Origin of the sequence: Candidatus Aquiluna sp. UB-MaderosW2red (assembly GCF_900100865.1) — a bacterium.
Classification (GTDB): domain Bacteria; phylum Actinomycetota; class Actinomycetes; order Actinomycetales; family Microbacteriaceae; genus Aquiluna.
Genome location: NZ_LT627734.1, coordinates 624918 through 681625, shown reverse-complemented (window position 1 = coordinate 681625; position 56708 = coordinate 624918). Strand labels below are relative to the sequence as shown.

57 protein-coding genes, 1 tRNA gene and 1 pseudogene (2 of these 59 cut by a window edge) are annotated in these 56708 nt (G+C 51.5%); 22 read left to right on the top strand and 37 right to left on the bottom strand.

The annotated features are described in order from the left end of the window. Positions 1-745: the 5' portion of an alpha/beta hydrolase gene (locus BLP47_RS03525; protein WP_091852882.1), read on the bottom strand. The gene continues 200 nt to the left of window position 1, outside the view; 745 of the gene's 945 nt are visible here — the first part of the coding sequence; the start codon lies at positions 743-745; its stop codon lies beyond the left edge, outside the window. A gap of 132 nt (positions 746-877) precedes the next feature. On the opposite strand from BLP47_RS03525, the gene BLP47_RS03520 reads away from it, so the two are divergent. After that, positions 878-1312 carry a hypothetical protein gene (locus tag BLP47_RS03520; protein WP_091850431.1) on the top strand — a complete coding sequence of 145 codons (435 nt, stop codon included), beginning with the start codon at positions 878-880 and terminating at the stop codon, positions 1310-1312. Here BLP47_RS03520 and BLP47_RS03515 read toward each other — a convergent pair. Then, positions 1289-1924: a DUF998 domain-containing protein gene (locus BLP47_RS03515; protein ID WP_157671453.1), complete on the bottom strand. Its 636-nt coding sequence runs from the start codon at positions 1922-1924 to the stop codon at positions 1289-1291. The genes BLP47_RS03520 and BLP47_RS03515 overlap by 24 nt on opposite strands. A 95-nt stretch (positions 1925-2019) precedes the next feature. Continuing rightward, positions 2020-3831, bottom strand: a complete 1812-nt coding sequence (locus BLP47_RS03510; protein ID WP_091850427.1) for an ATP-binding cassette domain-containing protein — start codon at positions 3829-3831, stop codon at positions 2020-2022. A gap of 159 nt (positions 3832-3990) precedes the next feature. Between BLP47_RS03510 and BLP47_RS03505 the strand changes: the two genes are divergently transcribed. After that, positions 3991-4680, top strand: coding sequence for an SDR family oxidoreductase (locus BLP47_RS03505; protein ID WP_091850425.1), 690 nt, complete (start codon positions 3991-3993; stop codon positions 4678-4680). Here the strand turns inward: BLP47_RS03505 and BLP47_RS03500 are convergent. Next, positions 4667-5536 (bottom strand): hypothetical protein, encoded by an 870-nt coding sequence (locus BLP47_RS03500; protein WP_091850423.1) that lies wholly within the window; start codon positions 5534-5536, stop codon positions 4667-4669. The genes BLP47_RS03505 and BLP47_RS03500 overlap by 14 nt on opposite strands. A gap of 41 nt (positions 5537-5577) precedes the next feature. Between BLP47_RS03500 and galT the strand changes: the two genes are divergently transcribed. Continuing rightward, positions 5578-6654, top strand: a complete 1077-nt coding sequence (gene galT, locus BLP47_RS03495; RefSeq protein WP_091850421.1) for a galactose-1-phosphate uridylyltransferase — start codon at positions 5578-5580, stop codon at positions 6652-6654. Then, a complete protein-coding gene (gene galK / locus BLP47_RS03490; RefSeq protein WP_091850419.1) occupies positions 6651-7790 on the top strand; it encodes a galactokinase in 1140 nt (379 codons plus the stop codon). The genes galT and galK overlap by 4 nt, the downstream gene beginning before the upstream one ends. Here the strand turns inward: galK and BLP47_RS03485 are convergent. Next, the gene (locus BLP47_RS03485) at positions 7787-8371 is read right to left on the bottom strand and encodes an isochorismatase family protein (RefSeq protein ID WP_091850417.1); all 585 of its coding nucleotides are present in this window, start codon (positions 8369-8371) and stop codon (positions 7787-7789) included. The genes galK and BLP47_RS03485 overlap by 4 nt on opposite strands. Continuing rightward, positions 8371-9741, bottom strand: a complete 1371-nt coding sequence (locus BLP47_RS03480; RefSeq protein ID WP_172807173.1) for a D-alanyl-D-alanine carboxypeptidase/D-alanyl-D-alanine-endopeptidase — start codon at positions 9739-9741, stop codon at positions 8371-8373. The genes BLP47_RS03485 and BLP47_RS03480 overlap by 1 nt, the downstream gene beginning before the upstream one ends. Positions 9742-9765: 24 nt before the next feature. Between BLP47_RS03480 and BLP47_RS03475 the strand changes: the two genes are divergently transcribed. Next, the gene (locus BLP47_RS03475) at positions 9766-10305 is read left to right on the top strand and encodes a copper resistance CopC family protein (protein WP_091850413.1); all 540 of its coding nucleotides are present in this window, start codon (positions 9766-9768) and stop codon (positions 10303-10305) included. Here the strand turns inward: BLP47_RS03475 and BLP47_RS03470 are convergent. From BLP47_RS03470 to BLP47_RS03460, 3 genes are read right to left on the bottom strand one after another with little or no spacing between them, the layout of a single operon-like run. Further along, complete coding sequence (locus BLP47_RS03470; protein WP_091850411.1) at positions 10273-10641, bottom strand: hypothetical protein; 369 nt, start codon at positions 10639-10641, stop codon at positions 10273-10275. The two genes, BLP47_RS03475 and BLP47_RS03470, sit on opposite strands and share 33 nt — an antisense overlap. A gap of 10 nt (positions 10642-10651) precedes the next feature. Beyond that, positions 10652-11341, bottom strand: coding sequence for a TrkA family potassium uptake protein (locus BLP47_RS03465; protein WP_091850408.1), 690 nt, complete (start codon positions 11339-11341; stop codon positions 10652-10654). 28 nt (positions 11342-11369) lie between these two features. Further along, entirely contained in the window at positions 11370-12743 is a 1374-nt protein-coding gene (locus BLP47_RS03460; RefSeq protein ID WP_249883392.1) for a TrkH family potassium uptake protein, read from the bottom strand. Positions 12744-12940: 197 nt separating this feature from the next. Between BLP47_RS03460 and BLP47_RS03455 the strand changes: the two genes are divergently transcribed. The 5 genes from BLP47_RS03455 (at position 12941) to BLP47_RS03435 (ending at position 17319) form a co-directional block, all read left to right on the top strand. Then, positions 12941-13309, top strand: coding sequence for a DUF393 domain-containing protein (locus tag BLP47_RS03455; RefSeq protein WP_091850406.1), 369 nt, complete (start codon positions 12941-12943; stop codon positions 13307-13309). Positions 13310-13365: 56 nt separating this feature from the next. After that, positions 13366-13644 (top strand): hypothetical protein, encoded by a 279-nt coding sequence (locus tag BLP47_RS03450; RefSeq protein WP_091850404.1) that lies wholly within the window; start codon positions 13366-13368, stop codon positions 13642-13644. 108 nt (positions 13645-13752) lie between these two features. Next, on the top strand, positions 13753-14769 hold the full coding sequence (locus tag BLP47_RS03445; protein ID WP_091850402.1) for an iron ABC transporter substrate-binding protein: 1017 nt from the start codon (positions 13753-13755) through the stop codon (positions 14767-14769). A 10-nt stretch (positions 14770-14779) separates the two neighbouring features. Beyond that, a complete protein-coding gene (locus BLP47_RS03440) occupies positions 14780-16297 on the top strand; it encodes an iron ABC transporter permease (RefSeq protein WP_091850398.1) in 1518 nt (505 codons plus the stop codon). Further along, positions 16294-17319, top strand: a complete 1026-nt coding sequence (locus BLP47_RS03435; protein ID WP_091850396.1) for an ABC transporter ATP-binding protein — start codon at positions 16294-16296, stop codon at positions 17317-17319. Before BLP47_RS03440 ends, BLP47_RS03435 begins: the two co-directional genes overlap by 4 nt. Before the next feature lie 37 nt (positions 17320-17356). Here the strand turns inward: BLP47_RS03435 and efeU are convergent, their stop codons facing one another. Then, complete coding sequence (gene efeU, locus BLP47_RS03430) at positions 17357-18211, bottom strand: iron uptake transporter permease EfeU (protein ID WP_091850394.1); 855 nt, start codon at positions 18209-18211, stop codon at positions 17357-17359. A 244-nt stretch (positions 18212-18455) separates the two neighbouring features. Between efeU and BLP47_RS03425 the strand changes: the two genes are divergently transcribed. Next, entirely contained in the window at positions 18456-18698 is a 243-nt protein-coding gene (locus BLP47_RS03425; protein WP_091850391.1) for a hypothetical protein, read from the top strand. 32 nt (positions 18699-18730) lie between these two features. On the opposite strand, the pseudogene BLP47_RS08640 reads toward BLP47_RS03425, so the two are convergent. Next, positions 18731-19408 (bottom strand): annotated as a pseudogene (locus BLP47_RS08640) (nitroreductase family protein). A 447-nt stretch (positions 19409-19855) separates the two neighbouring features. On the opposite strand from BLP47_RS08640, the gene BLP47_RS03405 reads away from it, so the two are divergent. Both BLP47_RS03405 and heR read left to right on the top strand, forming a co-directional pair. Further along, on the top strand, positions 19856-20149 hold the full coding sequence (locus BLP47_RS03405; protein WP_091850383.1) for a zinc ribbon domain-containing protein: 294 nt from the start codon (positions 19856-19858) through the stop codon (positions 20147-20149). Between the two features lie 567 nt (positions 20150-20716). Continuing rightward, complete coding sequence (heR, locus tag BLP47_RS03400; RefSeq protein ID WP_091850381.1) at positions 20717-21490, top strand: heliorhodopsin HeR; 774 nt, start codon at positions 20717-20719, stop codon at positions 21488-21490. Positions 21491-21530: 40 nt separating this feature from the next. On the opposite strand, the gene BLP47_RS03395 is transcribed toward heR, so the two are convergent. Next, positions 21531-21606, bottom strand: a tRNA-Lys gene (locus BLP47_RS03395). A 129-nt stretch (positions 21607-21735) separates the two neighbouring features. Between BLP47_RS03395 and BLP47_RS03390 the strand changes: the two genes are divergently transcribed. Next, the gene (locus tag BLP47_RS03390) at positions 21736-22218 is read left to right on the top strand and encodes a peroxiredoxin (protein WP_091850379.1); all 483 of its coding nucleotides are present in this window, start codon (positions 21736-21738) and stop codon (positions 22216-22218) included. Here the strand turns inward: BLP47_RS03390 and BLP47_RS03385 are convergent. Beyond that, complete coding sequence (locus BLP47_RS03385; protein WP_091850378.1) at positions 22189-22584, bottom strand: hypothetical protein; 396 nt, start codon at positions 22582-22584, stop codon at positions 22189-22191. The genes BLP47_RS03390 and BLP47_RS03385 overlap by 30 nt on opposite strands. A gap of 113 nt (positions 22585-22697) precedes the next feature. On the opposite strand from BLP47_RS03385, the gene BLP47_RS03380 reads away from it, so the two are divergent. Continuing rightward, positions 22698-22946 (top strand): WhiB family transcriptional regulator, encoded by a 249-nt coding sequence (locus tag BLP47_RS03380; protein ID WP_091852876.1) that lies wholly within the window; start codon positions 22698-22700, stop codon positions 22944-22946. A gap of 28 nt (positions 22947-22974) precedes the next feature. On the opposite strand, the gene BLP47_RS03375 is transcribed toward BLP47_RS03380, so the two are convergent. From BLP47_RS03375 to BLP47_RS03360, 4 genes are read right to left on the bottom strand one after another with little or no spacing between them, the layout of a single operon-like run. Further along, the gene (locus BLP47_RS03375) at positions 22975-24405 is read right to left on the bottom strand and encodes a sensor histidine kinase (RefSeq protein WP_091850376.1); all 1431 of its coding nucleotides are present in this window, start codon (positions 24403-24405) and stop codon (positions 22975-22977) included. 24 nt (positions 24406-24429) lie between these two features. Beyond that, the gene (locus BLP47_RS03370; protein ID WP_091850374.1) at positions 24430-25272 is read right to left on the bottom strand and encodes a hypothetical protein; all 843 of its coding nucleotides are present in this window, start codon (positions 25270-25272) and stop codon (positions 24430-24432) included. Next, entirely contained in the window at positions 25272-25853 is a 582-nt protein-coding gene (locus tag BLP47_RS03365; protein WP_157671445.1) for a hypothetical protein, read from the bottom strand. The genes BLP47_RS03370 and BLP47_RS03365 overlap by 1 nt, the downstream gene beginning before the upstream one ends. 52 nt (positions 25854-25905) lie before the next feature. After that, positions 25906-26313 carry a hypothetical protein gene (locus tag BLP47_RS03360; RefSeq protein ID WP_091850370.1) on the bottom strand — a complete coding sequence of 136 codons (408 nt, stop codon included), beginning with the start codon at positions 26311-26313 and terminating at the stop codon, positions 25906-25908. A 130-nt stretch (positions 26314-26443) separates the two neighbouring features. Here BLP47_RS03360 and BLP47_RS03355 point away from each other — a divergent pair, with 130 nt between their 5' ends. Then, on the top strand, positions 26444-26809 hold the full coding sequence (locus BLP47_RS03355) for an Rv3235 family protein (RefSeq protein ID WP_091850368.1): 366 nt from the start codon (positions 26444-26446) through the stop codon (positions 26807-26809). Here the strand turns inward: BLP47_RS03355 and secA are convergent. From secA to BLP47_RS03320, 7 genes are all read right to left on the bottom strand, one after another. Further along, a complete protein-coding gene (secA, locus tag BLP47_RS03350; RefSeq protein ID WP_091850366.1) occupies positions 26806-29472 on the bottom strand; it encodes a preprotein translocase subunit SecA in 2667 nt (888 codons plus the stop codon). The two genes, BLP47_RS03355 and secA, sit on opposite strands and share 4 nt — an antisense overlap. 48 nt (positions 29473-29520) lie before the next feature. Further along, the gene (gene hpf, locus BLP47_RS03345) at positions 29521-30147 is read right to left on the bottom strand and encodes a ribosome hibernation-promoting factor, HPF/YfiA family (RefSeq protein ID WP_091850364.1); all 627 of its coding nucleotides are present in this window, start codon (positions 30145-30147) and stop codon (positions 29521-29523) included. Positions 30148-30191: 44 nt separating this feature from the next. Beyond that, positions 30192-30839, bottom strand: a complete 648-nt coding sequence (locus BLP47_RS03340; RefSeq protein ID WP_091850362.1) for a ComF family protein — start codon at positions 30837-30839, stop codon at positions 30192-30194. 80 nt (positions 30840-30919) lie between these two features. Continuing rightward, complete coding sequence (locus BLP47_RS03335; protein WP_091850360.1) at positions 30920-32578, bottom strand: GerMN domain-containing protein; 1659 nt, start codon at positions 32576-32578, stop codon at positions 30920-30922. Continuing rightward, a complete protein-coding gene (gene mtrB, locus BLP47_RS03330) occupies positions 32575-34116 on the bottom strand; it encodes an MtrAB system histidine kinase MtrB (protein ID WP_091850358.1) in 1542 nt (513 codons plus the stop codon). The genes BLP47_RS03335 and mtrB overlap by 4 nt, the downstream gene beginning before the upstream one ends. Next, on the bottom strand, positions 34113-34793 hold the full coding sequence (mtrA, locus tag BLP47_RS03325) for an MtrAB system response regulator MtrA (RefSeq protein WP_091850356.1): 681 nt from the start codon (positions 34791-34793) through the stop codon (positions 34113-34115). Before mtrA ends, mtrB begins: the two co-directional genes overlap by 4 nt. A gap of 152 nt (positions 34794-34945) precedes the next feature. Continuing rightward, positions 34946-36358, bottom strand: a complete 1413-nt coding sequence (locus tag BLP47_RS03320; RefSeq protein WP_091850354.1) for a phosphomannomutase/phosphoglucomutase — start codon at positions 36356-36358, stop codon at positions 34946-34948. Between the two features lie 104 nt (positions 36359-36462). On the opposite strand from BLP47_RS03320, the gene BLP47_RS03315 reads away from it, so the two are divergent. After that, complete coding sequence (locus BLP47_RS03315) at positions 36463-36801, top strand: metallopeptidase family protein (RefSeq protein ID WP_157671443.1); 339 nt, start codon at positions 36463-36465, stop codon at positions 36799-36801. Here the strand turns inward: BLP47_RS03315 and BLP47_RS03310 are convergent. The 3 genes from BLP47_RS03310 to BLP47_RS03300 are packed head-to-tail and all read right to left on the bottom strand — an operon-like array spanning position 36798 to position 41041. Then, on the bottom strand, positions 36798-38135 hold the full coding sequence (locus BLP47_RS03310) for a DUF5719 family protein (protein WP_091850350.1): 1338 nt from the start codon (positions 38133-38135) through the stop codon (positions 36798-36800). The genes BLP47_RS03315 and BLP47_RS03310 overlap by 4 nt on opposite strands. Next, complete coding sequence (locus tag BLP47_RS03305) at positions 38132-40729, bottom strand: glycosyltransferase family 2 protein (protein ID WP_091850348.1); 2598 nt, start codon at positions 40727-40729, stop codon at positions 38132-38134. The genes BLP47_RS03310 and BLP47_RS03305 overlap by 4 nt, the downstream gene beginning before the upstream one ends. 6 nt (positions 40730-40735) lie before the next feature. Then, positions 40736-41041: a WhiB family transcriptional regulator gene (locus BLP47_RS03300; RefSeq protein WP_091850346.1), complete on the bottom strand. Its 306-nt coding sequence runs from the start codon at positions 41039-41041 to the stop codon at positions 40736-40738. 125 nt (positions 41042-41166) lie between these two features. On the opposite strand from BLP47_RS03300, the gene galE reads away from it, so the two are divergent. Beyond that, positions 41167-42117 carry a UDP-glucose 4-epimerase GalE gene (gene galE, locus BLP47_RS03295; RefSeq protein ID WP_091850344.1) on the top strand — a complete coding sequence of 317 codons (951 nt, stop codon included), beginning with the start codon at positions 41167-41169 and terminating at the stop codon, positions 42115-42117. Here the strand turns inward: galE and BLP47_RS03290 are convergent. The 5 genes from BLP47_RS03290 to BLP47_RS03270 all read right to left on the bottom strand — a co-directional run bounded on the left by BLP47_RS03290 (position 42110) and on the right by BLP47_RS03270 (position 48048). Continuing rightward, complete coding sequence (locus BLP47_RS03290; protein WP_091850342.1) at positions 42110-45016, bottom strand: LysM domain-containing protein; 2907 nt, start codon at positions 45014-45016, stop codon at positions 42110-42112. The genes galE and BLP47_RS03290 overlap by 8 nt on opposite strands. Continuing rightward, positions 45017-45544, bottom strand: coding sequence for a hypothetical protein (locus BLP47_RS03285; RefSeq protein WP_091850340.1), 528 nt, complete (start codon positions 45542-45544; stop codon positions 45017-45019). A gap of 81 nt (positions 45545-45625) precedes the next feature. After that, positions 45626-46117: a 5-(carboxyamino)imidazole ribonucleotide mutase gene (gene purE, locus BLP47_RS03280; RefSeq protein ID WP_091850337.1), complete on the bottom strand. Its 492-nt coding sequence runs from the start codon at positions 46115-46117 to the stop codon at positions 45626-45628. Positions 46118-46143: 26 nt separating this feature from the next. Next, positions 46144-47271, bottom strand: a complete 1128-nt coding sequence (locus tag BLP47_RS03275; RefSeq protein ID WP_091850335.1) for a 5-(carboxyamino)imidazole ribonucleotide synthase — start codon at positions 47269-47271, stop codon at positions 46144-46146. A 21-nt stretch (positions 47272-47292) separates the two neighbouring features. After that, positions 47293-48048: a biotin--[acetyl-CoA-carboxylase] ligase gene (locus BLP47_RS03270; protein WP_157671441.1), complete on the bottom strand. Its 756-nt coding sequence runs from the start codon at positions 48046-48048 to the stop codon at positions 47293-47295. Between the two features lie 124 nt (positions 48049-48172). Here BLP47_RS03270 and BLP47_RS03265 point away from each other — a divergent pair, with 124 nt between their 5' ends. Continuing rightward, positions 48173-49762 (top strand): acyl-CoA carboxylase subunit beta, encoded by a 1590-nt coding sequence (locus BLP47_RS03265; protein ID WP_091850331.1) that lies wholly within the window; start codon positions 48173-48175, stop codon positions 49760-49762. Beyond that, positions 49762-49989, top strand: a complete 228-nt coding sequence (locus BLP47_RS03260) for a hypothetical protein (protein WP_091850329.1) — start codon at positions 49762-49764, stop codon at positions 49987-49989. Before BLP47_RS03265 ends, BLP47_RS03260 begins: the two co-directional genes overlap by 1 nt. 159 nt (positions 49990-50148) lie before the next feature. Here the strand turns inward: BLP47_RS03260 and BLP47_RS03255 are convergent, their stop codons facing one another. Genes BLP47_RS03255 through BLP47_RS03240 form a run of 4 tightly spaced genes read right to left on the bottom strand, consistent with a single transcriptional unit; the run spans position 50149 to position 54105 of the window. Then, the gene (locus BLP47_RS03255) at positions 50149-51114 is read right to left on the bottom strand and encodes a hypothetical protein (protein ID WP_091850327.1); all 966 of its coding nucleotides are present in this window, start codon (positions 51112-51114) and stop codon (positions 50149-50151) included. Further along, positions 51111-52283, bottom strand: coding sequence for a sensor histidine kinase (locus BLP47_RS03250; protein ID WP_091850325.1), 1173 nt, complete (start codon positions 52281-52283; stop codon positions 51111-51113). Before BLP47_RS03250 ends, BLP47_RS03255 begins: the two co-directional genes overlap by 4 nt. Then, the gene (locus tag BLP47_RS03245) at positions 52283-52930 is read right to left on the bottom strand and encodes a response regulator transcription factor (RefSeq protein ID WP_091852872.1); all 648 of its coding nucleotides are present in this window, start codon (positions 52928-52930) and stop codon (positions 52283-52285) included. Before BLP47_RS03245 ends, BLP47_RS03250 begins: the two co-directional genes overlap by 1 nt. Positions 52931-52941: 11 nt before the next feature. Continuing rightward, on the bottom strand, positions 52942-54105 hold the full coding sequence (locus BLP47_RS03240; RefSeq protein ID WP_157671439.1) for a class I SAM-dependent RNA methyltransferase: 1164 nt from the start codon (positions 54103-54105) through the stop codon (positions 52942-52944). Between the two features lie 31 nt (positions 54106-54136). On the opposite strand from BLP47_RS03240, the gene BLP47_RS03235 reads away from it, so the two are divergent. Next, positions 54137-54736: a nucleoside triphosphate pyrophosphatase gene (locus tag BLP47_RS03235; protein WP_091850321.1), complete on the top strand. Its 600-nt coding sequence runs from the start codon at positions 54137-54139 to the stop codon at positions 54734-54736. Between the two features lie 75 nt (positions 54737-54811). Next, a complete protein-coding gene (locus BLP47_RS03230) occupies positions 54812-56584 on the top strand; it encodes a biotin carboxylase N-terminal domain-containing protein (RefSeq protein ID WP_091850318.1) in 1773 nt (590 codons plus the stop codon). On the opposite strand, the gene BLP47_RS03225 is transcribed toward BLP47_RS03230, so the two are convergent. Further along, on the bottom strand, positions 56581-56708 hold the 3' portion of the coding sequence (locus tag BLP47_RS03225; RefSeq protein WP_091850316.1) for an NAD(P)H-quinone dehydrogenase. It continues 1297 nt past the right edge of the window; only the last 128 of its 1425 coding nucleotides appear in the window; its start codon lies beyond the right edge, outside the window; the stop codon is at positions 56581-56583. The two genes, BLP47_RS03230 and BLP47_RS03225, sit on opposite strands and share 4 nt — an antisense overlap.

The following is a 56708-nucleotide window of genomic DNA, read 5'->3' as shown; positions in this document are numbered from 1 at the left end:
TATAAGCCGGAGGGAGATTAGCCAGATCTTCCATTCTCGCGGGGGCGGCGTAACCATCCGCAGGTTCTCCACCGAGATAAAGACCCCAAGCCTCAATGTTGCCGGCCCGATCCCAAATTCCGACCTCGGTCACATCATGGGTGGATTGAGTTTGATTTCGGTCGTCAATCATTGGGTAAATCGGCATCATGTATTTGAATTTCATGCCACTTTGATCACGAGCCATCAAACAAACGGCCAGAGCGAGCCCACCACCAGCCGACCCACCATAAATCCCAATATTATTTGCATCAATTCCGAGGTCCTTGGCGTTTTCGAATACCCACTGTGATGCCGAGAAGCAGTCGTTGACGGCCGCGGGATATGGATTCTCAGGTGCCTTACGATAATCGATCGAGAAAACAATGGCGCCGGACTCCGCGGCCAGCATTTGGGCAGTAGCAGCGTCACCTTGAACGCTTCCCAAGACCATCCCTCCACCATGGATATTTATTAGGGCGGGCATTGGCTCTTTATTTACAACCGGTCTATAAATCCGAACCAACTGCTCTCCAGTCGGACCCGGAATCAACCGGTCTTCCATGGTCACTCTTTGGTCAAGCTCTGGCTCAACTAGAAGTTGACCAACCACTGCTCTTCGCTTATCAAGATCTTCGATGGCATTAAACCCTCCAGGAATGGCCTGAAGCAAGCCCTCAAGTGGCTCACGAGATTCAGGATCTAAACGATTCCTCTGAACTGACATAAAAACCCCTTCGTTGCGGTTCTTCAAAATGCTAACTGAGAGACCAACACCCGTCAACGCAAATGGCTATCCAGCCTCCTGGCCAAATCGGGCCAAGCGTGTCAGATCGCGCGCGTCCTTGAAGCTCGGATTATGGGACTTAACTTTATAATTGCAATTATGAATCGAATTCTTGCGCTTGCCGCAGCCTCCCTGTTCGCATTATCCCTAAGCGGATGCGCCGACCAAACACCAACTACCCAGCTGTATACATGTGTGAACTACTCGGTTGAGCCAACCGAATTTACCCCTTATTGCGCCGATGCAGGGCAAGTATTCAGCGACATTGCATGGAGCAACTGGGGTAAAGACACTGCCACTGGAACCGCCACGGCCACCACAAACCTGTGTGACCCGGATTGTGTCTCGGGAAATTTTGTCCTAAACGATGTGACTTTGGTGCTGTCCAAACCGATGCAATACGAGGGCAAGACAGTTTTTAGCGAATTATCGGTTGACTATGCCGAACCAATAACGGAGCGTGAAGACCCCGAAACTCTCTCGCTAGTTCTTGGCCCCATAGGCTAATTCTGGAGCAGTCTCAGGCGCTCCTTTTTTCTGGTGAAGCCACTGAGACCAAATCACAAACGACAGCCACAAAACCTGCATTACCGCTATGACCCTTTCGGAAAGCCCGACAATGGGCTGACCCGGCTCAAGCCAGGTGAGCAAGAACCAAAGGGTTGTGGCTCCCATAACTAATGTTGCGCTAATCGCTGCCAGGGGTCTAAGCGACCAGTGGTAGCGCTTATCAAAACGCATTGACAAAAGCGGCCAAGCGGAAAACAACACGAACGCGATTGTTGCAAATATCACATGCCAATTTGGCGAAGGCGCGACCAATGCAGTTGGGAAGTAGGTGTAACCGAAACCCGAAATACCGGCTAAAAACAGTGCGACCCTGCCGGGCAGAGCGAGGGACTTCGCGCTAAAAGCGGCGATGAGCGTAAGGACTGATCCAGCTAGAAAAAAACTTGATTGAATCCACTTCACCGGGGAATCATCGGCAGCCAAGTCACTGATGGTCTTAGAAATTGGGTCGTATCCTTGAACCAGTGCACCCGAGATGCTCCAGCCGAGAACGTTTTGAAAGGGGCCGAGGGTTGCGGCAATGAGAGCCCATAAACCGATTAGTTGCAAACTGCTCCCCTTTATATTTCTGGCCTCAAGTCTGCACTACTTGTGAAACTTAAATTAGCTAGCTAAAGACAAAGTTCGTGGCAGCCGACGCGAGTTCAACTGCCAGGGGTCCTTTCCACAAGTTCTTGGCCTTGAATTGCCAATTCCCTATCCGCCGCATCGAAGACAAATTGCGAGTCTTGAGAGGTGAAGATAATCGATGTTCCGGCTTGAACCGTCAGGCGCAAAACCCTTGCAACATTCGCCCGCATGACGGGGTCGAATCCCTTCACCGGCTCATCTAGCAATAGGACTTTTGGTTTATGACTCAACTGCATGGCGATCGCCAAGGAGAGCCTTGTTCCAAAAGACAACTTGTTCGGGTCGGTTGCTAGTAGCTCAGGAGTAAGTTCCGTGTTCACACATATTGATTTGAAATTGTGTTCTGTGAAACCTGGCAAGACCTTGGCCACCTGATCTACGCGCTTGAGTTCCTCGCGAAGAGTTCGAGAGATAAAAAACCCCTCCAAGCTTTCGGGAACCAGGGCAATCAAGTCGGGCTTGGCTGCGGCCTCGAGTGTGACACCATAAATCTCTCTTTTAGCCGGGCCAAAGAAAATTGACTCTAAAAGGGCTGTCTTGCCGGAGCCATTGGGCCCCGAAATGGCCAGAATTTCGCCCTGCTGGACAGTGAAAGCCGTCTTTCCCAACAGTCTTTCGCCCCGGCGAAGTTCTTCAAATATAACCCGCAACACCTGGTGCTGATTTAGCTGCAATAGAGCGGGTTCTGGAACGATGATTTTGGGCCTCCAGGCTCCTTCTTCAAGGCCATTCTGCAGCTTTAGAAACCTAGGGCTCAAGACGCCGACTTCCCGAATCCGATGCTCGGCCAGGACCACGGTGACCCCTTGGCTAATCAGATCGGATAGCAAGCTAACTAATTGAGCGCTTGCCCTAGAATCCAGAGCTGCGAATGGTTCGTCAAGTAATAACGCTTTTGGTAGCGGGTTGAGTGCCCTAGTGATTGCCACGAAGACCGCTTCTGCCTGAGATAGGGAACTGATATGCAGCTCCAATAGATCCTGAGTCCCAAGGTAATGTTCCGTTACCCCAAAAAGTTCCTCGCCAACTAGCTCAGCCATAAAATACTCACCCGGCTCCTGGGGCACCAAAGAAACCAAACTTGAAAGCTCTGCGATGTTTTCATTTACCGATAATCCGAAAACCTTGATTTGACCGGTGACTTGTCGTCCATAAAACTTAGCGGCCAAACCGCAGCTTGCCTGCAGCAAGGTGGTTTTGCCAGAGCCGGTTGGTCCTGTTATTACCACCAATTCGCCGGCGGCAATTTGAAAACTCATCTTCCCCATATCCAGTCCAGCTATTTCGACACCATTGAAATCAATGGCGGTTTCGGAACTGGGGGTCGCGCTCTTTGCTATTAGGGCGAAGCGCAATCTAATTGCTTTTGCCCTTTGGGCTGATATCCGAAGTGTTGGCATCAACTTTCCCCCGCTATTTTCACCCCGCAAGCTTTTGGCATTTTTCATTCTGCGACTCGAGAACAAAACACGCTCGGGCCAAGACAAAAAGATCGCCAAGGCACCTAAAAATTCCTTGGCAAACCTAAATCTCTGGCTCAGCCTGAAAAGTAGATGGGGTGTGAGGAAAATCGAAAGAAGCGCGAAAGCAAAGACACCGAGCACAATGGGTATCGTGGCCACAGAGTTTTGAATGAGGCCTTCGAGGCTTACTTCTCCAAAAAGCGTGAGCTGGCCAAATGGCCCCATGAGCACAACCTCTGGAATCAGAACCAAGAGCGTCGCGCCCGCGGCGGAACCAATGATGACCGAATAGGCCAAGCTGAGGGGTAAAAAACTAAGCGCCAAAAGACCAGCAAGCAGGAGTTTTCGGGCTTTTCTAACCATTTATACGCTCGGGTTCACTCCGACAATTGACATAGTTGCTAACAATTGGCTCCTTTATAAGATATTTCAAGTCTATTAAGATTTCCAAATTCAAGGAGCCTGACTACCATTTTCACCGCTTCGGGAAATACTCAGGGGACCAACAGAGTTGGCATCAGCATGGAATTTTCTAATAAACGTATTTTGGTAGTTGGCGCTTCTGGTGCACTTGGGGCCACCATCACCTCCCAACTAATTGCTAAGGGTGCAACAGTTTTGGGCACTGCAAGATCCAATGACTCTGCGGGCAAGATTCCCAATGCCGTTGAGGTGCGACTTCTTCTTGATTATGAGAACAAGGACAGCATCACAACTTTGACTGATTATCTGAATTCCACCACCGAGCTGGATGGAATAGTGAATGCGGCTGGAGTGGTTGCCTTTGGAAAAGCGGTTGACACCCCCCAAAGCATCCTGGCCACCTTGATGCAAACAAACGCAATCGGCCCCATGCAATTGATTTCCGAATTGCAGCCAGTTCTTCTAGCCAGCGCTCAGCGCGGTGGTGAACCATTCGTGCTAAATCTCACAGGAGTTGTCGCCGAGCTGCCGATGGCCAACATGGCCGGCTACAGCGCTTCCAAGACGGCCATTGGTGGTTATCTGCAGGCGCTTGGAAAAGAGTGGCGCAGAGAAGGAATCAGGGTTTTATCAGTCACCCCCGGCCACACCGAGACTGGCCTTGCCACAAGAGCAATCTCAGGAGAAGCTCCGGCTTTCCCCCAGGGAATGACAGCCGATCATGTTGCGTCTATTGTTTTAGACGCTCTCGCAAACGATTTGAAAGAGCTTCCAGCTAGCGCGTTCTAACATTGAAGAAATATGTTTTGGTTTCAAGGCCCGCCAGTAACGTTGTTTCGATTGCGCTTTGAAACACGTTGGTCGGGTGAGACATTGGCTCCACAGCCAAAGACTGACCCGAAGATTCGAGAACGGTCATTGGTGGTCGATAGACCATGAGGTATGGCAGGTTGTCGCTTGCCTCGATCAGCACTGAGTGATTGTCAAATTCAATCCGAGCGTGATTGGCAACCACGCAGCCGTCAAATGCCTGTTCCGTGTGAAAGTCAAGCTCGAAAGCCGAATCTAGTTTTTGAGTGCCATTTGGAATCAGTCGCTCATCGGTCTTGATTAGCTCGGTTCCATTTGTCCGAAGCACAAATGGTCCCTCGGTAGCAAAATAGGGATGAAACCCAATTGCGAATGGAACAATTTGGCCGGTTAGGTTTTTTGCGATTGCCGTGACCGCTAGCCCCTGAGAGTTGAGCTCGTACCTGACCTGAAGGTCCACTGCGAAGGGGTAAACCTCATCTCCACCGAATTCATAGCCAAGTAAAACAAAAGCCTCGCCCCTCTCCCGAAGTTCCATCTTGCGCTTGCGCAAAAGCCCGTGATTGGCGTTACCGGAAGAATCTAAAACATCGGTTTTATACTCCTGACCAAATAACTCATAGGTGCCACCGGGAATCCGATTTGGCCAGGGTGCAAGCACAGTTCCGAAGGCGTATTGGCCCACGGATTCAGCGTTTGAGCGGTCTATAACGATTCTGTCAAATAGCGACAAAAACGCAAGAGAACCGCCAAAAAGCGAAATTACTGCCATACTTATTGAGCTCTCGGAGGTGCGAGAAATGGTTAGTTCGTCTTCGGAGTTTGATTGATTCACCCCCTTACTTTAGCGATGAGAATCGGAAAAGAGACTCGCAAGTGACCGGTAGTAAAATCGAGGCAAAGCTCTCCGATGGTAGGGACTTAATCTACTTTGACGATGAAGGTTCCAGTCTCCCCTCGATAAGAAAATCGGATCAGCGAGCCACAGAAGAGCGTCCAGAAACGGCAAACCTTCGATTTGACCCATTGAGCTCCGAGTGGATAACCATTGCGTCTCACCGCCAGCAACGTGCGTTTTTACCCCCGGCCAACGCTTGCCCGCTTTGCCCAACTACCGATTCCAATCCTTCCGAGTTACCCGATGTCTTTGATGTAGCAGTATTTGAAAATAAAGGCCCAGCATTTGGACCCGCCACGGGTCACATTTCTCACCCAGATGTTGATGTATTTGGTTTTTCAACCCAGGCGCATGGGCGCTGCGAAGTTGTGGTGTTCTCTCCCGAGCACCAGGGCAGCCTGGCTTCGATGTCGGAGAATCGAATCAGAACTGTAATCTCGGCCTGGCAGGATAGGACCGAGAACCTTCAGTCGCAGCCGGGAATCGTGCAGGTTTTCCCATTCGAAAATCGCGGGGAGGAAATAGGCGTGACCCTGCATCATCCGCACGGTCAGATATACGCCTACCCTTTTGTGACTCCCACGACCAAGAAGCTTATTTCGAGCATCGATAGAGTAGGAAGTGGCTTTTTCGATCAGCTTGCGAAGTTTGAATTTGGCTCCGATCGGGTGGTTCTCGAATCCGAAAACTTTGTGGCGTACGTGCCTTTCGCAGCTCGCTGGCCAATTGAATTACACATGATGCCAAAACGCCAGGTTCCAGATCTTGCGACCCTGAGCAACTCAGAGTCGGATGAGCTAGCCAGTTTTTATAAAAAACTGTTGCAGGGCATTGACGCACTTTATGAAACCCCAACCCCCTACATTTCCGCCTGGCACCAAGCGCCCATGATTGAGAACCGAGAGCGAGTCAGGCTCACCCTTCAAATCACCTCGCCCAGAAGAGCAAAAGACAAGCTTAAGTATTTGGCAGGGTCGGAAGCTGCGATGGGAGCGTTTGTCGGGGATGTCGCACCAGAAGCTGCCGCTAAGCGCCTGCGAGAGGTAATTTCTTGAGTCTAAAACTAGAAGCCGAGACCGGCTTTCAGGCAGCATTTGGTTATCCCGCAACGGGAGTCTGGTCAGCTCCTGGAAGAGCCAACTTGATTGGTGAGCACACTGATTACAACCTGGGATTTGTTTTACCGTTTGGTATTGATCGACGCACCTACGCCGCGATCTCTTTACGCGCTGACAAAATCTGCCGCGTGGCATCGACCATCGACACTCAGATCTATCAATTGGATTTAGCCGGGCAAAAGCCAACCGGTCTGGATTGGGCTTTATACCCACTGGGTATTGCCTGGATGATGCGTGAGCACGGCCAGCAGGGGTTTGACTGCTTCATTACCTCGGATGTTCCAGTGGGTGCCGGGTTATCCTCTTCGGCCGCCCTGGAGTGTTCTGTGGCCTTTGGCCTGAATGAGCTTTGGCAGGCCGGTCTCGAAAGAGTTGAGTTGGCTCGTATCGGTCAGCGGGCCGAAAACGAAGTGGTTGGAGCTCCAACTGGAATCATGGATCAGACCGCTTCTTTGATGGCCCAGAGCGATTCCGCGGTCTTGATTGATTGCCGGGACCTCACGACCACCAACGTGAAACTCGGTCTAAGCGAAAAGAACTTGGTGGTCGCGGTTATCGACACCGGAGTTGCCCACCGGCACTCCGATGGTGGTTACCGCTCAAGGCGCGATGCTTGCGAGCTAGGGGCCAAAACACTTGGGGTGTCATCACTCAGAGAGTTGGATATTTCCGACCTACCACGGGCAAAAGTCGAATTAGACGACCTCACTTTTCGCAGAGTAAGGCACGTGATTACCGAGAACCAAAGAGTGCTCGACACCGTGAGCGCACTTGCATTATCAAATTTAGATTCACTTGGCGAGCTAATGGCCCAGTCTCATGCATCCATGCGGGATGACTTTGAGATCTCCATAGACGAGCTGGATTTAGCGGTTGCAACCGCAATCGAATCCGGGGCAATCGGTTCTCGCATGACCGGTGGCGGTTTTGGCGGCGCCGCTATCGCAATTATTAATCAGGATGAGCTTTTTACTCTTGAGAAAAAATGCAAGTTGGCCTTTGCGGCCAAGGGCTATAAAGAGCCTCGGATTTTTGCCGTGAAGCCAAGCCAGGGTGCCCGCAAAGAGTCTTAGTCGGTTGGAACGACTTTGATTCCAGCATCCACCATTTGATCAATGGCGGCTTCGGTGCTGGCTTTTCCAACGCCCGCGGTGAGGCTAGCAATAACTCGAACCTCTAGTCCAAATTCTTTAGCGTCAAGACTCGAGGCCAAAACGCAATGGTCGGTGGCGATGCCGACAACATCTACCGACTCAATCCGAAGCCTTGAGATTAAATCTTGAATTCTCTCGCCCGAGTCCGTTACCCCCTCGAATATCGAGTATCCGTGCTGTCCCTGGCCCTTTTTGATGTGAATATCTATCAGAGACCGCTCTAGGTTTGGGTGATAATCGGCTCCTGGCTCCCCCGCGATGCAGTGCAGCGGCCAGGTATTGGTGAAATCTGGCTCATCACCCGCTTTAGGAAAATGACCGCCATTGGAGTCGTTGGGCGTGTGCCAATCCCGCGAGGCAATAACAAAGTCGTAGCCCTGAGGTTTCGCTTGCAGGTAAGAGGTGATGCCCTTGGCTACTTGAGCACCGCCAGCACAGGCCAGCGCCCCACCCTCGCAAAAATCGTTTTGCACATCAATTATAAAAAGAGCCTTTGTCATTATTCGTTCCCTAATTCGCCGCCGCAGTTATAAATGGCAAGCACCAAGTTATCCATCGCCTCGCGATTTAAAGTTGAAACAAATCCCAGGTTATAAACGGTGAAGATGAGCTTGGTGCCATCCGGGGAATCGGCGAACCCGGCGAGAGAATACCCAGTTCGAATCCAACCAGTTTTTGCAGTAATTTGACCGCTTGCCTCGGTAAGCCTGGAACCCAAAGAGCCACCGGATCCCGCGACCGGCATGCCGCTCAATATGGATTTGAAAGAACCGTAATCGGCATTTATCAAAACCAATAGATCATTCACCAAAGCAGGCGTCACACCGCTATTAGCAGATAAACCAGAGCCATCAATCACCCTAAAGCTTGTGAAGTCGAGACCCGTGTTCACTAGAGCGCGCTTATAACTCTCAGTTAGTGAGCTAGATCCCCCGCCGAGCCCAACATCGAGCGAGACGAGTCTTGCTAGTGCTTCACTCAAAGTGTTGTCACTCACCTTGAGCATATAGTTGATCCACTCACTGATTGGTCTTGATTCAACCTTCGCGATCTCTATCGCATCAGCTGGGGTCGTAGCCTTTTGGATTACCGCCTTAGAAGCACTCTCACCGAGTGCCTGCAGAAACCAGGTTCCGGCTCGGGCAACGGGATCCGCGCTTCTTTTTGAGTCTTTGCTCGCCGGGTTATCTCTATCACCATCAACCTGGAGTGCGGAAACTGGGGACATCCAGCCTTCACTTAGACCCCGAAGCTTGTCCCAATCTGGGTGATATTCACCGGCGGAACCTCCGAATAAAGTGCTATCAAGCACAATCTTTGAAAAAGTCTGGGTTCTCGACCAGCTCTTTATCTGCTTAGCCAGAGTGTCGAGCTTTGGCGCATTTCGATAGACCGACTGGGAGTTACCATCGGTCCGCGAAAGAGTCGGGTCGCCGCCGCCAACCAAATACAAAATACTTGAGTCATTAGCGTCCACATAAACCCGAGTCGCTACCTTATAGTCTGGACCAAGTGTTTCTAGAGCCGCTGCGGCCGTGAAGAGCTTTAACACCGAAGCCGTGCGGGCCGGGATGTTTGAGCCTCGATCAAATAGCACTTCGCCAGTCAACGCATCGCGCACCTGAGCCTGCAGAGTGAGGATGCCGTCAGCGCTCTCAGCTTCTTGCACCGAGCACTTTCCAACCTCGGAAATAATTTCCGAGGCGGTGGGCGAGGCGGTTGAAATAGGAGAGCTTGTGACCGGCTCACTAGCGGCTAAATTCTCCGGGCTGGGATCCTGACCCGAAGTCAGTGGTCCCCAGAAAATCACCGTTAGAGCCAGCAGGCCCACAACTAGGCCGCCTGATATGCCATAAAGTGCTTGCTTCACCAATACCTGCCTAAGCTTCTAGGTATGAAGTTTATGCGCCTTTTCGCAACCACGGCAGCTTTGCTGCTGATCACACCCAGCGCGAGTGCGCACGAGGAGCTGGTCGATTTTTCGCCAGCCGATGGCGAGGTGGTTCAGGCTGGGCTAGTGGAAATCTCTCTCGCATTTAGCGATGAGCTAATTAGCCTGGGCTCGGGTGGAGGCAATGAAATTATTATCACCCAAGTAGACACTGGCATTCTAGTAAATAACGGCTGCGCGGTTGTTGAGGGTAGGGAGGCGAGCACGAGGTTGGATCTTGACCAGCCCGGTGAATACAACATTGCCTGGCGAGTTGTTTCAGGAGATGGTCACCCGATTTCCGGGAGCCAAAGCTTTCTCATCGAGAACCAAAGCGATTATGTGGCAGAGGCCGGCTACCAATTTTTAGATTGCCCCAATGCCGTAACCCAGCTGGAGCTAACAGACAAGGCCCCAGAGGCGTCTAATTACTGGCTCCTTTGGATATCAATTAGTGCAGTGGCAGTTGGGCTATTTCTTTTTTTGCGGCCCAAGCGCAAATAGCCTCATCAGCATCGCAAGGCCCCAAAGACCTGCGGCGTAAATAATAACCTCGGGAGCCATTTCAAAACGTGCGCCCGCGGGAGCTGAGCTGAGCGAATAGGCAACATCTAGCGCCTGGCTAAACATAAAGCTAGCCACCAACGCAACCAGGGCAAGCTTGAAAAGCGCGGAAGCCCCTTTGCCAACCCTGGTGCCACTCCAAACAACCAGACCCCAAAGTCCGCCAAGAATCGCTGCACTGATAAGCATCAGTGCCAGATCGGGTTGATAAAAGTACTGGCTCAAAACGATGCCCGCGATACCAAATAGGCCAATAAGGATTGCTCTTATATTCATTAAGAAAAGCCTAATCCAGCTGGCAGAACTTATTTAGCGGTTCAACCTGGCCGGCAACCACAAAGGTTTGCCCCTTTGATAAAACGGTTTCAGGGAAGGCCGGCGTATACTTTCCGTCTCCTTGGTTGACCGCTACAACTGTGACACCAAATCTCGAGCGAATCTTTAGCTCAGCCAGATTTTTGCCATCGAAACTTTCTGGCACCATGCCTTTGAGCATTACAAAGTCCTCATCAATTGGAACGTAATCTAGCGATTCTCCAGACACTTGGTGCGCAACCCGACGACCCATTTCATATTCCGGGAACACCACGTGGTGAGCACCGATTTGTTCCAGAATTCTGCCGTGAGATTTCGAGTTGGCTTTCGCCCAAACCTGCTTGACACCGAGTTGTAGAAGCAGTGAGGTGGTAAGAATTGAGGCTTCGATGTCTGCTCCAATAGCGACCACCGCGCTATCCATATCCGCTAGACCGAGCTCGCGAACTGCTTCCTCGTCAGTAGTATCAGCCGTCACCACGTGGGTGAGACTTGAAGCCAGTGATTGAACTATCCGATCATCGGTGTCGATACCGAATACTTGGTGTCCATTTTTCACAAGTTCTAAAGCTAGCGAGGTTCCGAATCTACCCAGCCCTATCACCACCACGTTTGATGCGTGAAATGCCCTCTTACGCCCTGGTGCTTCTTTCTTAGCCATGATTTCCTATTCCTGAACTTGGTTAGAACTAACCAATTAGTGGTCTTTCTCTTGGATACTCGAAGTGACGCTTAGTTTTTCTCAGGGCCAAGGCGGTAGCGATGGATATCGGCCCCAGTCTTCCGATAAACATCAGCACCGAGAGCATGACCTTGCCTGGTTCGTGCAGATCTGCAGTGATGCCGGTTGAGAGTCCCACAGTACAAACCGCTGAGATAACCTCAAATAAGATTTTATCCAAACTGAATTCGGTTGTGAGTCGAAGAACAATGGTTGCGCTCAAAATTGCGAGCGAGGTGAGGCTGATAATCGCCAAAGCCTGGCGCTGAATCGAACGAGGCAATCTTCTATTACCAACATTCACAGCGGTTTCACCACGAATTTCGGTGTAGATGATGAAAATCAGGATCACGGCAGTTCCGATTTTGATACCACCAGCGGTAGATGCCGAGCCTCCACCAATGAACATCAACATGTCCATTCCCAGCCAAGTAGCTGGATTCAAAGCCGCAATGTCAACCGAGTTGAACCCAGCGGTTCTCGGCATCACAGCCGCAAAGACAGAGTTTATGAATTTACTAAGCGGATCCATTTGCCCAAGGGTGGCGGCATTATTCCACTCCAAAAGTGCCACGTATAAAGTGCCGAGCACCACCAACACCAGTGTGGACCAAAGAATAATGCGCGAGTTGAGGGACCACTGCGGCGGCATCGTGTAGGGCGCCACCTTCTTGCGCAGGCGATAAATGACCAATTTTAGCCGATCACGAATTTCGGCCAGGACCGGAAAACCAAGGGACCCGAGCATCGTGGCCATGAAAATCGGAACCAGTATCCAGCCATCGTCCGCGAATCCGATCAAGCTATCCGAGTAGAGCGAGAAGCCAGCGTTATTAAAGGCGGAGATTCCGTGAAATAGGCCGTGACCAAATGCCTCCGACACGCTATAGCCGTATTTAGTTAAGAATCTAAAAAACAGAAAAATAAAGCCGAGCGTTTGAAAGAACAACATCATCTTCAAAATGTTTAGAAGAAGAGTCTTCACATTCGGTGCAATTGCCGTTGCAGATTCGGAGGAGCTACTCAGTCGATTCTGCAAAGAGATTCGACCGTCCAGCAGATAACCAATCAGAGTGGCGAAGCCCACAATTCCAAAACCACCAACTTGAATCAGAAGTGCAATCACCACGTGACCAAACATGTTCCAGTGCAGTTGAGTGTCTACAACCGAAAGACCAGTCACGGTTACCGCCGAAACTGCCGTGAACAAAGCGTCAGTTATCGGAGTGGATTCTCCAGATTTGGTAGCCATCGGCGTCGACAACAATATGGTGCCCAAGGCGGCCACGGCCCCGAAGGCGATAGCCACCAGCCTTGACGGATGCATGGGCTTTTTTTGCATCGTAGAAATCAAAACAAAGCCTTGCCCTTTTCCTCTAAATAAGACTCCACAAAGATACTCCGAGTTGCTAGCTTTAGCGACCCCGCCAATCGGAAATTTTGATCGAATTGTTCGGCCTAGCATTGTATTCATTGCAATAAGGAGATCGAGGCCTCGACTTAAGTGTGAGGAATTCAGGAGCTCGAAAACTGCTTGTAATGCATATGGATATGCCAATTCTTATTTTCGACGGGGACTGTGCTTTTTGCAGTTCCAGCGTGAGAGTGCTTAGGCGAATGATTGGCTCGAAAAGAATCCACACTCAGCCCTATCAGCGGCTGGAACCGGCCTTATACGGACTCTCTGAAAAAGAATGCTCGGAGGCTTTAAGATTTGTGAGTGAAAGGGGCAAGTTTCAAGGAAGCGAGGCCGTTGCCCAGGTCTTAATTGAGTCAAAAACCCCATGGCTGATTGCCGGCAGAATCCTTAATTTGCCGATCATCTCGAGCTTGGCGAATCTTACTTACAAAAAGATTGCTGCGAATCGCGACAAGCTCCCGGGTGGCACACCAGAGTGCAAAATCTAGCTGGGTACCAGAGCTCAAATCGAACCGCTATCAAAATCGAGCCCTAGGCTGATGGCATGAAATGCAAAAAATGTGCGGCGACAATCTCTGAGTTTGATATTAGTTGCCAAAGCTGTGGCGCTCTAACCGCTACTACCCGAGACGACTTACAAAAAACCGATCCGCGATCCAGCAGGGCCATCTCTTGGGCCTTGATCGCAATGGGCGGTCTGGGGCTCGTCTTTGTCATAGCCAACAGCTGGACCGACTGGTATTCGGGGCTTGATTATGTTGCTCCCACGGCGGTCCTACTGGTGGGTGCCATCACCTTGATTATTTCAGCGCGCAAAAAGTAGCTAATAGCTAATAGAAACCGGGGCGATGAGCCTCGATATAAGTTTAAATTGACAAGAAGGTTAGGTAACCCTAACCTATTGGGGAATACAGAAAGTAGATGACCCTCCTTGTTTAAAAAACTCAGACTCAAAAAGACCCTAGCCTTTTCCGTTATTGCCCTTTTAGGGATTTCGCTATCCGGCTGTTCACCAGCGGATCAAGACCTTCAAGATGCCACGCTCACCATTTACTCGGGTAGAAACGAAGATTTGGTTCAGCAAGTAATTGATGACTTCACTGCAGAAACTGGAATCGCCGTTGAAGTTCGCTACGCCGGTGGAGCCGAGCTTGCCGCACAAATTCTAGAAGAGGGTGAAAACTCCCCGGCTGATATTTTCTTCTCCCAGGATGCCGGAGCCCTGGGCTCGCTATCCAAGGCCGGGCTTCTAAAGACAATCCCGCAAGAGCTTTTGGACCTAGTGCCAAGCGCTTATTCTGCCCGAGACGGTAAATGGGTGGGCATCTCAGGCCGGATCAGGGTCTTGAATTACAACCCTGAGAAAGTCACTGACCTGCCAAAATCCGTATTTGATCTTGCGGAACCTCAATGGAAGGGAAGAATCGCGATTGCACCAACCAACGCATCGTTCCAGTCCTTTGTGACCGCAATGCGCGTGCTGGAGGGTGAGGATAAAACCCTCGAGTGGCTCAAGGCAATGAAGACCAACGCGGTGCTATTCGAAAAAAACTCCGCCATTCTTGAAGCCGTGGAAGCCGGCACCGTAGATGCTGGGCTAATCAATCACTACTACTGGTATGCCAAGGGTAAAGAAGTTGGCATGGAGAACCTGAAGTCTAGAATCACCCAGTTCAAGGACCAGGATGTCGGCAACCTGATAAATGTCGCCGGCGTGGGCATGGTCCACGACTCAGCCGCCGCCAAGCTTTTTGTTGAATACCTTTTGAGCCAAAGCGCGCAGGAGTACTTTGCCAGCCAAACAAGCGAGTACCCCCTAATCGCCGGTGTCCCACAGACCATCAGCCTTCCTGCACTCGAGGAAGTCCCTGCTCCAAATATCGATCTGAGCGATCTAGATAGCCTCTCCGAGACGCTTGATCTGATTCGTGAGGCGGGACTCATCTAGAGTTCTATAAATGCGAAGGCCGCCATTTCTAGTTGTAGTACTTAGCCTTGGCGCAACCTTATTCGCAAGCCTGCCAATTGGTTATCTTGCAATCCGATTCATCGAGGGCCTGGATCAGGCCCTCGATGAAGTTTTTCGGTTCCGCACATTAGAACTCTTGGCTAACACTGGACTTCTAGTGCTCAGCGTCTCAATCTCGGCTTTTGTGGTCGGTTTTTCACAAGCCTGGCTAACAACTAGATCAAATATCAGGTTTGCATCAATGTTTGCGGTTTTGGCCGCGCTGCCACTAGCAATTCCCTCCTACGTCATGGCGCTTGGATACGTGTCGGTGTTTCCAGCCTTTTCGGGGTTCTTCGCCTCCTGGCTGGTCTTAACTTTGGCCACCAGCCCCTACGTGTTTTTAGCCGTCACCGCATCGCTTATGAGGGTGGACACCGCAGGCGAAGAGGTAGCTCGAAGCCTTGGCTTTGGCAGATTCTCGGTACTTAGAAAGGTCACTTGGCCGCAAGTGGCTCCGGCCGCCACGGCCTCGGTGTTGTTAGTTGCCCTTTACACCCTGAGCGAGTTCGGTGCGATTGCGATTCTTAGATACGACACCTTCACAAGAGCCATCTTCAATGCCTATCGCGGATCCTTTGATAGAACGGCAGCGGCAGCCTTAGCAATAATCCTGCTGCTAATTACACTGCTGGTGATTTGGCTGGAACGGCGCTACCGCGGGGTGAATCTTTCAAGCTCACGCGCCCTGGGAAAAAGAGTGCGGGTTGAGCTTGGAAATTGGTCTTGGATCGCACTTCCGATTCTGGTCTTGGTTGCGGCCCTGGGGGTCGGGTTGCCAATTGTGAGCCTCACAATTTGGAGCATCCAGGGCGGTACAAGCATTGACATAGGTCAATTACTGGAGGCCCTGTGGGGCTCTTTTAGCCTGGCTGGTTTGGCGGGTGTGGTCATCGGAATCTTTGCCACCGCGATTGCACTCTGGGCGGTTAGGTATCGCACCAAGCTCGGTGCTTTTATCGAAACACTGGCCTGGGCAACCCATGCGTTGCCGGCAATCGTGGTGGGTCTGGCTTTGGTATTTTTCGGAGCAAATATCACACCATGGATTTATCAAACGACTTGGTTACTGTTAATCGGGTATTTGATTCTATTTTTACCAAACGCTCTGGCGGCAATCTCCTCCCCTATCGCAAGGGTGCCAAGAAGTCTCGAGGACCTCTCGCAATCACTTGGCACCCCGGCAAATAGAACGCTTTTCAAGATAGTGCTCCCGATTGCTATGCCTGGAATTATTGCGGGCATGGCCTTGGTTAGTCTCACAGTGCTAAAAGAACTCCCAGCGACACTTTTGCTCCGCCCAACCGAGGTTGACACCTTGGCCACCAGGTTGTGGAGTGCGACTGAGAACCTTTCTTATAGCCAAGCGGCTCCCTATGCGATGCTTTTGATTATGCTTGCCGGGTTGCCCGCGCTGGCGCTAAATGCCCAGGCTCGCAAGGCAATTTCGGAGGTTCGAGCAAAATGACGCTGTTGAAGCTAAGCGGCCTAAGTAAATCATTTGGCGACACTCATGTTCTCAAAAGTATTGACCTAGAGCTAAAAAACCAAGAGCTTGTGGCAGTTTTAGGCGCTTCTGGTGCAGGCAAGTCAACTCTTTTGAGACTCATCGCCGGATTTGAAAGACCCACTTCTGGATCAGTAGAGCTAAACGGCGTGGAAATCTCCAATTCAAAGAAGGTCCTTGCTCCAGATAAAAGAAACATTGGGATAGTGCCCCAGGATGCGGCATTATTTCCCCACCTAAACGTTGCGCAAAACATTGGATTTGGTATATCAAAGTGGCCAACCGAAGAAAAAGCGGCCAGGCTGAAGCACCTTCTTGAACTTGTGGAGTTGACGGATTTTGCGGATGCTAGGCCAGAGAGCCTCTCTGGAGGTCAGGCGCAAAGAGTAGCGCTTGCCCGAGCGCTGGCTCCTAGGCCTGCGCTTGTTTTGATGGATGAACCCTTTAGCGCACTCGATGCCGAGCTTCGAGCAAGGCTCAGGCTTGACATTAGGGCAATCCTTTTAGCAGAGGGTGCTACAGCAGTTCTAGTGACACACGACCAAGAAGAGGCCCTTTCTTTGGCAGACAGGGTGGCAGTTCTGCGCAATGGAGAGATTGTTCAAATTGGCACCCCGACCGAAATTTATAACTCCCCGGTTGACATTGGCATTGCAACTTTTTTAGGCGACTCGGTTCTGGTTGAGGGTCAAGTAGTCAAGGGTAAAATCTCGACAGCGCTTGGTCTACTAAACCCAATGGGCAAGGTGTCGGATGGAGATCAAGGCCTAACCGCAATCAGGTATGAAAACTTCTATCTACTCCCGAATCCGGGAGGCGAAGGTGAGGTTATCGCCCAGGTGTTCTTTGGTCACGATGCAGTTCTTGAAGTCAAGATTGGCGATCTAGTTATTCGAGCCCGATCCAATGGTCCATTTGCGCCAGAGGTTGGCATGAGGGTCAAGGTCTGGGTTCGTGGATCTGTCAACTTTTACGCGAACTAAAACCTGGGGAAGCTGAACGGGGCTTCCAATCAAGCATCTATCGGGCAGCGACTCTAGTTTCGCCGGAGCTCAGGGCGTGGGCTTGTGATTTTGGTTTCCGAAATAGAAACAAGCTGAGCGTTATTCCAACGTAAAGCAGCCAACTACAGGCTGCCAACCAGCTCGTCTCAGGCTGGAAATTAAATATTCCTTTTGCCAATGAGGCAATCAAAGAGTCATCCGGAATTAGGGAGGAGAGATTAAACGCCAAGAACCCCTCACCAGGAAGGAGTCCACTCTCCTGCCATTCATGCACTCCGTATAAAAGAACCCCGGCGGCGACAAATATCAGGAAGCTTCCAGTGAGGTTGAAGAATTTCTTGAGATTAATCTTTACCGCACGACGGTAAAGCAAGTAACCCAGCAAAACAGCTGTCAGAATGCCAAAAACAAAACTTCCAACAGGAGTCGCGGTTGAGCCGGCTGCCTGGACCGCGCTGAAGAAGAAGAGTGCTGTTTCTAAGCCTTCACGGGCAACTGCAACAAATGCCATGGCACCTATGGCGACTACTCCGCCAGTAATCGCCTCCTCTAATTTCCCTTGCAATTCCTGGGAAATTCTGGAGCCGATATTTCGCATCCAAATGATCATCCAGGTGACCAGGGCGACAGCCGTGAATGCCATCGCACCAGCAAAAATCTCCTGGTCTCGGCTGGTTGCAAGGAGCCCGAACTGAGTAAAAGTGAGTAACCATCCAAAAGATAGCGAAAGAAGGACCGCCAGTCCTGAACCCAGCCAAACGTAAATAAGCTTGTCGGTGCGTCTCGTTTTCACCAAATAAGCCACCAGGATGCTAATAATGAGCACCGCTTCTAGACCCTCTCTCAGGCCTATCAAAAAGTTTGAAATCAATTAGTCGTCCTTGATTGTTTCTTAGATGGTTAGGCTAACCTAACTATCTGCCGGATTCAATCAATATTTGTATTTATTTTGGAGATTATTCCAAAATTAGAAACCAAAAGTCTTAGCCGGCTTTTTAATGGTCAAGACCCGAACTTTCGGGCAAGTAGGTGCGCACCAATTGCCGAGACCCTATTGGCGTCGATTTCTTAGTTTCCAAGCCTCTGATTCCCGGACCGAAAGCGCAACCAGCTGAATGAACCGTTGGGACTCCCCGGGAGGAAAGATTCGACAGACCCTTTACTTTGGACGGCTCGCTCGCGGCAGTCGATTTGCTCCAAATGCGGATTGCAGCGATGGTGCCAGCAGCTATCTTGGCAAGGGTCACGGCGGCGTTGCTAAGGCTACCTACCCCAGACACCAGGAGCCAACCCAAATAGTTGCCGCAATGCTCATCGCTGCCGATTCAAGCATTTCCATGTCCCCTTTGCGCAATTAGTTGGCATGTGTGGCAAGTTCTAGGTTCGTGGCTCAGCCAAGTTGTTCAATATGCAGCACTTCGGTCACCGGCTTTCTTGCCGAACGAGCCGGTGAGATTGCAGGATCTTGTTCGCCAACCGAGACAAAGCAGATGATTTCCTCGTAATCGGCTATGTGTGCGAGTTTTCGAAGCCTGCTGGCTTGGGCATTTATCTCAGACAAATTCATTGGGCAACTCGCCCAGCCTGATGCATGAATTGACAGCAGTAGTTGCTGCAGGAAAATCCCACCATCAATCCACATCTGATTGCGCTCCCTAGGACCCGCAAAGCTCCTGCAGTCGACGGTAATAAGAAGCAGAAGTGGAATTTTAGAGTTACCAGCGTTCCCGTTTTGCAAAGATAAAAGCTTTTCAATGTCAGTTTCTGCGCGATAGGCTCAAACGCTCCAACTTTGGGTGTTAGAAACACTCGGGCCGTACACCGCGAGCTGCATAATCCCCTCTAGTTCTTGATCTGTGGGGGCCAAATCAGAACCAAACGCCCTCACTGAGTGCCGGGAAACCAAAAGATGCTGAGCTTCGCTTGGCTCTCGAATTTCGGGAAAAGCTGGCCGAATGCCCTGCTCATTCCAATTCATATCCTCGGCCAGAATATGCTCAGCTTGATTCAAGAGATAATTGCCGAGTTCAGGGCAATATTGGGCGATAAGTTCGTTGATACGCGCCACAGGTTTAAGTCCAAAAGGCCTTCTCGGTTCAGGAAGTGCCAAGGCTCTTTCGATTAGATGAAGATCTTTTTGCAGATCTGCCTTGGCCTGGGTGAGGTTCGTGGGAGCTCGAAGCTGCCCAAAATACCTCGTTCTTCTGAGTCCGTCTTTTATTGATTCGATGAGAAATGTGGGCAGCTTGGTCAACAGGTAATTCGCCTCTATTCAATTCTTTCCTTCGATCTCACCCAGCTAGAGTGCCGAATTGGAAAAAAGCGTGAGCCTGAGCGGCCCTGATTCAGGCCGCCTAAATACTTTTGAGTCAGCTCGGCAAAAGAAGTTGCAGTCTGTAGCCGAGCGCCTTTGAGTCCCAGGCCTACCCGGGTATAGGCCATCTCCACCAACTACTTAAGAGGAAATGCTGATGTCAGGTGGTAAGTTAAAATGGGTTCTAGAGCAGGAGCAGTTATGGGTTTAGACGGGTCGGAGTGGGCTGGAATAGCCATCGTATTTATTTTGATTTGGGTGATTCCGGCTTATTTTGTTGCTCGAGTGGCTCAGGAGAGGCGAAGAAGTTTCGCGGGATTTCTAGTCGTATCACTTCTACTTGGCTGGCTAATCCCGCTATTCGTGATTCAAGTGATGCGACCAGTAAGTCCAGAACTAACTCGAAAATGCGTGTATTGCTCGGAATTGATTAAAGATGAGGCCACCTTCTGTGTGCACTGTGGCAAGGAACTTGATTTCGTTAGTTTGACCTGACGCAATATTCCAACTCGTGGGATTCTAGAAAAACAATTCGCCCAGGTGACTGAGCAATAACCTTGCGCACAGCCAAACACTGGCAGAGCAAGCCGATACTAATTTTTTGCTTTTCTGCAAGACCGTTCGCCAATCCTGGGTTTTTCCCGATTCCCGCTTTCAAGACACAACAAAGCGTCATCTAAGTCGTGGGGGCTTTGATGAACTAGAGATCTTCAGGTGGTGATACTGGGGATTCAAACCGGGGCAAGAATAACCGGGAATATTTGAACTTGGGGGCCGCCGAGTTGGAGTGTGCCGACAAGGACGGCATCGCTTGGTCTCTTGCCTCTTTGGGGCAGCACTTTTTTGATGAGTCTTGAATGTGGACTTCAGTCCTTGTTTGCACCAAATGATTAGAGCCAAGGGCCTTGGGCCAGGATCAAGTTTCAATTCTGGTAATTTCCCAATAAACACTCTCACCAAACTGTCAGGCTCTCCTAGATCGGAAACTAGGCTCGAAGTTTTTGACGCGTTTATACTTTTTAGAAGCCCGGGGATGTGGGCTAACTAAATCAGCTGGGAGAAATGATGAAGCCTGAGACAAAACTTGGAAGCAAGTTGCAAATACTTAACAGATTGGCTGGTGTTTTTCACCTAGTCCAGGCTGTTGCGCTATTTTTCATCTTGAACGATGAAACGAGGATCCCGGTTATCTCTCGGTTCTTCACCGATACCCCCGAGGGCATTCGCCCCGTGAGTGAGACACTCTTTGAATTCCCAATAGCGCTAATCGGCCCAATATTTCTATTGCTATCGGCAATCGCCCACCTATTGATTTCATCGCCTTTTTACATCCGCCGCTACGAGCAAAATATTGCTAAGGGCATCAACCCACCGCGCTGGTGGGAGTACTCGATATCATCTTCCTTGATGCTGGTCGTGCTGTTGATGCTTGGTGGCCTAATTGAGATTTCCGCAGTGGTATTTGTATTTACCTTGAACTTCTTGATGAACATGTTTGGTCTCGTCATGGAGCGCCACAACCAGTTGACCGAGAAGACCAGCTGGTTGCCCTTTAACCTAGGCGTTGTTGCGGGAATCGTGCCTTGGATTATGGGTGGAATCTATTTCTGGGTCTCGACCAACAACATATCGGATTCGATACCGACCTACGCTCAATTTGGCTTTTTGCTGACCTTCTTATTCTTCAACACCTTCGCCATCAACATGTGGCTGCAATACAAGAAGGTTGGTAAGTGGAAGCTCTATGAGTTTGGTGAGAAGGGCTACATTATTTTGAGCTTGGTGTCCAAGTCGGTTCTAGCCTGGGTCATCGTCATTGGAACCCTGAACATCTAGAAACCTGATTACTCGGCTGGGTTATCCAATAAAAGTTTCATGGTGCACCCCCCGAGACTTGAACTCGGAACCCACTGATTAAGAGTCAGTTGCTCTGCCGATTGAGCTAGAGGTGCGACAGCCCCAAATTCTAGCACTTTAGTTTCGGCTCGTGGCAAGCTTTTCGAAGCCACGCTGATGGCGAACTCTCCAAAAAAATTCCCGAACTCTCACTATTCTTTTCACAGGCAGACAAAGGGGCTTTAGTGAATCAAGAAGTTGTGCGAGTTGCTACTGGAGATGCGGCCCCTGATTTTTCACTCGCAAATCAAAATGGCGAAATCAGATCGCTCTCTAGTTTCTCCGGCCAGGGGCTGGTTGCGTTCTTTTACCCCGCGGCCGGAAGCCCTGGTTGCTCCAAAGAGGCCGTCGACTTTCAAGATTCGTTGGGAAAATTTGAAGCCTTAGGGTTCACTATCGTTGGAATATCTCCGGATAGCGTGGCGAAGCTAAAGAGCTTTGAGGAATCTCACGATCTAGCCTTTGACCTCTTGAGCGACCCCGACATGGTTGTCCACCATTTATACGGAGCCTTCGGCGAAAAGAGCATATACGGCCGTGTCTATCGCGGTCCGCTTCGATCAACCATCATTTTGGATAAGGCTGGGAAAGTCTTGCAGTCCCTTTATAACGTGAAAGCTACTGGCCACGCCAACATGCTACTCAAGCGTCTCGGTGGGGCGCAGTAGCTCCCTCACCTCTTTGGAAAACACGCAGTAAAACGCAGTTGCCGCCGGGACCAATAATCCAAGACCCAGCCAAACAATTCCAAATTCGCCGCCAAAACTGGCAGTTGCAATCGCCGCTGTGATGAGCTGGAGAATCAATGCTGGCGAATATGCCCAGCGCTTATGCTGCCAGACCCCAATTGCAATGTTGCTCGCCCAAAGCGCCGCCGCCAAAACCATGCCGAGCAAAAACAATGCGCTGACAAAAGAAGCGGTATCTTCTAAAAAAAGTGCAACAAGAGACCAAACACCGAGCCCCCAAAGAATTAATGCCTCCAGGGCAATGATAATCACCGCGATTATGAGTTTTTTTGGCTGCTTTTGCATTTTGGGTCTTGATTTCTTTCCTCGGCTGTGAAAGCATTTTGGGGTTGCACATGCGACTCTACCTGCTAAAAAGTAGGAGCAATGTCGATCTTAGGAACCGAAACACTATGGATATGACGTGGCTAAATCAGGCCCGATGCCTCAATGAGGACCCGGAACTCTTCTTCCCAGTCGGGAACACGGGACCGGCCCTTGAGCAAATCGAGCAGGCAAAAACAATTTGCCGTCAATGTAATGTCTCCGCAAGCTGCCTCGAGTATGCGATCAAGGAGAATCAGGACACCGGAGTTTGGGGTGGCCTCTCTGAGGATGAGCGCCGCTCGCTGAAGCGTCGCTATGCCAGAGCTCGACGCGCTGGCTGATTCGCGTTAATTTCAAGCAGCGCCGCGGCTAAATAGGGAGCTTGATTGCGACCTTAGTCCCGCCGCGAATCGGTGAGGTCCAACTAATACTGCCGCGAAGCTCGGATTCAACGAGCGTACGAATAATCTGCGTCCCAAGCCCAGTACCCACTTTGCCCTCAGCTAGACCGACACCATCATCGGTAATTGCAATTGTGAGAAACTGTTTATCTCGGGCCGCTTCAACCTGAATGAGTCCGGAATTTCCTGCCAGCCCGTGCTCCACAGCATTTGCCACAACCTCGGTTAGAACTAGGGCCAGCGTGGTGGAACGTTGAGCTGAAAGCTCTCCAAAGCTTCCCACCAACTCTGTTTTCACGCTGTTGTGATATGCGGCCGTGATATCGGGAACTAGAGCCAAAATTCTTTTGAAGATTAGGTCGAACGAAACTTCTTGATCTATTCCTTCGGAGAGCACATCGTGCACGACTGCAATAGCACTGACTCGACGCATCGCCTGGGCCAATGATTCTTTGACCTCTTCAGATTTGGACTGCCGTGACTGAATTCTGAGCAAAGATGCCACGGTTTGCAGGTTGTTCTTCACTCGATGGTGAATCTCCCTAATCGTCATATCCTTGGTGATGAGCTCGCGCTCTCGAAATCTCAGTTCGGTGACATCGCGGCATAAAATTGTGGCGCCGACTCGTTTGCCGCGCTCGATTGTCGGGATGGACCGAACCGCCAAAGTCATATTCTTAAATTCAAGGTCGGTTCGCCAAGCGCCCTTGCCGGTTAATACCAGCGGCAGACCTTCATCCATTGGCCCAAAATCCAATTGCGCACCGGTCACTGCCTTAGAAAACTGTTTTCCCTCCAGCTCGACTTTCACTCCGGCTCGATAAAAAAGTGACAGGGCGTTGGGTGAGGCAAAAACAACATTGCCGGACTCATCCAATCGGAGTAGTCCGTCGTTCGGCCTAGGAGCGCCGCGCTTTGAGCCTGAACCAACCTCGGGGGTAGGAAATAGCCCCTGCGCTACCATCTCCAAGATCTCATTGCCAACGGCTTGGAAGTTGAGTTGCACCTTGCTGGGCATCCGGCCCTCGGTGAGGTTAAGGTGGCGGGAAATGACCGCTATCGGCAGATCCCCATCCTTTTTACCTCCCGCATAAACAGGAAAGGCCGAAACTCGGGTTTTCAGGCCGTCAATCTCGCTAATGCTGCTTGGATTAACCGACTCCCCGGTTTGATAAGAGAGTTCGATGATCTCCAGCCAGTCGCTTCTGGGATTTTGGTCTGTGAGATCGCGGTGGAAAACGGTTGGTGCAGCAGCGGGCCTGGCATGGTTTGTGGCAATAAATTTGCCCTGATCAAATTGCCATAAAACTAAATCAGCAAATGCCACATCCGCAATCAACTGCCAATCGGCCAACAGTGATCTGATCCACTGATTAGCTAGCCCCTGAGTGTCGCTCATGAATAGCGAGTTTAGCGCGAGCTTCTAAGCATCTAAGAGGTCGGTGGTAATCAGCCTGATTGCCTCACGCGCCTTGGAGTTCTTGGCACTCAGGCAAAGCGGTTTGCCCTCTAGCATGCAAAGATCAAAGCCGGCTTGGTCCTCTGGGACCAGGGCTCGCAGCGTCACTCTAGACACTCTGAAAATCGTGTCACGCAGCTGTCTTTCGGCATTTCGTCCGATGGTTGAGGCTCTAACTCGATTGGCGATAACCCAGGTCTCAAAATCAGTTTCCTTGGCCAAACTCAGATACCTATTAACCCCAACAGCATCGGCCGCAAAGCTCTGCAGCCTGTAATCGCAAAGCTGCAAAATCTCCCTGGTGGCTTGATTGCGCTCCATCCCAGTGTCGGCAGAAAAACTGCCAGTTTCGATATCATCATTGAGGTCAAAAACCACCCAGTCAAAGAGATTTCTCGCGATTGAGCTGAAATCGGAGATTGCCTTGCTATCAAGCTCTGGCCACCTGGAGAGTGAGTTGAGGCCCGTGAGGACTTGTAATTGTTTACCCTGAAACTTCACCATGCTGCAGAGTCGCTCTAACTCTGCGGCATCCAACCTGCCCTGTCTTGCAAGTCTCAGGACCGCGGTTAGCGCGGCCCCCGGTTCGGTCAAACCCAAACAAGACGCGATGCTGGGCCTGCGACTATCCAAATCCACCAGTAAAACCGATTCTCCCGCTAGTGCGAGCTCAAAGGCGACATTGATAGCGATTGAGGTTTTACCGCTTCCTGCGGTGCCCCAGGAGCTCACCAGCTTGCCACTAAGGGTGCTTGGGGCAAGCTTGATCTCCGGCACCGCCAGCATTCCCTCGGAAAGGATCGTCATCACTGCTCCAAAACAAATAGGTCGGTGTCAGCTGCCACTGCCCCGAGCACCAGGGTTGCCTCCGCAAGGCTCAGAATCAGCTCAACTTCGGGGAAATCCGCCGCAAATAATCCCTCGCCAAAAGCCACCTCTGTCACCTCAGAACGCTCCACGATTCTTTGAGACTCGAACCCAGTTTCAGTTTCCACCACTTGCCAAATTGAGACCCAAGTGCCGGGCCGAACATTTGTTGAAGGTTTCAGGCCTGGGACAAATCTGATTGAAGTCATCCCCGGCGCGACAAACTCCCTGACGCTACGAGTCGGCAGCAGCTCCCCCGCAGGTATCAGCCTTGTCACACTTGCCTCAGCTATTAGCTCGCTCGGGCCTAAGTAGCTATTGGCGGATGAGCCAAGATCCAGGTTTATCAGCGTGAAATCCGAGATTGAAATTGCGGCCCCTGGCTTCAGGTCAACTGCTGCGACCAGATACTGCGGCAGGGGCCGATTCAGCGCTGATAGGGCCAGCGCAACCGCGACGATACACATACCAGCGCTCAGCCAGGCCCAGTTCGGAATCCTTCTTCGCAAAACCTTTGCCATTGCAACTCCTTTGTCAATCACAGACAGTGGCAGAAAGATTGCGAAAATGTATTTAGTTATCCACAGGCGAAAATTTGACCAATTCGATACTTTGCGCTGCCAGCCAAGCAATGCCCTGCTTGGTTGCCACTCGAAGCCAATCATCAGAGACATTCAGTAGCCAGCAGTTTTCCTGATCTGATTCTGGGTACTCAATTAAAACCGGTTGCTTTTGAACTGCGAGTAATTCCAGCAAAGTAATTTCGGTTCTTATCGGCAGATTGGTGCTCAGGATCCTGAGAATCTTCGAGGTGGGCACGGCAATCAAGCCAAGGCTGCTCAAGCCACAAATAAAGTCTTTCCCGAGATAAGCCTTGTCAATGGCAACTTCCATTTTTCCGGTCACCACCCTCGAGCCTTGGGGTGGCTTGGGTTGATTCAGCTCAGAGAATTCGTATTCGAGTTCGGTTAGAAAATCCATGCTGGCAAGTATGGGGCCAAAGCTGTCCCCAGAAAGTTATCCACAACTAGGAAAATAAGACTTCCAATATTCCCAAATCTTGTCCAAACTCAAGGGAAGTTTAACTTCCGACGCAAAGCGAGGGTAGAAAATGCTAAAACAGGGAACAGTTGAAGTAAAGAATCCGGATCCAGCTGCATTTTTTGCGCAAATCGGAGCCGCTTACGTCGAGGTGTTAGCAGGAGTCAGAAGGCCCGAGCAACTGGCTCGCTGGCTATCGGATCGAACCTATTACGATATTTGCCAGCGAGTAAAACGGCAATCTCTGCAACGCCAACTCACCGGAACTAAGTTGCGACCAGACATTTTTGTAAAAAAATCACAGACTTTTCTCACCGATGTAGGTGCCTACCAAGCCGTGGTGGTTCTCAAAATTTCAGGCTCCACCCGGGCAGTTTCAATTCGAGCCGAACTCATCCATGGCAAGTATCGAATCACGGATATTTGCCTGATTTAGCCTCTAAAGAAGGCACTCCCGGGACCGGCCTGTGGAGGCTTTTTCACCACTGGGGGCGTCGGACGAGAAAGCTGAGTCCGCTCAGCATGAGTATCGACCCCGCCCTGCTCGGTTGGTGCCGAATAGGTTAGTGATTGCACTGGTGGCGCCTGGACCTCAGGAAGATTCTGCTTAATCTCAACATTGAACAAGAACTGAACCGCTTCATAGCGAATCCCAGTCATCATGTCGGTGAACATGCCGTAGCCCTCACGCTGATATTCCACCAATGGATCGCGCTGAGCCATTGCCCGAAGACCAATGCCCTCTTTCAAGTAGTCCATTTCGTATAGGTGGTCGCGCCACTTTCTGTCGACCACCGAAAGCATTACCCTGCGCTCCAGCTCGCGCATGACTTCTGGACCGATTTCGTCGGTGCGCTTTTGATAGGCAATTTTTGCGTCGCTAAGAATTTCTTCGGTGAGCCAGACTTTGGTTAGTTTGGCCCTTGAGCCAGCACTCTCCATGACCTCTTCGATCTCGATACCAACCGGATAAACCGCCTGTAATTCTTTCCAGAGACCCTCTAGATCCAAATCCTGACCTGATCCCTCGGGCATGTTGCTTCGGATGATGTCCTTAATTGCTATCTCCAGAAAATCCTGCAGAGTCTGCGAGATGTCTTCGCCCTGCAAAATCTGACGGCGATCAGTGTAGATGGCCTCGCGCTGGCGGTTCATAACATCGTCATACTTCAGAATGTTCTTGCGAATTTCAGCGTTTCTAGCCTCGACCTGGGACTGAGCCGATGCGATGGCGCGCGAGACAACCTTGGACTCGATAGCCGATTCATCCGGCACCGAAGAGCGGTTCATCAAAGCGGATGCGGCTCCCGAATTGAAAAGTCGCATGAGGTCGTCAGTTAGCGATAAGTAGAAACGAGATTCGCCCGGATCACCCTGGCGACCGGAGCGCCCGCGAAGCTGGTTGTCGATTCTGCGGGACTCGTGACGTTCGGTTCCTAAGACATAAAGCCCGCCCACTTCAAGTACTCGATCCGCTTCGACCTGAGCGTCTTGGCGCATCCTTAAAAAGACCTCATCCCAGCGGGCCTCATAAGCCTCGGGTTCGCCAACTGGGTCAAGACCAAGAGCCTGCATTTGAGTAACCGCCAAGAACTCGGCGTTACCACCGAGCATGATGTCAGTTCCGCGACCAGCCATGTTGGTGGCAACCGTTACCGCGCCGAAGCGACCTGCTTGGGCGACAATCACAGCTTCACGAGCATTGTTTTTAGCGTTTAGCACCTCGTGCTTCACCCCGCGCTTCGCCAAAAGCTTGGAGAGGTATTCGCTTTTTTCTACCGAAGTGGTTCCAACCAAGATTGGTTGGCCAGTTTGATGCCTTTCAAAGATGTCTTCCACGACCATGCGGAATTTCACCTCTTCGTTTTTGAATATCAAATCTTGCTGATCCTTGCGAATCATTGGCTTATTGGTCGGGATTGCAACCACGCCGAGCTTGTATGTGCCATTGAATTCCGCGGCCTCGGTCTCAGCGGTTCCAGTCATACCGGCGAGTTTTTTATAGAGTCTGAAATAGTTCTGCAGGGTCACTGTGGCAAGGGTTTGGTTCTCCGCCTTGATGGCTACGCCCTCTTTGGCTTCGATGGCTTGGTGCATGCCTTCGTTGTAGCGGCGGCCTCCCAGGATGCGTCCGGTGTGTTCATCAACAATTTGAACTTCGCCATCGACCACGACATAGTCTCGGTCGTTGCGGAATAACTCTTTAGCCCTGATGGAGTTATTCAGAAATGAAATCAGTGGCGTGTTTGCGGTTTCATAAAGATTCTCAATACCGAGGTGATCCTCCACCTTATCGATACCATCTTCCAGGATTCCGATGGTGCGCTTTTTCTCATCCACCTCGTAGTCAATATCAATTTTGAGGGTCTGAGCTAGCTTCGCGAAAACACCAAACCAACGATTCACATCAGCTTGGGCGGGTCCCGAAATAATCAATGGGGTTCTAGCCTCATCGATCAAGATCGAGTCGACCTCGTCAACGATGGCAAAAAAGTGATCCCGCTGAACCAGGTCCGGCTTAGAAAGCGCCATGTTGTCTCTGAGGTAGTCAAAACCAAATTCGTTATTGGTACCGTAAGTAATGTCGCAGGCGTACTGTGCCCGGCGCTGATTCGGATCCTGGCCCGAAATAATGCAGCCGGTGGTCATCCCCAAAGCGCGGAAGATGCGGCCCATGAGCTCTGATTGGTAACCGGCCAAAAAGTCGTTCACCGTAATCACGTGGACGCCGCGGCCTGGGATGGCGTTCAAATATGCGGCGAGAGTTGCGACCAAAGTCTTACCCTCACCGGTTTTCATCTCTGCGATGTTCCCCAAGTGAAGCGTCGCTCCACCCATTATCTGAACATCGAAGTGCCTAAGTCCCAAGGTTCGAACAGATGCCTCGCGCACTGCACTGAAGGCCTCGGGGAGCAGATCGTCCAAGGTCTCACCCAGGGCATACCGCTCTCGAAAGGAGCTGGTTTCTTGGCGTAACTCATCGTCAGTCAGGGTTTGGAAATCCGCTTCTAGATTATTTACCTGTTTGGAAATAACTTCGAGCTTTTTTATAAGCTTGCCCTCGCCAGCGCGCAGCATTTTGTCGATTATTGACGCCAAGATTTTCTCCTTGAGTTTCGAAATGAAGTCTAGCCCTCGCTAGAAAAACTAGCTCAGACTAATTACTCCGTAACTCCAGCCTTGCCGACGATAAACAACCGCGGCTTGGTCAATATTAGAGTCGTGGAATAAGTAAAAATCATGACCTACCAATTCCATGCGGTCAATCGCCTCCTCGCGAGTCATTGACACCTTCTCAAACTCCTTGGTTCGAATCACCACTGGGGAGACTCCGTAATCAGGCGCTTCGGGCTCCTTGACTATTTCCACCTCGCCAGTTATCAGTCTTAGTTCGGCTGGCTTTAGGTCTATTGCAGCGAAGTCGGTTGCGGCCAGTTCACTGGTGCTGATGTTTTTGTGACTACCTCCGATATGGACTTTTTGCTTATCGGAATATCTGCGCAGCCGCTCTATGAGCTTGCCAAGGGCAATGTCGAAGGCGGCAAATTTATCAGAAGCATTGGCCTCTGCTCGAACCACGTGGCCGGGCTTGTAGACGGTCAGCTCGACCTGGTCTTCCACTCCCGATGAGCGACGATGTTCATGCCTGGTGACTTTGATGTTGAGCTCTTCGGACTCGGAAGCGAAGCGCTCTATTTTTTGAGATTTTTCGGCGACATACTCCCGAAATCGGTCCGATACCGTGAGGTTTTTGGCTGAGATTGTAAGTTCCATTGTGACCTCCTAATAGACACCTGTGTCTTGTCCCTAACCTACGCTCATATTCTTGGTTGCGAGTCGATAACCAGAGTTCTTTGAGCTAGAACACAGATTCCTGTAACCCTCGCCCCTGAGGCATGTACTGCACGGGTCATCTCTTGAAGGGTCGCGCCGGTAGTGAGCACATCGTCGATGAGCAAAACCCTTAGATTCGGTTTTTCCTGACACCTGAATGCTCCCGAGAGATTGATGGCCCGCTGCGCCTGATTGAGACTCGCTTGATCTTTGGTTTGCCGAATCAACTCCAATGTTTTGACCGGAAGCTCTCGCGCCTTTTTGCTCGAGAGGCTGAGTGTTTTTTTAACCAATAATTCGACGGGGTTGTAGCCACGTTTTCGGAAATTAGCCCTAGATGATGGCGGCACCAAAATAAGTTCGGGTTTATATTCTGAAACTGCTCTTTCTAAATCCAAGAGCCAAGCGTTGGCAAGCGTTGTTGAGAGCTGAAGTAATGCACGGTCCTTGAATCCGCTCAGCACCTTACCGAACTCGGTTTGGTATTGAAAACTGCTAATTCCACTTGCCGCCGCTAGCTCGAAAGTACTCGGGCTGTTTAGCGGAAAACAGCCTTGGCAAATTAGCTTGGGCAGCTTCGAACAAATCACGCATCGAGCTGGGAAAATAAAGTCCAAAATCTGATCTTTCATGCCAGAAGTTTGTTCTCTGGGTGCCAGTCAAAACAATCAAAATCCAAAATGTGGGCACAACCGAGTTGTGCCTTGGATTGTTAGCGAAGAATTGAGATGTCTATTACAGCCGTTTCGCTCTGCCGCCAAGTGCCTGAAGAAAGCACCCAAACCTCACCGGCATCAGATAGCAGGTAGGTGGATGTCGAAGATGGCCCGGGGACAATTTTCACCCCCACCACCGGAGGCATGCTCAATTGTGTTCGAGGACCCTTTAGTGGATAGTCGCTGAGCGCAGTGAGGCCCGAAGTGGTGCGCTCCAAGATTCTCAAGGTCGAACCATTTTGCCAATTTAGACTAAATGCTTGTCCGAGAACTGGCTTGAGCGAATCGGCCTGAACCAACTCAAGTGGGTAGCCAGATTGAGCCCTGAAAACCGAAAAAATCAGAACCTCAGGGCCACTGGCACCCTGTGAGATAAGAGCGAGCCTCGATCCCTCCGGGCTTAGTGAAGCGGATACTCGCTCGTTACCAACTGGCTGCGATATTGTGCGCTGATTACCAAGTGGGTCAATCACGAGGATTGGGTCAGTTGCGAGCCTTGGGAAGAGCCAGAGAAAACCATTGACATCAAATTCGAGATGCTGGATGTTTGTGGCATCGGAAACCAAGGTGTTCTGAAATGAGATACTCGAACTAACGGCTAAATAGACCCCGGAAGCCGTAGCGTAGGCCAGTCGATTGGCATCAGAATCAATCGCAAAGAGCTCAGGTGAAAGCTGAGTTACGGCATTTTTAGTGCTACTAAGGGTCGCGCCCTGGCCGCCATTCACTCTTGCAACACCCCGCAGGCTCAAAGCATAAGGGGCTCCGGTCGAGGACTCAATCAATATCGGTGGGGCGCTAATGTCCTGCGGTGAAGAGTTCACCGAGATTGCGATGTCGGATACCCCTGCAAGTTGCAGCAGGGTTGCTCGCAACTGCGCTGCCATCAGCCTTCGATTGCTAGCGCTAGCCTCTAGCGCTGTGGCATCTAAATCGACCTGCGCGACCCCCTCCAGAACGCGCACCGCATCAATGGTGAGCTTGGTCCCCACTGGGATTGCGGAGATTACACCGGCCGCCAAACCCTCAGCGGGGCCATCCAAAAGCGCGTTCACCAATCTGGTGCCGGTGGAAGCCCTGGTTGGGAACCAGCGAAGATCCGGCACCAAGCGCTCCGAGGTGTTGTCCAAAAAATAGACCGGGAAGGCATTAAAAACTACGGCAAAAACTGGTGAGGTAACCACCGTTAGATTGGGGGCCGAGGAAATTCGCCACTCTCCAGCTTCTTTAGAAAGCTGAAAACGCAAAGAACTAGTTTTTGGCTCCTCCGAATCTAGGTACCGCCCCTGCTCATCAATCCGGGCGCCAACATTGATTTGTACAATCTGGAGCGAATCGCCCGAAGAGCGAAATTCAGGAGCGCCGGTTCGTACCAGAACTCCAACATCTGGCTGCCAGCGCTGAGCGAAATCCTCGGATAGAAACTCACGAGCCACCCCGTAGTCATTTTGCGGTCCAGTGCCAGCGGCCAGAAAGCCCGACACAATCTCCTCGGGTCCAGACCCCATAATCGGACCGGACGGAGTGTAATACGTGAGCTCCGGAGAGTCATCCGGAATAAGTTCCGGACCCTGCCGAATATCGATCCTGGTGGGCAAAGAGGCGCACCCGGCAAGGGTAAATAGCATTAGCAGAGCGATTAGCTTGCGAATCATATCTCCACCGACCTCGGGGGCAAAGCCAATGGCGAATTAGCGATAATGGAATCCGCGCGGCGTGGCAATGTCAGCCTGAAACTTGTTCCTCGCTTGGGCTTTGACCAGACCTGCAGCCAACCACGATGCAGAATCGCGTCTTCTTTTGATATTGCTAGACCAAGACCTGTGCCACCTACTGAGCGCTGTCTTGCGGGATCCGCCCTCCAGAAGCGATCAAACACGCGCTCAAGCTGCTGCCTGGTCATGCCCACCCCGGAATCGGATACGCAGACAGCTACGGCCTGGGAGTTTTGCCCGACCTCGACCACAATCGCCCTTCCTTCACCGTGCTCAACGGCATTAGACAACAGGTTAAGCAAGAGTCTCTCAATGCGCCTGGCGTCGAACTCGGCATCCACCGCTTTAGGTGGAAGTATTACCCGGATTTCGGTTTGCATGGAAATGGCTAGTGGTTCAATAGAGGCGATAGCGGCACCCACCACGGCATTTAGATCTTGATACTCAAACTCTGGCGTTACCGCACCGGCGTCATAGCGAGATATCTCTAGAAGGTCTGCCAGCAGTCTTTCAAAGCGCAGTATTTGATTTTGCATGAGCTCTGCTGAGCGAGAGAGAGCGGGTTCCAGCTTCTCGCGATTGCCGAAGATTACCTCCCCGGCTAACTTAATGGTGGTCATCGGGGTGCGCAGCTCGTGCGAGACATCCGAAACAAAACGGCGCTGCATCCTTGAGAGTGAGTCGAGCTGCTCAATTTGGCCCTGAAGGTTGCTCGCCATTTTATTAAAGGATTTGGCCAAGAGCGCGATTACATCGTCACCGCGTTCCGGCAGTCTCTCGTCCAGCTTCCCGTCGGATATCGCCTCGGCTGCCAAGGCCGCTTTCTCCACCGGCTTCACAATTTGCCGGGTTACAAAATAGCTGAGTAGCGCAATGATTATCAGCAACACGATGCCACCAACGGCCAGTGCGTTTTGCACCAGTTGCAAAGACTGCTGCTCGGCTGCCAAATCGAAAACCAAATACAGCTCAAAGTCCCCGGCTAATGGAAAAGCGATTGGAGCCCCAACCGTTATTCCCGGAACCAGGGAACCACCTCTCACCAGGGAGATTGAGGTGTAGGTGAGAATTCCCGGCGACTCACGCACCGATTGCCGCAGCTCCCCGGGAATGCTCGTGAGGTCCAAATCTCTGGAAATTGGCGATTGAAATAGCTGCAGCTGCGGCTGCCCTGGACTGCGCAAAAGCGCCACCTGACGGGTTCCAGAACCACCGGAAATTTCAAGTGAAGGCACCACCGAGTTAATAAGAGTTTGCAGCGCCGTCTCATCGGTCAGAGAAGCGGCGGCGACGGTGCCCTGAACCAAGCCGACGGCTCGTTCAGTTTCGTTTAGTACCTGGGTCAGCCGGGATTGATAAAAACTATTAGCTAGCGAATACGAAAGAAAACCTCCCAGAGCAACTAGAGCAAAGCCGCTGAGCACCAAAGTGGCGAAAACTGTTCGTGCCGTAAGCGAACGGCGCAGAAGCGCAATCACGAAGCTTCGGTACCGGCTCGATATCCATGCCCGCGAACGGTCATCACGATCTTCGGGTTCTCGGCATCTACCTCAATTTTTGAGCGAAGACGCTGAACGTGAACATTCACCAATCGAGTGTCAGCCTTGTACTGGTAACCCCAGACCTGCTCGAGGAGCATCTCCCGGCTAAAGACCTGCTGCGGCTTAGCCGCAAGGGTGTGCAAAAGTTTGAATTCCAGAGGAGTCAGGGACAGCGATGTGTCACCGCGCTTGACCTCGAAGGTCTGCGGGTCCAGCACCAAAGAGCCGATCTGAACCGTTGCAGCGTCATCGGCAAGTGGCCTGAGTCTTGCTTTCACCCTTGCCAACAGCTCCGCACCGTTATGTGGCTTAACCACGTAGTCATCGGCTCCGGCCTCAAGACCAAGAACAACATCCTCGGTATCTCCACGAGCGGTCAACATGATGATTGGGACACCGGACTTGCTTCTAATCTGCCTACAGACCTCAATGCCCGATTGCCCAGGCAGCATGATATCTAAAAGCACTAGATCCGGGTTCTGGGAGCTAAAAACATCTACCGCGCTGATGCCATCGGCGGCAAAGACTGGGTTGTAGCCAGCGCCCGATAACACCAAGCCAACCATTTCGCGTAACGCGTCATCATCGTCTACGACAAGAATCTTTTGAGACATTGCGCCCTCCGCAATTTAGTTTCAGCAACAATCCAACCCTCGTGGATTATTTTCCGTTACTCAAATGTATCCTGCTTGCCAGCTTGTGAAAACAGTTAATGAAACCCATCCCCAGCTAGCTGCAATCGCGCGAACCCAAAAATCTCATAAGTTTAGGTTGGGATGCTTTGATTTTCTCGAATCGCAGCCAGCACCAAATCTCGAATTTGAATCATCAAGACCTCTTGGTTTGACTCCACGTTCAGCCTCAATAACGGTTCAGTATTTGAAGAACGCACATTGAGCCAGAACCAGCTTTCTCCCGAGACGCTAATGGTGACGCCGTCAAATTTATCAATGCTGGCCTCGGGGAAAATTCTCAGCACGCGATCAAGAGCAGAGGGGATATCAGTGACTGTTGAGTTGATCTCCCCTGAAGAAAAATAGGGGGTATAACTTTTTGCGAGCTCTGACATTTCGAGTTTATTGCTCGCTAGCTCACTGATCAGGTGAAGCGCGGCCAGCATGCCGTTATCCGCACCGAAAAAATCGCGAAAGTAATAATGCGCCGAATGCTCGCCGCCAAACACCGCATTGGTTAGAGCCATTTGATCTTTTATTAGCGAGTGGCCAACTTTGGTTCGGATTGGTGTGGCGCCCTCTTTTGAAATCACTTCGGCCACGAACTTGGAGGTCAAAAGATTATGCAACACCGTTATCTCTTTTTCTCCCTGCTCCTTCACGCGGCGAATCTCCCGTTTTGAAACTATTGCTGCGAGCGCCGAGGGGCTCACAAGTCCCCCTAATTCGTCCACCGCAAAACAGCGATCTGCGTCGCCATCAAATGCCAAACCCAAATCAGCACCGTGCTCAACTACCGCCCTTTGAAGATCAACTAGGTTTTTTGGATCAAGCGGATTCGCTTCGTGATTTGGGAAACTGCCATCAAGTTCAAAATAAAGCTCCACCACCTCTATGGGTAAAGGGCTTAGTCCCGCGCCATCTGATAAAACCGCCGGCACCGTGAGTCCACCCATTCCATTTGCCGCATCCACCACAATCTTTAAAGGACGCATGCCAGATAGATCCACTAGCTCGCGAAGGAATTTCGCGTATTCGCTGATTACATCGAGTCCCCGCATTGAGCCAACTGGGGAAACCGCCGATATCCCATGCGCAAGAAAATCCTGCGCTCTTTGGGAAATCTCCGCCAACCCGGTATCCAAACTGATGCCCCTGGCCAAAGCGCGTGAAAACTTCATGCCGTTATAGCTGGCCGGGTTATGACTTGCTGTGAACATCACCGCAGCCAGCCCCATGGCTCCAGAGGCGTAGTAGGTCATGTCCGTTGAACACAGCCCAATCAAGACCGGGTTCGCACCCCTAGCCATTGCACCCTTTGCAAAGCTCTGGGCGAATCCACTCGAGGAGTCCCGCATGTCATGACCAATGACTAACTCTTTGCCGTAAAGCTCTAGTTCATCAACAAAGCCCGCGCCGAAGCATTCGATAATTTCGTCAGTCAGCTGAACCCCCACCAGCCCGCGAACATCGTAGGTCTTTACAAATTCGCTGAAGTTGATCAAATTGACTTGCTCCTTGGTCTTTGACTTTCAAAGAATACAATGACCCCATGGGGCAAAGGCGAATCAATCACCGAGACCGCCACGGGCGCGGTCTGAGGAGGCCTTTGCCAACCAAATTATTTAGCCACGGTATCGCCCGCTCGGGCTTTTTCGAGCAGGTCGTGATTGACACTTGCGAATACCTCACCCAAAGTTTTCCAGAAGAACTATCCGAACTCAGCTGGCGCATCGAAGATGTTCCACTAATTCGTGAGGGCGAAGGGGTTAGGCGTTACCAATCTAATAAGGGCTCCATGAGCATCGTGCTTTACAGAATCCCAATCGAGAGATTTGGCAAACATAAAATGCCGGATCCGAGAATGGAAATCGAGCATGCGGTAGTGAGTGCAGCGGCAGAGCTCATTGACAAAGATCCCTGGGAGTTGATCCACCCCGAGCACTAGCGAACCTCGATGATTAGCTCCGCACCTAGATTTCTATTCTCCCTAGGCTCGATGATTGCGTAACCAACGGTGTCCAAAAGCTCCAGGGCGGCATAGAAGTCTCCTCCTGACTGGAGCCGGATGGTCTCGGCGGAAACCTTTAAACTCACACCCGAATTAGCCGGCACGGCCACCGTTTGATACTCAGAATTTCCCCCCGATACCGATTCGACTGTGACTGAGACGACCTGACCCTGATCGTTGGCTAAGAACAGCCTGCTTTCAAAACTTGGCACCGGCAACACCAAAAGCCCACTGAACTTTTGCGCCGGGGTCGCCCAAGCAAAGTCCAGCACCGGCTCCAAAGCGGTGTTTCTAACCGCGGCCAAGAACTCAGTACTGGAATCCAAGAACAGCGTGAAGGATCCCTGTGGCAGGTTCAAGGATGTGCTGACAACTGCACCGCCGGGAACCACAACTGTGGTCTCCAATCCAGCCACGCCCTCGCCAACCGCAGTTACCAACACCCTGAGCTCGGCAGCTGCTGGATTAGCAATTATTAGTGTTGGCGATTCAAAGCCAACCGCATAGGTGGAAAGACCGGTGATGACATATTTGCTGGATAGCTCTGCCAGTGGCGATTGAAGTTCGATGCCTGTGGCCGTGAGACCCCGAGCCGAGCGATTTTGAAGCGCCAGAGAAACCTTCGGGCCATCGGTGTAATACCTGATGGCGTAATTAGGAGCAGCGTCGCTAAAAGCTGCCAAAGACAGCACGGCACTTTCATTGGCCGCTAGAGTCACTCGATGCTCCAAAACTCGCTCTGGAAGCTGGAACTCCAAATTCACTTGAGCCTCAGTTTGATTTGGATTTGCTAAAAGTAGAACCGACTCATTGCCAGAACCAGACACCCCGGTGACAAACCAACCAGAGCTTTGGGGCTGGGGGCAATTCGTGGCAGCCAGACCGATGGCTCGAGCTCTTGAAATTGACTGAACCTGATTGGCAGCTAATAGCCCGGTGGATTGCTCGAAGCCAGCGGACTCAATACTGCCGCCATTTATGACCTCAGCCTCGAGGCTCTGAAGTAAGTCAGCATTGGAGCTATGTCTAAAAATTTGAGCCTTACCAATTAGCTCTAGGCTCCCAAGCTCGGTGCCCTGCTCCCCGCCGACTTCAACCAAGGGACCCGGGCAATATATTTTTAGCGGGAGCGGCTCTACCGAGACTAACTCGGAGCTCGTCTCGGACTTCTCAACTTGGACACCCTCCAAAAACTGCGGCACAAATAACCAGGTTGTGACCATCAGGGCTGGGAAGACCAGAACTAGTAAAATTCTCATCGCGAGCTTCACGAAACGCTCCTCTTAGTTTTTTTGGATCCGATCACAGATGCCCTGGTTGGGATGGCCAATAACACAAAAGCCGCAATTAGACCGAGCTGGAGATTTCTTTGATTGTTGGGTTCAGTAACTTTGGCGGTGCTCAATTCGACCCCGGTGCTCCAAAGTGACCCGAAGGGTGTGTTGCCAGCCGGCTGAAAACTTGGAATGGCATTGATACCCGCCGCGACCGCCGCAAGTTCGACTGATTCCGCATCTGCCAATAACACAAAATTAATGCCGGCGGCCTCGACTAACCCACTAACACCATTGGCATTGCCCGCAACCAGCCTCGCCGTGAGCTCGGCGATGGTGGGTTGCAGTCTTTGATCCTCTGGCCTTAGAAAATCCATCAGCACGCTGCGCTCTTCAAGAGAGCGACCATCCCCCCAGACCAGCTCGGCCACTGCGCCTTTTTCGAAACTCAGCACCAAAGTTCGAACCGAATCAGATTGCTCGGCGGCAGCTACCACAAGTGCCGGCAGCTGCCTCGAATCCTTTACCTCAAAGCCGGAGCTGGCATTCACCAAAAGAGCTGCCGAGCCGATACTTCCAATCAGTGTGGCGCCGGCAATAACGCTTGTCAGAGCTCTGCCAGTTAGGTTCTCCAATAAGAGGCCGGTAGCCACGCTTAGACAAAGTGCCGAGAACCCCATAAGGGCCACTCCGGATGACGCTGGCTGGAGCCAACCCCCAGCAAAACTCAGTATTGCAAAACCAAAAATAGGAATTGCAATACTGAGCCTGGCAACCAAAAGTGAGCCAGCACCAAGTGCTAAAAAGGCAATCATCAGGTATGCAAAGTCTTGACTCATTGGTAAAGCGGCGGCCGTGCTGGTTGTGAAAAATAGCCAACCACTTTTACCTGTCACCAAAGCCCATGGCAAAATTAGGGCGATCCCCGGCAGTAATGCCCAAATCATAAATGCGGATTTCCGCCAGAACCGGATCCCCAGGCCAGCTATCAATAAGGCCAGCAGACCAAATAGTAGCGGTGAAGAAACTGCGGTGACGGCCAGTGCCAAACCTGCTAGCCCCACCCAGCGCCAACTTCTGGCTGAATTAATGGCCATCGAACTACGGATCAAGAAGAACGCGGCCCAAATCGCTGAATTCAAGGCTGTCAATTCAACAATCTGCCCTTCCAGCGCCAAGCCGAGAGCAAATGGACTCAGGCTAAAACCAAGCGCAATCAGGTTTCTGACCCAGATTTTAGAAATAAAGATGCTCGAGAGGAGCCAGAGGCCCAGGAAGCTAAAAGCCGGGGAAATAAAAATGACAATTGCCAATGCCACAGACGGATTGCTGGGCCAAATCCAAGAAATTAGGGACAAGTACCAATTAAACGGATCGCTTGGCAGCGCGACTCCAAAAAGGAAGGGCAGCTGGCTTATCCCCGTTGCTTCAAATACCGACAGGGCGCTCGAGCCAGGCGGTGCCAAGTTGTCGCTCACAATTGCGCCGACTGGAAATATCTTGAAGCTTGCCAGTATTGGGATCAGCGCAAGCCAGATTGAGTTGCTAGAAAAAATAGTGGCTCGGATTGCCCTTGGATCTCCCAGAGGCTCTTCTTGAAGCTTTTGGGCTCTTCGCCTTTTTTGCTGGGCTCGCGTGGCGTATAAAGAGCGCAGTGGCTTGGGGCTTCCCAGTTTGCGAAACTCGGCTCTTGCCGCAAAGCGCTTGGGCGCTGTCCCCCAGGCCCAAAACCAGCCCGAGAGTTGGCCAAGAATTCTTCCAGGACGCTTTGAAAGAAGGTGTTTAGGTATTGAGATCAAAGCGATGATGGGCATTAGAAGGTAAAGCGCTAATGCTGAAAGAGCGGGGAATGTCAAAGTGGCCATGTGGATGTGAGCCTTGGAGATGCCCTGAGCCCAAGTACCCCCCAGCCACTTCCTGGAGCGCCCAGAGCTCATTGAGAGGCCCGCGTGGCGAACTCGAGCGCGGGCCTCGACAATTACCCGAAAACCAGCAGCCCGCGCCTTGCCGCCGAATTCTAAATCTTGGGCAAAGACCGGAGTCTTATCATTAAGGCCGCCCAGTTTCTCCCAAGCCGACAGCGACACAAGCATTCCGGCCGTGGAGACGGCTAAGGTGTCGCCAGCCGCATCGTGTTGACCCTGGTCGTATTCTTTTTGCACTAGCAAAAAAGGCCTGCCGGTCCAAGTCAGAGTGAGGCCCATTTGTTGAATTTCAATTGGGTTTTCCCAATTCAGAAGTTTTGGTCCGATGACCGCTACCGAGGGCGATATCTCAGCGGCCTTGGCAAGTTGCGCTAAAGCATTTTCATCTGGGGCGGAGTCTTCGTGAAGCACCCATATCCAGCCGGGCTTTTGTGCAAGTGCCGCAATACCCGACTCAATAGCGGCTCCGAGCCTGAGATCTCCTGGTGTAATCACCGAATAATCGAACTTAGTTACAACATCCAGGGAAGTCTGGTCTGAGCTGGTCTCAACAACGACCACCTGCTCTATGAAGTGGGTCTGTTTACTGAGCTGACTCAGGGTTTCTAATAAGTAATCGGCCCGTTCGTGCGAGACGACAATGGCCGCTACTGAAAGCGCAGCCACGACTAACTAGGCGCGCTTGCGCAGTCGACGACGCTCGCGCTCGGAAAGCCCGCCCCAAATGCCAAAGCGCTCGTCATTTTTGAGCGCATACTCGAGGCACTCGGACTTCACATTGCACTGACCACATATCCGCTTGGCGTCCCTTGTGGATCCGCCCTTTTCAGGAAAGAAGGCCTCTGGATCGGTTTGCGAGCAAAGCGCATCGCCCTGCCAAGAAAGTGGATCCGAGCCCGAGTCTGAATTTGCCCCCGCAACCCCAAGCTTGAGGACATCCACAAACCAATTAGTCGGCACCTGACTTCGTTGTTCCATGCCTTATTCCCACCTTCTGGTAAATCTCAATGATGTAATTACAACGGTGTAAGTATGCCCTTGTCAAGTTGGGGTTTATCAATTTGGCACAATTTGTGAATAAACCTTCACGATAGCCTTGAGACATGAAACTTCTTATAACCGGCGGTGCGGGATACATCGGTTCCCACGTGGTTCGCGTTGCCACCCAAATGGGTCACGAATGCGTGGTTGTAGACAACCTGTCCACCGGGGTCGAATCACGCTTGAATTGCAAGCTGATTAATCTCGATTTGGCAACTCCAGATGCCACTACAAGGCTTGTCAAGATAATGAATGAAGAGCGTTTCGACGCCGTGATTCACCTGGCTGCTAGAAAGCAAGTCGGGGAATCGGTTCAGTTGCCAGAGCGCTATTACTTGGATAATCTCGGCGGCCTAGGGGCGCTTTTATTAGCCATGCGTGAGTCTGGCCTCAAGAAACTTGTTTTCTCCTCCTCAGCAGCCACCTACGGCATGCCGGATGTGGACTCCGTTACCGAGGATTACCCCGCCAAACCGATAAACCCATACGGTGAAACCAAGCTGGTTGGCGAATGGATGGTGAAAAATGCCAAGGTTTGGGGTCTGCGCGGAGTGAACCTAAGGTATTTCAATGTCGCCGGAGCGGGCTTTAAGGACCTTGGAGACAGCGCACCGCTGAATCTGATTCCGATCGCCATTCAAGCTCTCAAATTGGGCAATGCGCCCAAAGTCTTCGGTTCTGACTACCCAACCGATGACGGCAGTTGCGTCAGAGACTATGTTCACGTCTTGGATCTTGCCCAAGCTCACATCTCAGCAGTGGACTACCTGAGCCTTGATGAAAGACCTTTTGACACCTTCAATGTTGGAACCGGAGTCGGTGCCTCGGTATTCGAGGTGCTTAAAGAGCTAAAAATTGCCTCGGGAACTGATTTTAAAGAGGTTGTTGAACCGCGCCGGGCTGGAGATCCACCGAAGCTAGTGGCCAATGTAGACCGGATTCGAGAAGTGATGGGATTTGAGGCAACACACAACCTCAAGCAGATTGTGCAGTCGGCCTGGGACGCTAGTTAGGAATAATTAGGGTTTGCCCGACCCGAATGAAGTTCGGGTTATTTATGCCGTTCGCCTCCGCAAGTTTTGTTGAACTTACAGAAAACTTGCGAGCGATTCCCCAAAGCGAATCACCAGATTGCACCTGATAGGTGCGCTCAATTTCGACAACCGGTTCGGGGCTGGCAACTTGTTGAGCAGCGCTTGAGGTTCCAGCAGCGGTCGGTATCTTTAGAATTTGCCCAATCTGAATCAAGCGAGGATTGGAAATCGAATTGAAGCTTTGAATAGTCGAGGCTGAAACGCCAAACTTTGCGCCGATTCCGCTAAGCGTGTCCCCCGACAGAACTTTGTATTCAACGAACTCGGCTGTCTCAGCAGGCTCAACTGGTGCCTGAGTCGAGGAAGGCGTTGGTGACGGGACTGGGGTTGGTTTTGGAGTGGGTGTTGGACTCGGTGTTGGACTCGGTGTTGGACTCGGTGTTGGACTTGGTGTTGGGTTTACTACCTCGGGGATAGATCCCGCGAAACCAAATTCATCAAAGCCGCCGGTTGGCAGGTTCTCAAAAGACGCCAGCTGGACAGTGGCCGGGGCCCTGCCAGAAGTAGGAATTAGAGCCGCAAAGAAATTGGTTGCTGCAACATACCCTGGCCCGTCCCCACGAAGCTTTGCAAAGTGTGCCCAGCCAGAAATTTTCGATTTCTTACCATCCTCAATCAAAAAGAGGACTCCCCTATTGTCTCTAATGAACTGCCCAACCGCTCTTTCAGAGAGTTTCATTGCAGCACAGGTTGATAGTGCCAATGGGTATGGGGTTCCAGGGAATTGCTGCGCGCTGGCCGCGGAAATTGGATACAGCACACCTCGATCAAGCAAAAAGGTACTGCCGTCACACTGGACTTTAAAAGTATCAAGCTTCGCTCTGGTCTCAAGCCCTGCAATTACTGCCTTAGTGAAGTCAAGCGTCTTGGTTCCGATTGTGCTGATCGCTTGGGCTGAGTTTCGCAACGGTATTTTGCGATTCAGGTCATCGACTAAAAACAGCTGTGTGGTGCCGGTTGCTCGCACTACCGAGCCAGGTGCAATCGCTGTTCCAACATTGGGAACAGTGTTGATGGCGGAGCGCGGAACCTCGATTATGGAAGGCTGATTCAGTAGGTTCAAAAATCTATTGGTGACCTCTGTAGTGCCCGAGATGCGACGCTCACCGGATTGAATAAAATAAGAAAGCCGGTTTCCCTTAGAGCTAATCATCGCTGGCGAAGCCAGCGTGCCCTGCGAGGTTGGAATTGCAGCAAGCAAGGAATCCGGCAAGGACACGATGCTCTGGGTCCAGTTGGACGGATCAGCCACTGGCAATTTGCCGTTTTCGGTAAGCACAAAGGCATTATTACCGGAGTCCTTAACAAAACCCCGAATCGTATCTGGCTCGACACCCCCCGCAATTGCTTGGGCCGAGAGGGTTACTTTTGATTCTTGGAACCACTTGGAAAAACCAACATCTTGGACCAGACTTGCCACAAATCGATAGGACTTGCCACCAGCAGCGATTACCTTATCCTTGGTTCCGGTCAGACTAAACATCACTAGCTCGGAAGCAAGCGCGCTTCCAGGAACCAGGCTTGACACCTGCTCGATAACCATCTGAGTTGGGCTAATACCCGAAGCCCCAACCGAGCTCAGGGCAAGATCATCAACCACTACCCGGCTCTGTCCGTTCTCTATCCAATACTTGGTTCCGTTGGCGGTTTGCACCAATTGGGTCAAATTGCCGCCATTGACAAATATGTTTACCTGAGCCGAGCTGAGCTCAATGGCGCTATTGCAATCCACACCAAACTGAGCCGCCATTTCGCAATTTGGAACCGCGTAGCGAATGCCATCCACAAGTAAATGAAGTGCACCGGTGTCCTTGAGTTTTATGATCTGGGTGGCATCTCCCTCGGTGGTAAAGCTATCCAAATAACCTTGAGACACCTCACCCAATGGGCCCAAGGGCCGCAACGCGGCGATCAACCTTGAGTCTGATACTCGGTACTTTTTGTCATCGACAATCAAATACGAGTCACTGCCGGCTGCCTTGATTAGGTAACCACCGGCAATCGGCGAGCCAAACCAATCGTGGAAAAAGCGCCAGAAGTTTCGGTTTCCATAAGCCGAACAGGAGTCGCCGCGACCGTAAAGATTGTTCATCGCGGCGTCATTTGGTGTGTAGGGGGTGTAGTAATAAAGATTTGCGGTAGCTTGACTGCGAAGCTCGAATGACTTTGTGCCGCAAGAAGACTTGGGATTAAAGCGCATCGCTACTGTGCGGCCTGGCTTCCAATATGTGAACGAGCCATCCGGATTGCCATACCAAGCAAACTGGCGGGCAGCTCGATATAACTGGTTGAATAAACCGACAAAAACCTTGCCACAAATTGCGGGATCGGAGTCCGGGCAACCAAAACCCATGGCCGCTCGATACATATAAGAAGTCGGTTTGGTTGAAGAAACCAGACCCTGCTCCTTTTGAAGAGTTACCAAAAGAACTTTGGGGCTAATTCCACAAGCATTGGATATCGCGAAAATAATCTCAGCCGCTGTCGCGTTTGTCTTGGCTGGAATCGCGGAGCAGGGTCCAGTCTGAGATGCGGCGGTTGCCGGAGTCTCCGGAATCTCCGAAAGATAATCCTTCAAACAATTCAAGGCTGCATCGGTTGCACGGCAGTTCGCCACTCTACTGTCCAAAAAGTCCTGGATCTGGGGCAGAGTCATGGAATCTGAATCAAAAAATACGCTGTCGCTGATTATCAAACCAGGGTCAAATGCGCTGATGTTTGGGGCGGCAACCGAAACTGGAGCCGAAACCGGCAAGGCCACTAAACCAACCGCCGCCATAAAGGACGCAGTGAATAATCCAAGAGCTCTTCTGAACACCTAGGGAATCACCACCGATTGATTTTTGGAGGTTCCAAAGTGGAAGTCAGAACTGTAGGAGACGCTCACAACTGCCGTGCCCTTCGGCAGGCCGGTTAGCGGCAGCTCGATTGGAAAACACTGGGTGTAATCGCTTGAGGGCTCGGCCTTTACTTCCATCGTCTTTTCTACCGAGCCGCTAATCAGGCGCAACGTACAAGTGCCCCCCGATTCACTCAGGCTCGGAAGCTGCGCTACGACAGTCAGAACCCCAAGGTCCGGCTCCGGCACCGCCATGATGATTTCTACGGAAGTCTCCTTGCGAATAATTGCAGGAGATTCGGCAGCTGAAGCGCTAGGTTCAGCCGAAGCGCTCTGTTCCGGTTCTTGGTTTGGCGCAGGAGATTCCGTGGGCTCAGCGCTTTGTGTTTGCGTGGTTTCGTCATCCTGAGGCAATGAGGTGGCTCCGGCGTTCGGGTAGAAAATACTGCAGCTGGATAGCGCAAGCGTGCCTACCGCTAAGAGCGCTATTAAAACGAATCTAGGCATGCTTGACCTCCTGCCACCTTCAACCTTAGGTTTAGATTCTCAAAAAACCCTGATGGTTTGGGCGTTTTGGATATTTGGGGCTTAGCTCAAGCGAGCTTTCAGGCTCCGATTTTTTTGTTCAACTGATAATTTCAGGTCCTCGCGGTACTGATCCATTTTGCTTCGGATCACCAAATCCGACACCCCGAGCATTCGAATCGCTAGCAGAGCTGCGTTTTTAGCACCGTCTATCGAGACCGTAGCCACCGGCACACCAGCTGGCATCTGAACAATAGACAGCAGCGAATCCATGCCGTCTAGGTGGCTCAGGGACACTGGAACTCCAATAACAGGCAGCGATGTTGCAGAAGCAATCATCCCTGGCAGGTGAGCCGCCCCGCCAGCTCCAGCAATCACAATCGAGAACCCATTCTCTGAAGCATTTTTGGCCCAGTTCAGCATGGTTTCTGGCGTGCGATGGGCACTTAGGACCTCAACCTCCACCTCGATGCCAAAGCTCTTAAGTTCAAGATGCGCTGCTTCTAAGATCCGCCAATCCGAATCTGAGCCCATCACAATCGCGACTTTTGACATGTCAACCCTTTCGCCTCTAATAAAAACTACTCGGCTCGGTATAAAACTTCGCGAGCCGCAAGCCCAAGTCGCTGAATTTCTGAGGCATTTTCACCAAGAACTGTGAGGTGGCCCATCTTGCGGCCCAATCTTGGAGTCTTTTGGTAACTGTGAAATTTCACCTCTGGGAACTCCTTCATTGCACTTGGGTAGTGGTCAACAAAGTTATTAGTCTGATTTACACCGAGCAGATTCACCATCACAGCATGAGGTGCAAGCGAATGAGTTTCGCCCAGTGGCAAATCTAGAACAGACCGAAGATGCTGTTCAAATTGCGATGTTAAGCTGCCCTCAATTGAAAAGTGGCCCGAGTTGTGCGGCCGCATTGCCAGCTCGTTAATCAATAACCTGCCATCTTTTGCAACAAACATTTCCACAGCCAGTACCCCAATGACACTGAGGCTCTGACTCACAATTCGAGCTATCTCTTCGGCCTGAATCGAATCGAATTCTTTGGGAGCTGGGCAAATGACAACCGAACAGACCGAATGCTCCTGAATTGTCTGCACCAGAGGCCAAGCGCGGAATTCTCCCGAGGGGTTTCTGGCACTCAACTGGGCAACCTCAGCAATAAATTCAACTTTTTCTTCTGCTAGCAGCACCCCACCGAATTGCGCGATGTTTTCCAGCCAATCAGACACCTGGTCTACGGACTCAACAACTCGGACCCCCTTGCCGTCATAACCCCCAATCGGAGTTTTCACAATAATTTCTGGGCCAAAATCTGAGATAAAGCTTTCCAAATCGGCTGCGCTAGTGACACTCGCCCAGTGCGGCATCGGCAAACCGAGCTCGGTTAGCCGCTCGCGCATCACCAACTTATTTTGAGCGTGAATCAAAGCCCTGGAGCCCGGCCTAACTTTTACCCCGAGTTCTTCTAGTCTCTCTAATAATGCGGTTGGCACGTGTTCGTGATCAAAGGTCAGAGCATCCAAACCCTGGCAAAAATCTTTCAGTCGATCAAAATCTAGATAGTCACCTATTTCGGTGGTGGCACTTTTTGCAGGCGAATCGCTTTCTTCCGAAAACACTCTTAGCTCCACCCCGAGAGCAATTGCTGCCGGGTGCATCATGCGAGCGAGCTGGCCGCCGCCTATTACTCCAACAACTGGCATCTGAACCCCTTTTTTCTCGCTCTAGTTTCGCAGATGCCAGACGTCGGCGGCAGCCACTGAAATTGCAATACCTTCATCGGATTCAAGAACTAATTGACCCAACTCATCGATGTCGATTGCTCGGCCGAGTATTTCTTGGCCATTGGGCATTTGTGCCCGCACCCTTTGGCCAAGACTCAGACAAACCTCCAGTAGCTCATTGCGGGTTTTTAGAATCGCGAGCTGAGGCGACTGAACAAAAATGGCATAGCGCACCCGAAACTGAGCGAGAAAAGCCGCCAGCACCTCATCAAAGTTTGCGGATATTCCCAGCTCTTCTAGAGAAATAGACGTATCTGGCGCTCCAAGTTGTTTTTTTAGATTTATCCCAACCCCGAGTATTAATGATCCATCGGGTTGAATCTGGGCCAATATCCCGCTGACTTTTTTTTCCAGCACCAACACGTCATTCGGCCACTTAACACCCGAAGCAATTTTCGAATCAAAGGACTTTATTGCCGCATCGAGGCTCACAGCAGCCATCAAAGTCAGAAAACCAAGCTGTGATATTTGCGCGCCAGAGCGCAGCAAAAGCGATAGTGATATTGAAGTTTCTGGCTCCGAAACCCAGGAGCGGCCGAGCCGGCCTTGGCCCCCGGTTTGCGAGCCAGCAACCAGCGCTGAGAAGTTTGGAAGTGGTTCAATTTGCTGCACACGAGCAAGCTCGAGATTCGTCGAATCCGTGCTCGGTAAATAGCGCATCCAATTGACCAACTGTTGCGATTTATTGAGTTCCACAACCAAACAATATCGCAGCAGGGTATTTTGTAGGTAATAAACATTGAAATAAGCATTTGCTTGTGGTCAATGCTCAAACTTTGGCAGCAGCTACCCCGATAGGGTAGGCGGATGAGGAGTTACCGTGTCTGATACCCCCGATCTTTCTACAACTAAATCCAAGCTAGCCGATCTCAAAAAGCGCTACCACGAGGCGGTGACCGCTTCCGGAGATGCCGCAATCGAAAAGCAGCACTCCAAAGGCAAGAACACCGCCCGCGAGCGCATCGCAATGCTGACCGACCCCGGCTCTTTTGTGGAACTCGATGAATACGTCAGGCACCGCTCCACTTCTTTTGGCATGGATGCCAAAAGACCCTATGGAGATTCGGTTGTTACCGGAATTGCAACAATTCACGGCCGACAAATAGCTCTCTTTTCTCAGGACTTCACGATCTTTGGCGGCTCTCTCGGTGAGGCCGCTGGCAACAAGATAATCAAAGTGATGGAACTGGCCATCAAAACCGGCGTGCCACTCATCGGCATCTTGGACTCGGGCGGAGCCCGCATCCAAGAGGGTGTTGTGGCTCTGGGCAAGTACGGTGAGATTTTCAAACTTAACACCATGGCCTCGGGAGTTATCCCACAAATCTCGATCATCATGGGTCCGGCTGCCGGAGGTGCTGTTTACTCCCCCGCTCTCACCGACTTTGTGATCATGGTTGATAAAACCTCCAATATGTTCGTAACTGGACCCGATGTGATCAAGGCCGTAACCGGCGAAAATGTTGGCATGGAGGAACTTGGCGGAGCCAGGACTCACAACGAAACTTCTGGAGTGGCACACTATCTGGCCGAAGATGAGACTGATGCGATTGATTACGTGAAGTCTCTGATTGGCTTTTTACCGCAAAATAACCTCTCCGAGTCGGTCACCTACCAGGCCGAGAGCGAGCTCGAAATCACCGAGAATGATCAAAAGCTGAACCACATCATTCCCGACAGCCCGAATCAGCCCTACGACATGCGTGCAATCATCACCGAGCTTGTAGACGAGGGCGAATTCCTAGAAATTCAGCCTCTTTTTGCTCCCAATATTTTGATTGGTTTCGCCAGAATCGACGGGCAGTCAGTTGGCATCGTGGCAAACCAGCCGCTGCAAATGGCTGGCACTCTAAACATCTCGGCCGGCGAGAAAGCCGCCCGCTTTGTCAGGTTTTGTGACGCATTCTCAATCCCGATCATCACATTGGTAGATGTCCCCGGCTACCTACCCGGCACCGATCAAGAGTGGGCCGGAGTGATTCGCCGCGGGGCTAAGTTGCTCTATGCCTACGCCGAGGCCACGGTGCCGCTCATAACGGTGATCACACGCAAGGCCTATGGCGGAGCCTACATAGTCATGGGCTCCAAGCAACTCGGGGCCGATATCAACCTGGCCTGGCCCACTGCAGAGATTGCAGTCATGGGAGGCCAAGGTGCGATCAACATTCTTTACCGCGACAAAATTAAAGAGGCCGAGGCCAACGGCGAGGATGTTGCCAGAGTTCGAGACCGGCTTGCCAAGGAATACACCTACAACGTTGCCTCACCATTTTTGGCCGCCGAACGGGGCGAGCTCGATGGCATCATTGAGCCGGCTGCAACAAGAACTGCCATTATTCGCTCGCTGCGAGCGCTAAAAACTAAGCGAGCTAACCTGCCGGCCAAAAAGCACGGAAACATTCCTCTCTAATGCAGCAATTCAAGGCCCACGAGATTACCGAGCTACTGAGTGTGTCGCCAGCGGATGAATTCGAACAAGCCGCCGCGCTAGCGGTTGTTACCGCCGCGATTCAAGAATCGCGCCGCCTGGGACGCATAGCGCTGGGGAAACCAAAAACTACCTGGCACAAAAACCCCGCGATGCTAAGAAGTTCTTTGCACCCGAGCTGGAGCTATTCTCCAAGATCCAGCGACTAGTGTCCCCCAAATAGGTTAGTAACAAATCATTAACGACTGCCAAAGATTCACCCTGGTGCGCTTGACTGGACGTGGTTCCTCTAAGCAACAAGGGTGCTTCGAACCAATTCGGGGCTTTGGGTGGGGCGGGATTCTTCTCGCCCCCATCGCCCGGCAGAACTAAAGCCTGAGAAATAAATCCGGCTTCTCGGCTTCTTTTCTAAGGGCTGCCATCGTAAGCCGCCAATCTTGACCGGCAACCGCCCGAATCACAACTTTCCCGCTTTTGATGAGTGATAGCTCCCGCACAACCCGATCAATCAGCTCGGCTTTTTCGGCTTCTGAGATATCTAGAAAGCCACCGTCGTCCAAGAGCTGAACCTCAACCCCACGAGCTCGAGCTTTGCGCACCTCCAAAACCAGCTCCTCGGTGACCATCGACCTACCGCGAATTTGGTCGCGAAGGGCCGCCTCGGTGAGTCTTGCATCGGTTTGCTCCGCCTCTGAAAGATTCCCTTGCTTGGCGATAATTCTTTCTAATAGAGGCTGCGCATCATCCAGTGCTTTGCTTACTCTTAGCTTTCGCTCCGCTCTCGCGGCAGAGCTCGCATAAGTAGCCTCCGAGGTTGCAATAGCCTGCTCCCGATACTGCCTGGCCGCTAAAGCTGAGGCCCTTAGGCCCGAAGCTGCCGCCTGGGAGGCTGCCACTAAAAAGAGCGCTCCGATAACGCCGGAGTTGAAAATAATGTCCAGACCACCCCAAACCAAAACCTGGAGAATCACAAACCCTAATCCAACCCAAGCTATGAGGCGCTGTTGGCGAATTGCAGTGATTGCCATCAGGGTTCCGATTGCTGCCACGTGCCAGGTGTTAAAACCAGCTATCGCTTCAGGGTCAAGCGCAACTGACATCAACAGCGGCACAAAGATGGCGGCCGCCAGATTAGTGAGGGCGGACCCTAAGCGCAAACTAAATCCCGGGCCTTGCAGTAAAGAATTGACCAGGGCAAAAACATATATGCCGATCGCAACTGCTGCGAACCCCGGATGCTCGTATTTTGGAAGATTAATTAATCCCAGAGTGGCATGGTAAAGCCCGAACCCTAAAGCAAGAATAATCGCTGAAATTCTCGGAATCCGAATCATGCCGACCACCGAAGCTGGATGGTTGTGCCATTGGTCGGAGAGGACTCGATGACGACCTTCCCGTTCACAGATTCAAGGCGGCCGATAATCGAATTTCGGATTCCAAGGCGGTCTTTTGGAACCTTATCTACTCGAAACCCCACACCGTTATCAATAACTTGCACGTATAGGCCATTTGGCGCGGGAGAGTCTAAAATCAGTCTTATTTTGCTCGAACGAGAGTGGCGATTGGCATTATCAATGGCTTGCAGGGTCGCCTCGGTAATCGATTGAGCCACCTGCGGGGGGATTTCCTCGGTGCCACCAGAGAGTATCGAGATTTCGATCCCGGGCGATAATCCAATTGCAGCTCGCTTCAGCGCGCGGAAGAGACCGAGGGGATTAAATCCCGCGGTGTCGTTGGTGCCTTCTTTTGTTGCGGTAAGGGTAGCAATCGCGTCTTTTGCCTGCTTCACAACACTTTGCATATCGACGGCGGTTTGAGCGTTAGCTGCCAGCAGAAGTGTCGAGAGCACCTTGTCGTGCACAAGAGCATCAATTCTTTGTCGCTCGTGCTCAACGGCATCGGTTTTAGCTTGCTGCAGAGTGGATTCAATTGCCTCACTATTTGCATCATCCGAAGCCTGTGCCCCTTCTCGAATCAGAAAAATTAGACCCGCGATGGCTCCCGCGGAAAAAAAGAGGTATGCCGAATCCTGCATACTCTCTAGCCCTGGAGATCCGCCTCCAAATTGTGAGGAATCGACGATAAACCAAAGAGTCGCGTTGACTGTTATGTAAAAAAGCGTGATCAGGGGTTTCGCACCAATGGCCACCGCGACCGCCGAAATTCCAATTGCCCACCACATCCAGGGCTGAAAATCAACCGGTAGTGCTGCCGGGTCCTTTACCACCAAGGGCCAAAGCGCAAGCAACAACAGCGACAAGACCCCGTAGCCAAGAAACCAAAAGTTGCTGCCCCGACCGAGCCAGCTGGCAGATACAAGAACGAGCTGACCCAGAAGAAGTACTCCCAGGAAGACCCAAGAAAGATTGTTCAGAAGAAGCGCCTGGCTTATCGCATTAGCCACCACCTCGATTGCGGATAACAGAAGAACTACAGAAAAATAACGCCGCAAAAGCAATTCGAGCTTGATGGTCGCAGCCGAGGTCAGCTGTGAAGAGGGCACTACAGCAGTTCTCCCGTGAGGATTCCGTCTTCTACGGCTCGCTTAAATAAATCGACTTTGGTGCCGGCCTCGCGGCCGAGCTTGGCATATTTCACACGGACTCGATCAATGTGCTCTTTTGCAGAGCTCCGTTTAATTTTTAGCTCAAAAGCTACCTGCTTGAGACTCATCCCCGAGGCGTAAAGCGATAGCACCTCGCGCTCACGATTTGAAAGATTGGCATCTCTTAGAAATAAGGTGTCAGCATCAATCATTGCCGTGGTCTCAGAGTTATTGATAATGACGCCTTTGGCCGAGAGTCGAATCGCCTCTGCCAGGTCTGCCATGGGTTGGGATTTAGGCACGATAGCCACCGCGCCAGCCCGAAGGGCCGCGCGCATCAGTGATGCCCTATCGGCGATGGAGAAAATCAGAACAGCAGGTCCCACCGCCACAAGCCGCTCAACGTTGTCTTTCACCAGCGAACCATCTGCCAAAGACAAGTCACAGATCACGACCTCGCAATCCTTATCGGCTATCTGCTCTAGGAGCTCAGTGACCGTGGCTGCTGAGCCCAAAAGATCAAAACCGAATTGGTCACAGGTCCCTGCAAACCCTAGGCGCACCGCTTCGTGGTCATCGACTATCGCTACTCTGACTCGCTCCATGAAATCCAAGATTAGCTTCGCGAAAGCGTTGCCACACACTCGAAATGGTGAGTGTGCGGGAAAATGTCAAAGGCCTTAAGCCCCCTAAGTCGGTAGCCGGCGGCGATCAACTGCTTAAGATCGCGAGCCAGTGCCACCGGGTCGCATGCCACGTAAATTATGTTTTTTGGACCAACCGCGGTTAGTGCGTCAATCACCTTGCTGGCTGCCCCGGAGCGAGGTGGGTCCAAAACCACAGTGTCATATGCAACATCGGTTTGAGTGCGCAAAAAGCGCAACACGTCGGATTTCACGAACTTTAGATTATTTAGATCCTTGGTGGAGCGCTCTCCATCCAAGACGCCAATCTTGCTGGATTCCACTGCGGTTATCTGCAGCGAGTCGAACGCCACCGATAATGTCGCGCTAAAAAGACCCGCTCCGGCATAAAGATCTAGGTGCTTCTTGCTTGGGTCAAGCCCTAAGTCCTTGGCGGCTTGAGTGACAGTTGCCACCAAGAGCTCAGGCGCGTCCTTGTGAACTTGCCAGAAGCCTCCGGTAGAGAGCCTGAATGTTCTCCCGGCAACCCTCTCTAGTAGCTTCTCGGACCCGTTTACCTTGCTGTCCACCATCCACTGCAAATCACCAACGCTCGAGGAGGAGATTGAAATCTTTTTGACCCCGGACCAGTTTTTGAGATGGAGGCCCAGCTGCTCAATTTCTTCAACCGCTAAGGGCAAGTCCTTTGCAAAAATCACGTCATTCGTTCTCGACATCACCGGGCCCGCCAAACCTGATGCATCAACGTTTAGTTGCACTCTTGTGCGGTAATTTAGGCCATCGGTTTCACCTGGTACAGGCATTACCTCGGTGGGAAGCTCAATCCCCGCCATGCGCTCTAGGGCTTCGGCCAGCACCTTCCCCTTTAGTTCTCGCTGATAGGAAAGATTGATGTGGCCGAACTCAGCCCCACCTGCCCCCTGGCGCGCAGCTTTCCAAAAGTGCACCCTGCGGTGCTCGGAGCCCTCAACCACCTCTACCACCCTGGCTCGCATGTAGCGACCGGAGTCTTCATAGACCTCGGCCTTGACTACTTCACCATCAATGGCTCCGGTGACAAACACCGCTTTGCCCTCATGGCGAGCGATAAATATGCCACCGTGGGCAACTTTTTCAATCTTCAATTCAATAATCACGTTCAAAGTGTTCCACAGCTAACCTTGGAATGTGACCAAATTAATACTTGCCTCCACCTCGCCCGCCCGCAAAAAGCTGATGTTAGAGGCAGGGTTGAACTTTCAGACCACGTCTCCAGGGGTGGATGAGGATGCCCTGGTGTTCCAAATGAACCCCTCGACACCAGAGGATCTGACCCAATTATTGGCCACCGCCAAGGCGCGGGCAGTTGCAAAAGACCACCCCGAGTCTTTAGTGATTGGGTGTGACTCAGCGCTTTGGTTTGATGGTGAAATTTTAGGAAAGCCCTTAGAAAGTGCCGTTGCAATTGCGCGTTGGAAAAAAATGAGCGGCCAATCAGGGGAGCTGTTCTCAGGTCACTGTGTAATCGACACCAAAACAAGTCAGGTTTCTCAAAGAGTGACTTCGACAAAAGTGTTTTTTGCCGAATTGACCGATCAGCAAATTGAGCGTTATGTGAGCACTAACGAACCACTTGAGGTGGCAGGGGCTTTCACTATCGACGGGATGGGCGGAGCATTTATCGAGCGGATCGAGGGCGACTACCACACCGTGGTTGGCTTATCGCTGGTGGCACTCAGGAAAATGATTGAGGAACTTGGCCATAATTACCAGGATTTCTGGAGGTAATCAACCGCGAAAAGGCGGTTTTTTTGTAGCTGACTTATAAAACTGGCAGCAAATCGCGCAATAAGCTATCGGATTATGACCGCACGCAAAATCAAAAAGCTGCTCATTGCAAACCGAGGCGAAATTGCGGTGCGCATAATTCGAGCCGCGAAAGATTCTGGCATCCAAACTGTGGCCGTTTATGCCGATGGCGATCGGGATGCCCAACACGTCAAGCTAGCCGATGAGGCCTACGCTCTTAATGGTGCGACCGCGGCCGAAACCTATTTGGTAATTGAAAAACTAATTTCAATTGCGAAGCGCTCGAAAGCCAACGCGGTTCACCCGGGCTATGGGTTCTTATCTGAAAACTCGAGCTTCGCGCAAGCCGTGATTGACGCGGACCTAATTTGGATTGGTCCATCGCCCGAATCCATAGAACTTTTGGGAGACAAGGTTTCGGCAAGAAAAGTCGCCGAATCCGTTGGTGCACCTTTGGCTCCTGGAACAATCAATCCGGTTCAGACCGTGAGCGAAGTGGAAGCTTTCGTTGCGATTCACGGATTACCCATTGCCATCAAGGCCGCCTACGGCGGCGGTGGACGGGGCATCAAGGTGGTGCGTGAGATTTCGGAAATTGGCGAGTCTTTCGAATCGGCTACCCGAGAGGCAATCGCGGCATTTGGCCGCGGTGAGTGTTTTTTGGAAAAATACTTAGACAAACCAAGGCACGTTGAAACCCAATGCCTAGCAGATAACCATGGAAATGTGATTGTTGTCTCGACTCGAGACTGCTCACTGCAGCGTCGTCACCAAAAACTTGTTGAAGAAGCCCCTGCTCCATTTTTATCGGAGGAACAAAACAAAAGACTTTACGAATCATCCAAGGCCATCCTGCGTGCGGCGAATTATCAAGGCGCGGGCACCTGTGAATTTCTCGTCGCCCAAGATGGCACCATCTCATTTTTGGAAGTGAACACCCGGTTGCAGGTCGAGCACCCGGTTTCAGAAGAGGTGACCGGTATCGACCTGGTGCGTGAGCAGTTCAGGATTGCCGAAGGCGCAGTCCTTGAATATCCCGACCCAAAAGTTTCCGGTCACAGCTTTGAATTCAGAATCAATGGCGAAGATCCAGGGCGAAACTTTTTGCCGGCCCCGGGTCCGATTCGCTTATTTCAAGCCCCGAGCGGTCCGGGAATCAGGGTTGACTCCGGCGTGGTCTCAGGGGATGCGATTTCCGGAAACTTTGATTCAATGATGGCGAAACTAATTGTCACTGGTAAGGACCGAACCGAGGCTCTTGAACGCTCGAGAAGAGCGCTCGGTGAGATGCAGGTTTTGGGTCTACCTACCGTCTTAGCCTTCCACCGCGAAATAGTTAACCACCCCGCTTTTATAGCCCAAGACGGTAAATTCGGCGTTTTCACCAGGTTCATTGAAACCGATTGGGTGAATAATATTGAACCCTGGAGCGGGCAGATTGAAGAATTAGCCGAGGCTGAACCAAGGCACCAAGTTGTGGTTGAGGTAGCCGGAAAAAGGCTAGAGGTGAGCGTTCCTAAAAGGCTACTAGTTGGCGAAATTGGCTCGGCCGCAGGGCACGCGCCGAAACGAGCCAAAACCTCCAGCGTTGCTGGTCACATGGGTGCCAAAGGTAATTCACTGCTGGCTCCGATGCAATCCACCGTGGTAAAACTTGCGGTCAAAGAGGGAGATCAAGTGCAAGAAGGTGACCTATTGGTGGTTTTAGAGGCCATGAAAATGGAACAGCCGCTTAGCGCTCACCGCTCTGGAACCGTCACCTCTATTGGAGTTAGCCAAGGAACCACAATTTCTGCCGGAACCAGGATTTTAGATATTCTCGATTAATCCAGTGTCGGGTGCAGCGCGCTGGCGGCATCAGCAATTGAACCCGAGAGTGATGGATAAACGGTGTAGGTGCGAGCTAGTTGGTCCACCGTTAAGCGGTTTTCCACAGCCACAGCAATCGGAT

Coding starts and splice junctions, on each gene's coding strand:
- BLP47_RS03520 (WP_091850431.1), top strand. CDS start 878: ATGGGACTTAACTTTATAATTGCAATTATGAATCGAATTCTTGCGCTT.
- BLP47_RS03510 (WP_091850427.1), bottom strand. CDS start 3,831: ATGGTTAGAAAAGCCCGAAAACTCCTGCTTGCTGGTCTTTTGGCGCTT.
- BLP47_RS03505 (WP_091850425.1), top strand. CDS start 3,991: ATGGAATTTTCTAATAAACGTATTTTGGTAGTTGGCGCTTCTGGTGCA.
- BLP47_RS03485 (WP_091850417.1), bottom strand. CDS start 8,371: ATGACAAAGGCTCTTTTTATAATTGATGTGCAAAACGATTTTTGCGAG.
- BLP47_RS03475 (WP_091850413.1), top strand. CDS start 9,766: ATGAAGTTTATGCGCCTTTTCGCAACCACGGCAGCTTTGCTGCTGATC.
- BLP47_RS03470 (WP_091850411.1), bottom strand. CDS start 10,641: ATGAATATAAGAGCAATCCTTATTGGCCTATTTGGTATCGCGGGCATC.
- BLP47_RS03465 (WP_091850408.1), bottom strand. CDS start 11,341: ATGGCTAAGAAAGAAGCACCAGGGCGTAAGAGGGCATTTCACGCATCA.
- BLP47_RS03460 (WP_249883392.1), bottom strand. CDS start 12,743: ATGCAAAAAAAGCCCATGCATCCGTCAAGGCTGGTGGCTATCGCCTTC.
- BLP47_RS03455 (WP_091850406.1), top strand. CDS start 12,941: ATGCATATGGATATGCCAATTCTTATTTTCGACGGGGACTGTGCTTTT.
- BLP47_RS03450 (WP_091850404.1), top strand. CDS start 13,366: ATGAAATGCAAAAAATGTGCGGCGACAATCTCTGAGTTTGATATTAGT.
- BLP47_RS03440 (WP_091850398.1), top strand. CDS start 14,780: ATGCGAAGGCCGCCATTTCTAGTTGTAGTACTTAGCCTTGGCGCAACC.
- BLP47_RS03435 (WP_091850396.1), top strand. CDS start 16,294: ATGACGCTGTTGAAGCTAAGCGGCCTAAGTAAATCATTTGGCGACACT.
- BLP47_RS03425 (WP_091850391.1), top strand. CDS start 18,456: ATGAACCGTTGGGACTCCCCGGGAGGAAAGATTCGACAGACCCTTTAC.
- BLP47_RS03405 (WP_091850383.1), top strand. CDS start 19,856: ATGGGTTTAGACGGGTCGGAGTGGGCTGGAATAGCCATCGTATTTATT.
- heR (WP_091850381.1), top strand. CDS start 20,717: ATGATGAAGCCTGAGACAAAACTTGGAAGCAAGTTGCAAATACTTAAC.
- BLP47_RS03385 (WP_091850378.1), bottom strand. CDS start 22,584: ATGCAAAAGCAGCCAAAAAAACTCATAATCGCGGTGATTATCATTGCC.
- BLP47_RS03380 (WP_091852876.1), top strand. CDS start 22,698: ATGACGTGGCTAAATCAGGCCCGATGCCTCAATGAGGACCCGGAACTC.
- BLP47_RS03375 (WP_091850376.1), bottom strand. CDS start 24,405: ATGAGCGACACTCAGGGGCTAGCTAATCAGTGGATCAGATCACTGTTG.
- BLP47_RS03370 (WP_091850374.1), bottom strand. CDS start 25,272: ATGACGATCCTTTCCGAGGGAATGCTGGCGGTGCCGGAGATCAAGCTT.
- BLP47_RS03365 (WP_157671445.1), bottom strand. CDS start 25,853: ATGGCAAAGGTTTTGCGAAGAAGGATTCCGAACTGGGCCTGGCTGAGC.
- BLP47_RS03360 (WP_091850370.1), bottom strand. CDS start 26,313: ATGGATTTTCTAACCGAACTCGAATACGAATTCTCTGAGCTGAATCAA.
- BLP47_RS03355 (WP_091850368.1), top strand. CDS start 26,444: ATGCTAAAACAGGGAACAGTTGAAGTAAAGAATCCGGATCCAGCTGCA.
- hpf (WP_091850364.1), bottom strand. CDS start 30,147: ATGGAACTTACAATCTCAGCCAAAAACCTCACGGTATCGGACCGATTT.
- BLP47_RS03340 (WP_091850362.1), bottom strand. CDS start 30,839: ATGAAAGATCAGATTTTGGACTTTATTTTCCCAGCTCGATGCGTGATT.
- BLP47_RS03335 (WP_091850360.1), bottom strand. CDS start 32,578: ATGATTCGCAAGCTAATCGCTCTGCTAATGCTATTTACCCTTGCCGGG.
- mtrA (WP_091850356.1), bottom strand. CDS start 34,793: ATGTCTCAAAAGATTCTTGTCGTAGACGATGATGACGCGTTACGCGAA.
- BLP47_RS03300 (WP_091850346.1), bottom strand. CDS start 41,041: ATGGAACAACGAAGTCAGGTGCCGACTAATTGGTTTGTGGATGTCCTC.
- galE (WP_091850344.1), top strand. CDS start 41,167: ATGAAACTTCTTATAACCGGCGGTGCGGGATACATCGGTTCCCACGTG.
- BLP47_RS03285 (WP_091850340.1), bottom strand. CDS start 45,544: ATGCCTAGATTCGTTTTAATAGCGCTCTTAGCGGTAGGCACGCTTGCG.
- purE (WP_091850337.1), bottom strand. CDS start 46,117: ATGTCAAAAGTCGCGATTGTGATGGGCTCAGATTCGGATTGGCGGATC.
- BLP47_RS03275 (WP_091850335.1), bottom strand. CDS start 47,271: ATGCCAGTTGTTGGAGTAATAGGCGGCGGCCAGCTCGCTCGCATGATG.
- BLP47_RS03260 (WP_091850329.1), top strand. CDS start 49,762: ATGCAGCAATTCAAGGCCCACGAGATTACCGAGCTACTGAGTGTGTCG.
- BLP47_RS03255 (WP_091850327.1), bottom strand. CDS start 51,114: ATGATTCGGATTCCGAGAATTTCAGCGATTATTCTTGCTTTAGGGTTC.
- BLP47_RS03245 (WP_091852872.1), bottom strand. CDS start 52,930: ATGGAGCGAGTCAGAGTAGCGATAGTCGATGACCACGAAGCGGTGCGC.
- BLP47_RS03230 (WP_091850318.1), top strand. CDS start 54,812: ATGACCGCACGCAAAATCAAAAAGCTGCTCATTGCAAACCGAGGCGAA.